The sequence below is a fragment of the Klebsiella ornithinolytica NBRC 105727 = ATCC 31898 genome, from assembly GCF_001598295.1.
In the GTDB taxonomy this organism is placed as follows: domain Bacteria; phylum Pseudomonadota; class Gammaproteobacteria; order Enterobacterales; family Enterobacteriaceae; genus Klebsiella; species Klebsiella ornithinolytica.
This window is the reverse complement of the sequence record NZ_BCYR01000002.1, coordinates 1-57,671: the sequence shown is the minus strand read 5'-3', so window position 1 is coordinate 57,671 and position 57,671 is coordinate 1. Positions and strand designations below refer to the sequence as shown.

Here is a 57,671-nt window from a genome sequence, read left to right as displayed (position 1 = left end):
CTGCGGCGGTCGCGTAGGGCAGATGACGATTAACGTGCCGAACATTCGCTATTTGCCGACGCTACGCGCCGATACGCAGATGACCAACGCAATGGCCGATAGCGGCGGCGGTATTCACTTCGTTTGCGATCTGCAGCTGCCCGGCGCCAGCTGGAAACGTATTGTGTACCGGCAGATCAACACGGCCGGCTCGCCGCGAATCATTAACGGCCAGCATGTTTATGCCTCCGCGCTCAGCGGGATGGGCTATTCGTTGGGCTTTCAGTGCGGCGGCGGTCCTGTTCACTATATTGACGGCAGCAATGCACCCGCTGGAAGTGAATCCGTGACGGTTTGCGAGAGTTCACAGCTGTCAACGCTGCTTGCCCAGCGGGAGGTGGTGGTGAAGGCGTATATCACCTTTTATAAAACCGGCGATGTCGCGTTGGTCAGCGGCAACCACGCCAGTGTCCCGGGGCTGCCGCAGGTAGGAAATTTATACATCGAGGAGCAGGACAGCAGCCGCACCGCCCGAACGGCCAGCGCGCCGGTGAGTATCGACCTCGCTGCGCTCAACGTGGATATCGGCGCCAGCGGTAGCTGTCAGGTGGCTCGCCCGACGATTAACGTTAATCTGGGTACGGTCAATAAAGCCGAATTCAAAGGCAAAAGCACCGCCGCCGGGGTGGCGCAGACCTTCAGCATCCCGGTCTCTTGCACCACGCCCACCGATATCCGTATTGGTTTTTTTGGCGTGACCGCCGATCCCGGCGTCAGCGATACCCTGGCGCTGGAAAAAGTCGACGGGGCCGCGAGCGGTGTAGGAATCGAGCTAAGCTATGGCAACAATCCCGCGCCGGCGCCCTCTGCGGGAACCCCGGTGAAAATCAACGAATCCAGCAACCTGCCGGTTCTTAAGCATATCGCGGGCGGGAACGCCGCCGCGGCCGAAAGCATCAACTTCACCGCCCGATACGTGCAAACGGGAGATGTCGTGACGCCCGGACGGGCTAACGGTCTGGCGACCTTCGCGCTCGAATACAACTAGAGGGCCTTCCCGGCGTTGAGCGGCTGACCGATTAGCGCTTCCGCCTGCCAGCAACGGGCCGCGGTCCCGTTACCCGACGGGCGTAGCGGCTGCGGTTTCTCGCAGCCCGCGCCGGCGAACGGACAGCGATCGCGGAAGTAGCAGCCCTCGGGCAGATGGCGATTGCCGGGTAATTCCGTGTTGCGCGGCGCTTCGCCCAGCGCTGAGCCGATACGCGGTACCGAATCCATCAATAGCCGGGTATAGGGATGGGCCGGGTTATCGAGGACCTGACGCGCCTCGCCCATCTCAACGATTTGTCCGAGATACATCACGGCGACGCGATCGCTCATATGGCGCACTACGGACACGTTATGCGAAATCAGGACATAGGTCAGGTTCTGCTGTTTTTGCAGCTCGACCAGCAGGTTGAGGATCTGCGCCTGTACCGAAATATCCAGCGCCGAGGTCGGCTCATCCAGCACGATAATATCCGGCTTTGCCGACAGCGCGCGGGCAATGGCAATGCGCTGGCGCTGGCCGCCGGAAAACTCGTGCGGCAGGCGGTCGAGATACTCCGGGCGGATACCTACCTGCAACGCCAGCTGCTCAGCCAGAAGGCGTCGGGCCTGTTCACTGGGGCGCGACTGGATCCATACCGGCTCGGTGATAGTGCGCCAGACCGGTAGCCGTGGATCCAGTGAGGAGAGCGGATCCTGAAACACCATCTGCATACGCCCGCTGCCGGACGTCGTCGCGCGCTCAAACTGGCCGTGAGAGGGCTTAAGCATGCCCATCAGCAGCTTTGCAAGGGTACTTTTCCCGCAGCCGGACTCGCCGACGATACCTAAGGTTTCACCGCGATACGCCGTGATATCCAGCCCGTTTAGCGCATATACCCGTTCGACGACTTTGCCGCGCCAGTTCTTACGCGCCGGGAAGTTAAGATGAACATCGTTCAGTTTCAGCAGCATCTCAGACATGCGTTTTCTCCCGTTGAGGGTACCAGCAGGCCGCCTGCTGCCCGGTCTGTTCTATCGGGCGGAGCACCGGCGTGATGCCGCAGCCCTCGCCGGCGGCAAAGCAGCGTTCGCGAAAGGCGCAGCCGCCCGGTAATCGCGCCAGATTCGGCACCGTGCCGGGAATTGAGCGCAGCAGCGAACGCGGCTCGCCGTTATCCGGGGCGCTGTCGAGCAGGCCGACGGAGTAGGGATGCAGAGGCTGATGCAGCACCTGCTGTGTTAATCCGCTTTCAATCACCGCGCCGGCATACATGACGTACAGCCGATCGCAGATCTGTGAAACCACCGCCATATCGTGGCTGATAAACAGCACCGCGGTGCCCGTGGCCAGCGCTTTCTGTTTTAGCAGGCGCAGCACCTGGCGCTGAACGGTCACGTCCAGCGCGGTGGTCGGTTCATCGGCAATCAGCAGGTCGGGCTCGCAGGAAAAGGCGATGGCGATCATCACCCGCTGGCGCATCCCGCCGGAGAGTTCGAAGGGGTAACGCTCCATCACCCGCTGCGGATCGGCGATCTGCATATCCGCCAGCAGCGCCACCGCCCTGGCGCGCGCCTCGCGGGCAGAAAGGGGACGATGCTGACGAATAACGTCGACCATCTGCTTGCCGATTCGCCGCGTTGGATTCAGGGCGGTCATCGGCTCCTGAAAAATCATCGCCACCCGACGGCCGCGGATATCGCGCATCTCTTGCTCTGAAGCCTTGAGAATATCGTTTCCCATCAGCGTCACCTGACCGCTGTGAATCTGATAGCTTGCCGGCGGCAGCAGACGCATCGCCAGCATGGCGGTGACGGATTTGCCGGAGCCCGATTCCCCCACCACGCCGACGATTTCGCCGCGGTCAATATGCATCGAGACCGCGTTCAGTACATGTACTTCCCCCTGGTAGACGGGGAAGCTCAAACGGACGTTGTCGATTGTCAGAACCCGATTACTCATGCGTTGCGTCCTCCGGACTTCGGATCCAGTAAATCCTGGATCCCGTCCCCAAACAGATTAAAACCGACGGCGGTGATCAAGATCGCCGCTCCCGGGAAGGCGCAGTACCACCACTGATCGAGGACGTAGTTGCGACCGTTTGCCACCATCGCGCCCCACTCAGCGGTAGGCTGTTGCGCGCCGAGGCCGATAAACCCTAGCGTCGCCGCCATCAAAATGGCGCTGCCGATATCCAGCGATGCCTGCACCACCAGCGGCGGCAGGGCGTTGCGTAAAATATGCCAGCTGATCAGGTGCCAGCGGGAGGCGCCGAAGGTTACCGAAGCTTCGACGAAGCTGTGCTGGCGCACCACCAGCGTCTGTCCCCGCGCCAGACGGACATAAAACGGAATACGCACAATAGCGATCGCCAGCATGGCGTTGAATAAGCTTGGGCCTAACGCGGCGGCCAGCGCCATCGTCAGCACCAGCGAAGGGATCGACAGCATGATATCCATCAGCCGCATGATCAGCGCATCGCTGCGTCCGCCGAGCACGCCGGAAAGGCAGCCCAGCAGCGAACCGCTGATCCCGGCGATCAGCACCACCGCCAGGCCGGCGGCGATCGATTGCTGGCTACCGATCAGCACCCGACTGAACAGATCGCGACCGACCTCGTCGGTACCGAACCAGTGGGACAGCGACGGCGCCTGCAGACGGGCGGTGAGATCGATTGCGTTGGGATCGTGCGGTACCAGCCACGGCGAGAAGATCATCAAAAACAGCATGATCAACATAATGGCGCCGCCGATCAGCGTCAGCGGGCTTTTGCGTATCAGCCACAGACGGCGCTTCCACACGGTGTTGCGGCGGGTTTTTTCGATAGCGCCGGGGCGTTCCTGGGTCATCATCACTTAGTTTTCTCCCCGACCCATGCGCGGGTCTATCCATAAATAGAGCAGGTCGACGAGCAGATTGACCAGCACGTAAGCAAAGGACACCACCACGGCAAAGCCCATCACCGCCGGGAAATCGAGCGCCTGAATAGAGGAGACGACGTAGGCGCCCATTCCGGGCCAGGCAAAGACGGTTTCGGTCAGCACCGCGCCGTACAGCAGATCGCCCAGCGCCAGCCCCAGCACCGTGACTGAGGGAATCAGCGCGTTAGGCAGCGCATAGCGCATCACGATGGTCCATTTTGGCAGGCCGCTGGCCAGCGCCGTGCGGATATAATCTTCACTCAGCTGCTCCAGCATGGCGGAGCGAATTTGCCGGGCGACAATCCCCAGGTGGACGAAGGCCAGCGTGGTTGCCGGCAGAATCAGATGCTGCAGCGCGTTAAAGAACACGTCGATGTTGCCTTCCAGCAGCGAATCGATCAGATAAAAGCCGGTCACGCGGGTGGGCGGGTCAAACCAGTCGTCAAGGCGCCCGCTGCCGGGCAGCCAGTCCAGTTTGCCGTAAAACAGGACAATCACTCCCAGCCCCAGCCAGAACGCCGGGGTCGAGATTCCGGTCAGCGCCATCAGGCGAACCAGGTGATCGGTCCAGCGGTTGCGATATACCGCCGAAAGTACCCCCAGCGGAATGCCGACCACCAGCGCGATAAACAGGGCGCAGATCGCCAGTTCGAGCGTGGCCGGGAAAAAGGTCTTTAAATCTTCCAGCACCGGACGCCCGGTACGGATGGAGGTCCCCAGATCGCCGTGCAGCAGGGCGTTGACATAATGGAAAAACTGCTGCCATAACGGCAAATCCAGCCCCAGCTGCTGGCGGATATGGCGGACGATTTCGTCGCTCGCGCGATCGCCTGCCAGCAGCCGCGCCGGATCGCCGGGAATGAGGTGCGAAATAATAAAGGTGATCACGCAGACGCCGGCGACGACGAGGACCAGCCCCCAACTGCGTTGTCGAATTAAACCCCAGAAACTCATGATGACGCCCTCTGCCGGGCCCGCGACGGCCCGGCATCACAAGGTTAAGATGCGCTATTTGTGCATATCGGCAATATTGAAAATCTGCTCAAGCATCGGGTTGAAGACGAAGCCCTTGACCTCTTTATTCATCGCCACCTGGTAGTTCTTCTGGAACAGATAGACGTAGGCGGCCTCATCGATAACGGTTTTCTGCGCCGCCTGATAATCCCGGGTGCGTTCTGTCTGGTCGGTAGTGGCGACGGCCTGTTTGAGCAGCGCGTCAACCTGCGGGTTGGCATAGAACGAACGGTTGCCCGGCAGCCCTTTTTTATCTGACTCGAACCAGTAGTTCATGAACATATAGGGGTCGGCGAAATCCGGGCTCCAGTTGCCGATAGCGATATCGTAATCCCCTTTACCAATGCGCTCGCGCATGGTGGCGTTAGCCAGTTTTTCCAGCTTCACCTGGATGCCGAGGGTTTGCAGATTTGCCTGGGTGGAGAGCGCAATCGGCTCCCAGTTCGGGTCGTTATCGGAGTAGAGGAACGACAGGGTTTTTGGCTTATCGGCGACGTTGGCCAGCGCGGCTTTGGCTTTATCCATATCAAGGGAATACTGCATCGCGCTCGGGTCAAAGCCCCACATACCGTCGGGGATTGGGCCGCGCATCTGTTTGCCGTTGCCGCCGAGAATGCCGCTGACCATCCCTTGATAATCGGTGGCCCAGGAGACGGCGCGGCGTAAATCGACCTGATTCATCGGCGCTTTGCTGTTGTTGAGATACAGGTAGGTCACGCGTAGCGCCGGATAGTCATACACCGCCACGCTATCCTGTTTCTTCAGGGCCGCAAACTGGTCGACCGGCAGCGCATCGGCAATATCCAGATCGCCCTTGGTCAGCTGCAGACGGCGGGCGGCGCTTTCACCAATAATCTTCACCGTCACGCGTTTAAAGGTCGGCTTCGTGCCGCTGAAGTGCGGGTTGGGCACCAGCACCAGCTGCTGGCCTTTCTGCCAGCGCTGCAGCATATAGGCTCCCGAGCCGGCGGTGTGTTCCGCCAGCCAGGCGCGGGCGTCATCGGCGGCGTTGGCCTTCAGGACCGCCGGGTTGACGATCGACGCGCCATCATTGGCCAGGGTGTGGAGGAACGGAGCGAACGAGTCCGGCAGGATGAAGCGCACCGTGGCGGGATCCACGGCCTCAATTTTCAGCCCGCTCGGGAAGGCTTCCGAAGGACCTTGCTTAATGCGCATCAGGCGTTCGAAAGAGAGTTTTACCGCTTCGGCGGTGACCGGCGTGCCGTCGTCAAACTGCATGTTTTTGTGCAGTGAAAAGGTCCAGGTTTTACCGTCATCAGAGACCTGCCAGCTTTCGGCCAGGTCGCCCTCGACGTCCGTTGAGCCTTTCCCGTCCTGGGTTTTGTATTTGACCAGCCGCTGATAGGCCGGGTAGGTGACCGTCCAGTCGTTATTATCAATAGTGACGGCCGGGTCGAGCGTCTGCGGATCGGCGGCTTTACCGATGACCAGCATATCTTTGGGCACGGCAGCATAAGCCGGGGCGATAGCCGCTGCCAGCGCAACGGCCAACAGCAGCGGGCGAAAACCGGTAAAAGAGGTGCGACTCATATTCATGGAATGACTCCGTCAGTGTGAGCGGGGGACAGGCAGGCGAAAACATCGTCAAGGAGCGGATAACCGGCCGCATCCGGTAATTCGAAGTGCCACCATTCCGTGGAAATACCCTTAAAGCCGCCGCCAAACATAATGGCGTTCAATAGCAGGCGGTTACGTTGGGCGGCCTGGGGAACCGCCGGGTGATAAGGGTGAGAGAGATCGTCCATCTCATCGAAGGCGGTGCCCATATCCAGCGGCTGGCCGTTTTCGTCGATTAACGTCACATCAATAGCGGTACCGCGGCTGTGGTTCGAACCCAGCGCAATCGGCACCACGTAGTCCTGGTTCGGACAGGCGTTCCACAGCAACTGCTGCGCCTGCTGCGGACGATAGGCATCGAGAACCTGCAGATTCAGGCCCGCCAGCTGCGCGATGCGCAGGGATCTCTCCAGCGCCGCCGCCGCATCCGGGTGCAGCAGGCAGCGGGCTTCGGCATAGATGGGCTGGCCGGTAATGTTATCGGCGCTGGCGTACTTGAGATCGATAGCCAGCGCCGGAAAGCGTGCGCGGATATCGACCAGAGTGACTTGCTGATTCATCTGTTGTTTCCTGTCCTGGAGCCTGACGAGCAGGCGCTTATTCACGTTCAAATTGACCAAATTCCTGCTGCAGCGCCCGGTTTTCGGCCAGCCGGCGCGACAGCGTCGGGCCGAGTTGCTCGACGACCGCGGAGAGCAGCAGGTTGAAAAGACAGCTGATTGGGGCGAGGGAATCCCAAAAATGACCGGTATCGGTTTTGACCTGCAGCAGATCGACCGGATAGTCGCGGGCCCACGGACACCAGATATCGGTGACCAGCGCGGTGGCAATGCGCCGCTCGGCGGCAACCCGACAGAACTGGCGGGCGGTGCTGGAGTAGGCGCGGGTATCCGTCAGGATGATGTAAGGGTGTGCGTATTCGGAGTTCAGCGACTCCAGCCAGCTACCGGAACTGCCGTCGGCATAGGTCACGCGCGGGCGCAGGTATTCGAGATGGCTAAAAAAGCTGTTGGCGATGCCTCGCGTGGACTGGATCCCGAGCACAATCACCGTATCGGCCTGGGCGATCCGCGTGCTGACCCGGGCGAAGGTCTCTTCCTGCGCCAGCTGATAAACATAGCGGATCGCATCCAGCTCCATCTGCAGCGACAGGCTGGCGCGATCGGGCTGGGTTTGCTGCTGCGCCCAGGAGTCGAGGCGGTCGATGACGCCCCAGTGTTTATAGGGCGCCGGGGTATGATCTTTCAGACCGTTTTTGACGTCGTCGAGGTTGCGATAGCCGAGTTTGCGCAGGCAGCGGCCGACGGTGATCCCGCTGGTACCGGTCGCCAGCGCAATGCTATCGGCCGTTTCATAGGGAATATGTTCCCGATGGCTCAGTAGCCAGCTGCCGATGCGTTTTTCACTTGGCGTCAGCTGACTAAATATCGACTCGATGGTGCGAAACAGCCTGGAGTTATCGTTCATACCCGCCTCTCAATGAGATTTCTCTCTCATGAACCCGCATTGTGTTACTCAACTAACAAAGCACGATGCATGCCATCTGTTCCGGAAAACCGTTTTTTGCGGTATCACTGGGAAAATGCGCGAGGCAGGCGAACAAAGAGCGTATATTTTCGCCAGAATATGCACAAAGAAAGTGCAACGTTTCCTGGTTGTGCATCACAAAAATAAAACATACGATTAACAATGTTGTAATCTGTGCAACAAATGAGCAGAAAATAAAGCGCGCTGGAATCGTGCAAAACCTTCACAAAACCCACGTATTGATAAGGATGATGGTATGAACTTAAAGGTCTGTCTGACCTTCGTACTCGCGAGTATTGCCTGCGGTAGCCAGGCGCGGGATCTGCAGGCGATTCAACAAAGCGGTGAGTTGAAAGTGGGCGTTCCGGGCGACTATGCTCCGCTGGCGTTCCACAACGAAGCGGGCGAACTGCGTGGTTACGACGTGGATATGGCAAAGGATCTGGGGCAGAAGCTGGGGCTTAAGGTCACCTTTGTGCTGACCAGCTGGCCGACGCTTTCCAGCGATCTGAAGGCCGATAAGTTTGATATTGCGATGGGCGGTGTCACTGAAACCCCGGAACGGGCTAAAGATTTCGCCCTCAGCCATCCGGTGGTGGCAAACGGAAAAATCGCCCTGGCGAACTGTATGGCGGCCCCGGCACTCGGCAGCCTGGAAAAGATTGACCGCCCCAATGTGAAAGTGATTGTTAACCCGGGCGGCACCAATCAGAGCTACGTCGATGCTCATCTCAAACATGCGCAGATTATCAGGGTCAAAAATAACGTCGATAATCTCGAGGCGTTACGCCAGAAAACCGCCGATATGATGGTCACCGACCTGATTGAAGGCGTCTATTACGAGAACAAAGAGCCCGGTGTCTTCTGCGTCGCGACGGATAAACCCTTCCCGGGCACCGCCAGTTTTAAAGTCTATATGATGAACAAAGATAATCAGCCGCTGCTGGAGAAGGTGAACCGCTGGCTGGACAGTCAGGATAAAAATATCCTCAAACAAAAATGGAAGATTCACGAATAGGTGCCGGCGGAGATAACCTTACCGACGGGTAAAGATATCTCCGCGAAATCGCGCCTCTGCGCGGAGCACGCGCGGACTACACAACCTGCCCAGACTCCAGCTTGATAATCCGATCCGCCAGGTAAAAGTAGCGGTCGTCGTGGGTGATCGCGACGATGGTCCGGCCTTCGGCTTTGAGCATTGGCAACAGCTCCAGGTAAAACACGGCCTTAAACTCCGGGTCCTGATCGGCGGCCCACTCATCAAACAGATACAGCGGGCGCGCCTCCAGCCAGGCCTGCAGCAGCGCCAGCCGCTTGCGCTGTCCCTGCGAGAGGGCGGTCGTCGAAAAACGGCCGTTCTGGAAACGTACTTTATGACTGAGCTTTAGCAGATGCAGCAAATGCGCCACCTGCGCGGGCGTCCGCTCATGGATAAACGCCACGTCGTCAAAAAGAAAAAAATCGCTGAAAACCACAGAGAACAGCTGGCGATAGCCTGCCTGCTGGTCGGCGGCAATCTTGCTGCCGTTCAGTAAAATGGCCCCGCTATCCGGAGGATAAAGGCCGACCAGCAGATTGGCGAGCGTGGTTTTGCCGCTGCCGTTGCCGCCGACCACAAACACCAGTTCCCCGGGCGTAAACTGCAGATTCAGCGGCCCGAGGGTAAAGCGTTCGCCATCTTCTCCCTGGTACTGATAGCGAACCTCTTGCAGCGTCAGGGAGCGGAAGGGCACCGCAGGCAGCGGGCGCTGCGGCTGTTCCGGGGGCAGATGGTCACGCAGGTGCTGCACCCGCTGGAGCGCCACCCGGGCGCTGGCAATCGTTGGCAGCGATGACAGCACGCCTTCGACCGGCACAATCATGTAGAGAAAGATCATGACGTAGCCGGTGATGGTCGCCGGATCCAGCGTCAGGGAGTCCCGCAGGCCGAACAGCACCAGGCCGATAAAGGCAAAAAACAGAATACTTCCCCAGCTGGTGGCCAGCCCGTAGAGGACATACCCGCGGGTCCGTTCCCGGCGGACGGCTTCAATGTTGTCCGCCAGCTCGCCATACACAAATCGCTGGCGGCGAGCGGCATTAAGCCGGTATTCGCGTCCGCCGTCGAACAGTTTTTTGCACTGTTGAATCAAGGTGTCTTCCCGCTGTCGCGACCGGCGCAGCAGGCCGATCGCCCGGCCGTGGGCGGCGCGATAGCCCAGAGTGCCGAGGGCTATCGCCACCAGCGCCAGTGCGAGAACGCTGGCGGAGAGGGTGGCGAGGTAAATCAGGCAGCCGATAATGACCGCGCCGTAGATAAACAGGTTTGGCAGGCTGACAAAAAATACCACCAGGGTGTCAAGATCCTGAGTCAGCACTGACACCGTTTTCGCCATCCCGGCACGCTCCAGCGACAGCCAGCGGGTCTCGCTGACGTGGCGGGTGAGCTCGCCGCGCAGGTGCGCCTTTACTTTCTGCCCGAGAAACATAAACGTGGTCTGCGAGACAATCCGGGTCGCCAGCATCAGCAACGCCAGCAGCGCAAACTGTATTCCCGGAGCGAGAGCGCTTTTCTCCTGCGGCAGCGTCAGACTGTGGTTAATCATAGCCAGCAGCGACGCATTGCTAAACCCGCTGATTAACCCGGCGACAACCGCCAGCAGCAGCCAGCCGCCGACCATACGAAATAAAATCAACAAAACCGACATGCGGCATTCCTTTTTTTCATGGCTTTTTATCTGTTATTCAGCCCCACGCTGGCCCTTTGCGCGAATCAACGGCCAGACCAGCAGCGGGACGCCAATAAGCGAGGCCACCAGTCCGACCGGAAGCTGGCGCGGATAGAGCGCGTTGCGTCCCAGCCAGTCGGCGAGGGTCATAATGCAGGCGGAGAGCAGCGCGGCGGTGTAGAGCTGCGCCAGCGCGCCTTTGACACCGGTTTTACGCGCCAGATGCGGCCCGAGCAGGCCAATAAACGACACCGGGCCAACCAGCAGCGTGGCGAGCCCGGTCATCAGCGCCGCCAGCGTCAGTACCCCGAAACGGGCGCGGGGCAGGGAAAGCCCCAGCGAACCGGCAACCCCGCCGAGCGGCAGCAGCACCAGCCAGCGGCGGAACAGCGGCGTCAGGGTCAGCAAAATCAGGGTGGCAATAAACAGCCACTGCGCCAGAGGGGCGCTGATGTAATAGGTACTGCCGGTCATCAGCGGCAGCAGCACCGAGCTGGCAGCAAGGTTATTGAGCATGACCATGCTCACCGCCGCCTGGCACAGGGCATTGAGGGCGACGCCATTGAGTAACACCCGCTGCGGATTAAAGGCGCTGCGGCGGCTGTTCCACATCGTCAGCAGCAGGCTGATAAGCGCGCCGCAGAGGCTGCTGAACAGCAAAAAAGTGCTGCCGTGGGTGGGAAACAGCAAAATATACACGGTCACCCCCATCGCCGCGCCGCCGCCGATACCCAGCACTTCAGGACTGGCGAGCGGATTGCCGCTAACCCGCTGCATCAGTACCCCCGCGCCAGCCAGCAACGCGCCGGCGCTAATGGCCGCCAGCAGACGCGGCAGCCGTAAAGGCAGCAGCTGAGCCAGCTCAGCCGAATGCGCCCAGTGCCAGTGGGCCAGACCATGGCCGAAAAACAGCGAGATAGCCACGGATACCGCGAGGGCGAGCACTGCCGCCCAGGGAATCCAACGGCTGGTGTGGGACGACATCTGCGGCGGCGGGGCGGTATCCAGACTCTGCTGACGGGCGAAGCGTGCCAGCAGGATCAGCAGCGGTCCGCCGGTCAGGGCGGTTAACATCCCCACCGGCAGCAGCTGGCCGTTAAACAGGGAAACACGTGAAACGCAAAGGTCGGTAAACCACAGCAGGCCTGAGCCGGTCAGGGCGCTATGCAACACCAGCTGGCGCGAGGTGCGCGCGCCGCCAAAACGGGCGAGATGCGGTGCGGCAAGACCAATGAAGCCGATGACGCCGACGGCATTGATGATAAGCGCGCTCATCACCAGCGCCAGCAGCACCGCGGCGGCACGAATCCGCAGCGGTGAAGCGCCAAGACTATTCACCATGGTTTCCGGGAGCTGCAGCAGCTCCAGCGGGCGAAATAGCAGCATCAGTAGCCCGACGCACAGCGCCAGCCACGGCAGCAGCGCCAGCAGCAGATGGCTGTCCTCCTGCGCCAGCGAACCGCCGCCCCACATCAGCACGGTCAGCAGGAAACGGTCGTTGATAATGGCGATCAGCATGGTCAGCGCACCGCACCACAGGTTAATCATCATTCCCGCCTGAATCATCACCAGCGGAGAGAGGCGCTGGCGCCAGCTCAGAAGCAGAACCAGCAGCAGTGCGACCAGCTCGCCGCCGATAATCATCCCCATCCGCATTCCGCCGGTCAGCGCCGGTAGCCACAGCGACGCCAGGCCCATCGCCAGGGTTGCGCCGGAAGTCATCCCGAGGGTGATCGGCTCCGCCAGCGGGTTGCGCAGCGCGCGTTGCATCAGCCAGCCGCACAGCCCGAGCGTCGCGCCGCCTACGATGGCCATCCCCTGTCGTGGAAGCCACATGCTGTGCAGGATAATCGTCGTCGGCTGAACGTTGTGGGCATCGAACAGCGCGGCAAACCCGCCCTGATGCCGCACATCGCCGACCGCCAGCAGCAGAGAAGCCAGCCACAGCATGCCGATAACGCCCCAGGAGAGATGACGGGAAAAGGGCTCATGCATCGCGCCACCCCGCCATCAGCTGGCTGAAAATATCGGCAAAACGCCCGGCGGTGATCAGTGCGCCGGCGTCGCTGATGGGCTGCTCAATCAGCGCGAGTGGATAGCGTGAAGTCAGCGGCAGGCTTCGCCACAGCCGGCTTTGCTGCCAGTGCGCTACCGCCTCACGCTGATCCGCCGCGACCAGCAGGATCGGTCGGGCATCGAGGGTGGCGATACGGGTAAGCTCCACCAGGACGTTGCCTTCGGCGCCGCCGCTTGCACGCCAGGCGTTGCGCATCCCGCAGGCCGCCAGTACATCGCCCGGCAGACTACCGGCGGTATACAACCGCAGGTGTAACGCATCCACCGGGGAAGCGAACAAGACCGGCTGAAGCAGTTTCTGCGCATAGCCGCGGGCACGGATAATGCGCTGGGACAGAGCGGCGATCAGCGCGGCCGCCTGGGGTTCACGTTTAAGTACGATACCCAGCTGTTGCGTGGCGCTAATAAAGGCGCTGAGGCCATGGGCGGGCAGCGTCACGAGGGGGGCCACCTGCGCCAGAGCCGGTTTTAACAGGGCGTGTTGGGGAGTGATCACAATTGTGTCCGGTTTCAACGCATAGAGCGTTTCCAGATTAGGTTGAAACAACAGGCCTAAATCCTGCACCGCTGCCGGCAGAGTCGGAACGGAGATCAGTTTGCGATACCAGTCCGGCGCCGAAACCCCCGCTGGCGTAATGCCGAGAGCGAGGATCATTTCGGTCAGCCCCCAGTCCAGTACCGCCAGTCGCTGTGGCACAGGCGAACTGCTGGCCCACGACAGAGCGGGGGCCAGCAGGGCAGCAGTGAGCAACCTGCGTCGTGACAGCATGGCTACCACTTGTAGTTCACGGTGGCAATCAGCTGGCGTTTCATCGCATATTCGCAGCCGTTATCCTGACACGAGGCGAGATAGGTTTTATCCGTCAGGTTGGCGGCGTTAAGCGCCACGCCCCATTCACGCCACTGGTAGCCAATTCGCGCGTCGTACACCGTCGCCGCCGGGACTTTCAGGCTGTTATCGCTGGTGGCATAGCTGCTGCCGATATAACGCACGCCGCCGCCCAGCGAGAAACCGTCGAGCGGGCCGCTCAGCGCATACTGGGTCCACAGTTTGGCGCTGTGACGGGAAATCCCCACCGGATGTTTGCCTTCCGTGCCGTCGTTAGCGCTGGTGACTTTCGGGTCGGTGAAGGCCCAGGATGCCAGTACCGACCAGGCCGGGGTGAGGTTGATTTTGCCGTCCAGTTCGACGCCGCGAGAACGGATCTCACCGGTTTGCACGCTGAAGTTGGCATGATCCGGGTCCGGAGTGGCGACGTTGGTTTCACGCAGGTTAAACAGCGCAAGGGTAAACAGCGCATCGAGGCCAACCGGATCGTACTTCAGACCAATCTCCGACTGTTTACCTTCGGTGGGCTTAAATGCGTGGCCGTAGAAATCGGTATTGCTGCTCGGCACGAACGACGTCGAATAGCTGATGTACGGCGCCAGTCCGTTGTCGAAGTGGTAGAGCAGCCCGGCGCGGCCGGTGGTGGCGTAATCGTTACGTTCGCTGCGGCTATCGGTAAGCAGATCGGTGCTTTTCGTTTTCGCCGCATCGTACCGCCCGGCGAGATTGACGATCCAGTTATTCCACTCCAGCTGATCCTGTAAATAGAACCCGGTTTGATCCAGAGTTGAGTGGGTATTGCTGGTGAAGGCCGGTTTTTCAACCGGGGTGCTGTAGTCCGGATCGAGATAGTTGATCGGGCTGGCATCGCCGTAGCCGGCCTGGCTGCGTACCGAAGTGTGCATCCGGTCGATTCCCGCCAGCAGAACGTGAGCGATCGGGCCACTTTGCAGGTGAAACTCCGCCTGGTTGTCCACCGCAAAGTTGGACATGGTCTCTTTCAGGTTCATCGAATAGCGGTCTATCAACGGCGCGTCGGCGTGCTCGCCCCACGGATAAACCATCAGATAGTTACCTGTACTGCTGATATAGCGCAGGTTCTGACGGAAGGTGACCGTATCGTTAAAGTCATGGCGGAACTGATAGCCAATACTGCCCTGTTCACGCTCGTACTTATCAAAACCGGGCTGTCCGCCGTAGAAGCTGGTGGAGATCTGCCCGTTAGGGTTATGGGTCAGGGTGCCTGAGATCGGCATCTGGTTGTAGAAGCCGCTGTCCGGGTCTTTGCGCAGCTGTGCAAGGAGGGTCAGGCTGGTTCGCTCGTTCGGCTGCCAGGTCAGCGAAGGGGCAATATCATAGTGCTGGTAGCGGGTGTGATCGACCTGGGTTTGCGTATCGAAAAAGGTCCCTGCGACGCGGCCCAGTAGCGTTTTGTCGGCGTTCAGCGGGCCGGTAACGTCGAAACCGGTGCCAAACAGGTTGTTATTGCCCGCGGTGACATACACCTGACCGCCGGCGTCAGCCTGCGGGGTTTTGCTCACCATATTGACGATCCCGCCCGGATTGGCCTGCCCGTAGAGCACCGATGCCGGCCCTTTGACCACCTCTATGCGCGAGAGCAGGAACGGATCCCACGCCGGGCGGCTCCACCAGGCTTCACGCGGCAGACGCAGGCCGTCGAGATATTCGTCGGCTTCGAATCCACGCACGATAATGGTGTCGAAACGGGTATCCGGCCCGGCGTTTTCCGAGGCGACGCCGGAGACGTAGCGTAGTGCTTCCGGAATCGTCTTTGCCGCCTGCGCCTCAATTTGCGCCTGGGTGATGACGGCAATACTTTGCGACGTCCGGCTAATCAACTGGCTGGATTTACTGCCCGCCGTCGCGCTGTGCGCAACGATGTTGCTCTCGTCATCCTGCCCCTGCGCACCGGCATCGGCGGTAACCACTATCGTCTGTTCTTTTGTGCTATCCTGCCCGTTATCCGCAGTGAACGCTTGCCCGCTGTATCCTGCGATGATCGTACATGCCAGTACTTTCAACGGTTTATCCCTGAGAAACTTGCCAATCTGTCTCATAGCATTTCCGACTGTTATTAGAATTGGATGGAAATGATAATTATTCAACTTCAAAAGAGAAGCCTGTCCATGGCAGAATGGCGCGACTGGTCACCTGGATGTCGCCATTCGGACAAAAGTTGTCTCTAAACGCAGCAGTACGGATAAATGGTGAGAATCGGACAAAGGGCAGGTGAAGATGACAATCCCGCACGCTATTGAAGGGCTACGCCAGCTGAAATATACCCCCGGCAGCGAAGAGCCGGTTCATCAGCATGAACAAGGGCAACTGATCTACCCGCTGCGCGGTGTGGCAAAAATTGTGACTCCGCAGCATATCTGGCTGCTGTCGCCCGGTCGTGCCATCTGGCTGCCCGGCGGTTTGTCGCACGGTCTGCAGGCGATTGATCACGTCGTGACGCAAAATCTCTATTTAACCCCTCAGGCCTCGCGTCAGTTTGGCCTTCAGTGCCGTGGACTGGCCGCTACCCCGCTACTGCATACCCTGATTGCAGCCGGTCTGGAAGAGACCGTGTCGACGGAACGTCAGGCGCTGATTCTGGCGTTGTTGAGCGACGAGCTGGCCCGCTTGCCTGCCAGCATGCTGTGCCATGTCATTCTCCCCAGCGACCGGCGCGTGCGCCAGGTGTGCGATACCCTTTGCCGCGAGCTGGACCATGCGGCCACGCTGGCGTGGTGGGGGCAAAAAGTGGGGGCCAGCGAGCGCACGCTGGCGCGGTTGTTCCGCGAAGAGACCCATCTCAGTTTCTCAGAATGGCGTCAGCAGATTCGTCTGCTGGAGGCGGTATGCAATCTCGCGCGCGGCGTGACGGTGAGCAAACTGGCTCATGAACTGGGGTACGCTAGCGCCAGCGCGTTTATCGCGATGTTCCGTAAAAAGCTTGGCGTGTCGCCGCAGCGCTACATTCTGGCCACCGGCGGCCGGGAGTAAGCGTCAGATTTTTCCGCCCTGCGGCCTTTAGCCTTTTCGCCCTTTCACGCGAGCGCGGACGGTATCCCGCATCGCGCGAATTAACGTCTCTTTGCTGCGCCCGCGGCGAAAGATCAGCGAAAAGGGAGCCTGGTAGCCATATTCTGTCGGCAGCAGGGCGCGCAGCTTTTGCGCTTGTACCCACGGCAGCGCATAGTGCTCCGGCAGATAGCCGATATATTTGCCGGACAAGATGAGCATCAGCTGTGCTTCCATACTTTCGGCGCTGGCTTCGCTCTGCTTAAAGCCTTTACGCCCCAAATCACTGTTGCTCCAGTAGCTGCGGGTGACCATCCGCATCGGCGAAATCAGCGCTTCCGTCAGATGTTTAACGGTAAAGAGCGGGTGCTTATCGCCGCAGTAGAGCCAGTTTTGTTCGCGATAGAGCGGATGAGAAATCACGCTGTTGGCCTGAAGTGAGAAGGTCCCGACGGCGAGATCCAGTTCGTTATTCAACACGCCCTGTAAAAGCGCGTTCGGACTTCTGACCTGCAGGTTTATCTGTACCCGCGGGAAGCGTTCGCTGAATGTCGCAATAATATCGCTCATGGGCAGCATCGGATCGGTAATCGTAGAATCGATGACGCCAAGATTAAAGATCCCGGTTTGCTCGCCCCGCAGAGTGGCCGTATTGCGTTCGAAATCCTCCAGCGAATTCAGCAAATCGATGCTTTGCTGAAGGACGGTTTCCCCTTTTTCCGTCAGCGAAAATCCGCCTCTGCCACGGCGACACAGAATGATTCCCAGCTTCTCTTCAAGCTCACTCATATAGTTGCTGATGGCCGAAACCGTCAGGTTAAGCTCCTGCTGGGCGTTGGCGTAGCCCTGATATTTTGCGACGGTGATAAAAACGTGTAACAGGCGCAGATTGGGAAATTTGCCCACTGACATAGGGGAATACTCCACTGTAAGTCCCGGGTTTTGTTTTTATTTTTCTAAACTAATTTTTTGGCTTTGACTATTTTTTCTCTGTACTACGTTCCGCAGTATCTCTTTATCGCCCCGATAAGCCATGGAGAAACTGCAATGACATCCGCAACTGAACATGAGTACCCGCAGCCGCAGGATGGTGAAATTCCGCGCTTCAGCGGATTACCGACCTTTTTCCGTCTTCCGTTTGCCCCGCAGACCAGCGAACTGGATATCAGCGTGGTGGGGGTGCCGTGGGATGGCGGAACCACTAACCGTGCCGGCACACGCCACGGGCCGCGCGAACTGCGCAATGCCTCCAGCCTGGTGCGGCGGATCCATCCGGTGACCCGCCGCTCTCCCTACGATTATGCGCGGGTGGGCGATCTGGGCGATGTGCGAATTAATCCCGTGGATATGCAGGATAGCCTGGCGCGCATTGAGGCCTGGTATCACGCCCTTAATCAGCAGCAGGTAATGCCGTTAACCGCGGGGGGCGACCATCTCACCACCTTGCCGATTTTGCGGGCGCTGGGACGGAATAAGCCGCTGGGCATGATCCATTTTGATGCCCATTCGGACACCAACGACAGCTATTTTGGCGGTGAGCGCTTTACCCACGGCACCCCGTTTCGCCGCGCCGTGGAAGAGGGGGTTCTCGACCCGAGACGCACGGTGCAAATCGGTATTCGCGGCGCGCTGTTCTCCGCGGATGAACACCGCTGGGCGGAGGAAAACGGCATCACGATTATCCGTATGGAGCAGGTCAATGAACTGGGCGTCGAGCGGGTGATGCAGCGGGCGCGGGAGATTGTCGGCGACCAGCCCACCTACATCAGCTTTGATATCGACGTGCTGGATCCGGTCTATGCCCCCGGCACCGGAACGCCGGAAATTGGCGGTATGACCACCTTGCAGGCGCAGCATTGTCTCCGCCAGCTTGCCGGGTTGAACCTGATTGGTGCCGACCTGGTGGAGGTGTCGCCGCCGTTTGACCAGGGCAATCTCACCAGCCTGACCGGCGCGACCCTGATGTTCGAACTGCTTTGCCAGCTTGCCGATGCTCATCATCGGCGCATTTCTGCTTAACCGGAGCCAACTGATGAAAAAATGTCTCTCACTAGGTTATCTTGCGACCACGCTGGGACTGGCGTTGGGGCTGGCATCGGCGGCCAATGCCGCCGATGTCACTCTCTCACCGGGAAAAATAAAAATAGCTATGGAAGTGGCCTACCCGCCATTTGAATCCTGGCAGGATGACGCCATCGTGGGGTTCGATGCCGAACTGGCGGCGCTGCTCAGCCAGCAAACAGGCTTAACGCTCCAGCTGGTGGATACGAAATTCAGCAGCCTGATCCTTGGTCTGAGCGGCGGGCGCCAGGATGCGGTGATCTCGGCGCTCTATATCACTGAGGAACGTACCCGTCAGGCGGATGCTATCCCGTACGCCAACACCGGGGCCTATATTATGGTGCGCAGCGACAGTCCCGTGGCGCCGCAAACGGAACACGATCTCTGTGGGCTAACCGTCGGACTACAGCAGGGGACTTCATGGGTGAAAAAGCTGCAGGCGCTTTCGGCAGGCGATTGCCAGCAGCAGGGCAAAGGGGCTATTGAGATTAAAGAGTTCCCGACCTCGCCGGAGACGCTGCAGGCGCTGCTCTCCGGAAATATTCAGGCCCAGGTGGATATCGCTGGCGTGGTCAGCCTGTTTACCCAGCGTAGTAAAGGCCGCCTGAAGGTGAGTTCCCCGCAGACGATTTACCCGCAAACGCTGGGGATTTACGTTCGCAAAGGCAACACGGCGCTGGCGCAGCAGCTGACTTCGGCATTGAAAACGCTGCGTGACAACGGGGAATATCATGCTTTGCTGCAGAAATATGCCGCCTACGGTATTACGGATAACGCGCCGCAGCCCTGAGATGAAAAGCGGAAATGTTGTGATGAACGAGCCATTTAATGAGAGCTATATCACGGTTTTTGCCTGATTATCGTTCAGATAAAACTTAATTCTCATAGTTATCAATTGATTACTGTCTTTTTACCATCCTTTGTGTATTCAGTGTGTAAAATTACACACTGATCACAATTCCTCTCCCCTCCGCATGTTTTAATTCCCCTCACCAAAACAGAGAGGAATTCATATGAAACACATGATGATTTGCTGCGGCGCTGGCGTAGCGACCAGCACCGTCGCCTTAAATAAACTGCAGGACTTCCTGAAAAAAGAAAATATCCTCGATAAGGTTCGTATTTCACAAGGTACCGTGGCGGAAGCCAAAACCCGTGACGATGTCGATTTTATCGTCTCGACGTCGCCCGTTGCGCTGTCCGTTCCGGTCATTAACGCTCTGCCGCTATTAACCGGCATGGGTACCGATAAAGTGTTCAGCAGCGTGAAAGAATTAATTCTCGCCGAGGGTTAAGCCATGTTTATTGTTGATTACATCGTGGGTTTAGGCGCATCGGTGATGATGCCGCTGATATTTATGCTCCTCGGTCTATTATTACGTCTGTCCCTCAGTAAAGCCCTGAAAGCGGGCTTAATGGTGGGGATCGGGTTTATCGGCTTAAGCATTACGGTGAACCTGATGATCGATTCTCTGACGCCCGTCAGCCACGCGCTGGTAGAGCGTTTCGGTCTGAATCTGAACGTGCTGGATGTGGGCTGGCCCGCGGCAGCGGCGGTGGCGATGGGGACGCGCGTCGGAGCGCTGGTGATTCCGGTGTGCGTGGCGATTAACGTGCTGATGCTGTACACCAAAACCACCCGGGTGTTGAACGTCGATATCTGGAACCTGTGGCATCACGCGTTTACCGGCTCACTGGTGACGATTATTACCGATAGCCTGTGGCTGGGGATATTTGCCGCCGGGATTAACTGCATTATTACGATGGTGATTGCCGACCGTACCAGCGGCGATGTTGAAAAATATTTAAATCTGCCCTCTATTTCGGTGCCACACGGTTTCTCCGCTTCATTTGTTCCGGCGGCATGGCTGGTGAATGCTATTGTCGACCGTATTCCGGTGGTGCGTGATATTAAAATTGATACGGAAGTGATTCAGCGGAGATTATCTATTCTCGGCGACCCGGCTTCCCTCGGGGCTATTATCGGCGCGCTTCTCGGCATTATTGCCGGCATTGAAGTCAAGGCTATTTTGCAAACTGCGATTACCATGGCGGCGGTGATGACCATTATTCCGCGGATGGCGAAGATGCTGATGGAAGGGGTCTATCCGATCAGTGAGCGTATTCAGGAAATTGCCCAGTCACGAGCCGGATCGTTCGGTAAAATTGCCATTGGTCTGGACTCTGCCGTCAGCGTCGGGCATCCGGTCACGCTGTCCGTTTCGATGCTGATGATTCCGGTGATGCTGGTTCTCGCGGCCATCATTCCCGGCAACCAGTTCCTGCCTTTTGCGTCATTAACCGGTTTACCCTTTGCCTTTGTTCTGGTAACGGCGGTATGCCGCGGCGATATGTTCCGCACGCTGCTGACCGGGCTGTTAACCCTGAGCCTGGCGCTGCTGATTGGTACCAACCTGGCGCCGATTGTCACCAGCACCGCGGTCAGCACTGGCTTCTCGCTGCCGCAGGGCACCACCAGTATCAGTAGCGTGGATTATGCCGGGGCCATGTTGCCGTGGGCGATTATCCAGAGCTTCCACCTCAAAGAAATTGGCGTCGGGATTCTGACCCTGTGCACCCTCGCGCTGGTGTTGTGGAATCGCCGCAAACTGGCCCAGGAAAATGAACAGCCGGCAGAAGCGGCGACGGAGGCAGGAAAATGATGTTTAGCGCTCAGCGAGTGGTGACATTTAACGAGGCCGTGAGTCGGACGGCCTTACTAACCCGCCTTGCCCAAAGTCTGCTGGCGGATGGTCTGGTAAAACCGAGTTTCACCGACGGCGTGCTCGCTCGTGAGGAGCGCTACCCGACGGGGATCTTTATGGAGACCCACAGCGTCGCCATTCCGCATACCGAGTTTGAGCATGTTAACCACACCGGGTTTGCCATCGGTATCAATCGGGCCGGCGTGGCGTTTCACCGTACCGATGAGCCGGAAGAGAGGGTGGTGCCGGAGATCGTGGTCATGATGGCCATTGATAAAACTTGCGAAAAAGTGGCAATTATTCAATCCTTATTCGCATTATTAGCCGATCGCGATCGCGTTAACGATATCGTTAAAATGACGCCAGAGGAGATTGCAAAAGTGTTCACCGATGCCGTCGTCACGCAGTAAGATAAAATGATGGGCGCCAGACGGTGAGGCCGGAAGCGGAGAGGGGAAAGATGTTACGAATCAGCGACGTCATAGAGTTAGCGATGGTCAGTCGCAAGACTATCTATAACGCGATCAACAGCGGCCGGCTGAAGTATCAGCTGGTGAATGTTGATAACCGCCAGGTTCGTATGTTCCTTGAAGAGGATGTGTTTGAAGCCTTTCCAAAAACCAGCCGCAGCACCACGCAAGAGCAGGAGATGCAGGCGCTACGGGAGGAGGTGGCTTCCCTCAAGTTTGCCCTTGCGGAACTGCAAAAGGCGGTCAACGCCATGGACCCTGAAGGTCAGTTCGAAATGACGTCGGTTAACGATCCGGCCAAAAAGCCCGGCCGCTAGTCAGCGGGCGGGCGCTAAGCGGTCAGACAATATCATCTACCACGCCGCCATCGACGCGCAGCGCCGCGCCGGAGGTGGCGGAGGCCTGAGTTGAGCAGACGTACACCACCATATTAGCCACTTCATCAACCGATGCCGCCCGCTGGATCACCGAGCTGGGGCGATGGGTCATCACAAACTCTTTGGCGAGCTGGTCCAGCGGTTTACCGGTTTTCGCTACCTCGTCTTTCATCATTTCGGCAAAGCCATCGGAAATCGTCGGGCCGGGCAACACGCTGTTCACCGTCACGCCGCTACCGGCTACAAATTTCGCCAGCCCGCGCGCCAGCGACAGCTGAGCGGTTTTGGTCACACCATAGTGAATCATGTCCGCCGGAATGTTGCGCGCCGACTCCGAGGAGATAAACACCACCCGGCCCCAGCCTTTTTGCACCATCGCCGGCAGCAGCGCACGCGACAGCCTTACGCCGGACATAACGTTGGTCTGCCAGTAGTTTTCCCAGATGGCATCGTCGGTGTCGTAGAAGTCCAGCGGGCCATAAATCCCGGCGTTATTGACCAGAATATCGACGCCGTTTACCGCCTGCAGGAGCTGCGCGACCCCTTCGCCACCGCTGAGGTCGGCAACGGCAGCGCGCGGCCTGGCGCCGGGTACCTCGTTTTGCAGGCGAGCGATGGCCTCGTTGACGCTACGCTCGCTGCGCCCGTTGACCACCACCTCCGCGCCGCTGGCCGCCAGCCCTTTGGCGACAGCAAAGCCAATTCCGGCCGTGGATGCGGTCACCAGCGCAACTTTCCCCGAAAGATCAATCTTCATAACTCTGGCCTTATGTGTTGTCAGACAGACCATTAAGCGTAGCAGCTGATGAGGGCGCAGGCCGGGGATCGCCTGAGTAAAGGCTCAATAACCCCGCTGTTTATCCACCAGATTGTTCAGCGGCAGCGCACGCTGCTGGCGGTGAATGTTCTCCAGCAGCTGGCGGGCAATCACCTCCGCCGGCGCGATCGAGGCCATATGTGGGGTGATGACCACCTGCGGATGCAGCCAGAGCGGGTCGTCCTGCGGCAGGGGTTCAACGGGGAAGACATCCAGTACCGCGCCCGCCAGCCGGCCGCTATCCAGCGCCTGCAGAATATCGTGATTCACCATATGTTCGCCGCGCCCGCAGTTGATGAGTACCGCGCCTGCGGGAAGCCGATCGAGCAGCGGCCGGGCGAGAATACCGCGAGTCTGTTCGGTGAGCGGCAGAACGTTGATCAGCGCATCCAGCTCAGCAAAAAATTCACCGGCCTGCGCATCGCCGTGATAGCACCGGACGCCGGGGAGTTGTTTCTCGCTGCGCGCCCAGCCAGAAACGTGATACCCCAGCCCGGCGAGGCGGGTGGCGATATAACCGCCGATTTCGCCAAGTCCCATAACGCCAATGCGAAAATCGCTGGCGGCCCGCTGCGGATAGATCTTCCAGACCCTCTGGCGTTGATGCGCCAGCGCGCGGTCGAAGCTGCGCTGAAACCACAGCACGCCCCATAGCGCGTACTCGAACATCCCGTGACGGAAATCCTCATCCACCACCCGGCAGAGCGGAACAGAGCTGGCGAACAGGTTATCGGGGAGATGGTCTACCCCGGCCGATGCGGCCTGGATTAATTTTAATGCCGGCGAACGCGTCAGCAGGCTGGTATCGGGAAACCAGCAGCTGGCATATTCCGCGGTGCGTGCCGCCGGATGTTCGGGCAAGACCGCGGTCACGTCCGGGAACAGCCGCAGCGCCTCGCAAATCTCGCGGGCATAGTTCTGGTCATTGCAATCGACAACGATAGTCAGGTTTGGCATAGGCGTTAGTCTTTGTAAGAAGTGTCGAGACGGTTCAGGCGGCGCAACCACGCCTGCCAGACCAGCTGGCGCTCATGTTCCACGCCCATCAGCTGTTCGCAGGCATGCTGGCTCAGGTGGGCAGGAATGGTGTGGATGGCGCTGAGCGGAGCGAGCTGGGCGCTGGCCATTTGAATTTCGCAGGCGCGGTTGAGGTAGTACATGATGTAAAACGCGTCGGCGACGGTACGCCCGACCGACAGCAGGCCGTGGCTTTGCAGAATCATGGCGATATGATCCCCCAGCGAGCGCTGAATACGTTCGCGTTCGTCGAGGTCAAACGCCACGCCCTCATACGGGTGATAGCCGACGCGCTGATAAAACTCGGTGCTGATCTGGTTAAGCTGTAACAATCCCTGCTGGCAGGCGGCGACCGCCATGCCCGGCAGCGTATGGGTATGGATGACGCAATGCGCATCTTCCCGCGCCATATGCACCGCGCTGTGGATGGTAAAGCCGGCCGAGTTGGCCGGAGCGTGGCCCTCTACGACCTTTCCCTGCATATCGACGACGATGAGATTACTGGCCGTCACCTCATCGAACATCATGCCGAACGGGTTAATCAGAAACCGCGGTTCGCCGTCGCCCGGCAGGCGCACGGAAAAGTGGGTGTAAAGCGTATCTTCCCAGCCAAACAGCGCCGCAAGCCGGTAGGCGGCAGCCAGATCCTGGCGTAGTTCACGTTCAGTCGTCATTTATTGCACTCCCATAAATTCACGTATGCGGCTCAGCGCCGGATCTTCCGCGCCGTTGCGGATGCGCTGTGGAGGCACATCGCTCGCCACGACGCCGTTTTCCATCATCACCACCCGGTCAGAGATGGATAAAGCGAAGTCCATCTCATGGGTGACGATCAGCATCGTCATCCCTTCACGGGCAAGAGACTGAATCACCTTCAGCACTTCCCCCACCAGTTCGGGATCCAGCGCGGAGGTGGGTTCGTCAAACAGCATGATGTCCGGTTTTAAAGCCAGCGCTCTGGCGATGGCGACGCGCTGCTGCTGGCCGCCGGAGAGCTGCCAGGGGTATTTTTCGGCATGGGCCAGCAGGCCGACGCGATCCAGCAGATAGAGGGCCTGCTCTCTGGCCACCCGCTGCTCAACCAGCTTGTGATACAGCGGGGCGAGCATGACGTTATCGAGCACCGTGCGGTGAGGGAACAGGTTGAAACTCTGGAAAACCATGCCGATACGCCGCACGCCGGCGCGCATCTGCGGCTTATCCACGATTGCCGCCCCCTTAAGGTAATCTTCGCCATAGAGCACGATCTCCCCGGCATCGATGCTTTCCAGCGCGTTAATGGTGCGGATAAGGGTGGTTTTGCCGGACCCCGACGGCCCGATGATGCTGATGACCTGACCGTTTTCGACTTTCAGATCGATACCTTTCAGGACCTGATGCTGGCCCCAGGATTTCTCGATCGCGCGCAGATCGAGCGCCGGCGGGTTACCGCTGGTGGGTTCGGCTTTCGCCGTATGCTGCGGCGCCTTCAGCGACTGACGCAGGGCGTCACACTCGGCGTCATTGAAGGTCTGCGGGCGCTTTTGCTGAATATCCAGTACATTTTCCAGCGCCCGGAACAGCCAGGTGAAGACCGTTACCACCATGACGTAGTAGACCGCGACCGCCAGCAGCGTCTCCATGACGAGGAAGTTTTGCGCATACAGGCGCTGTCCGGTGAGCAGCAGCTCCGGAAGTGAAATAACCGATAATATTGAGCTGAGCTTAATAATCGTGATGTATTCATTAATCAGGGTGGGTAACGAAATACGAAACGCCTGCGGAATAATAATTAAGCGCTGAATGCCAATAAAGCTGAAACTTAATGCGTGACCGGCTTCACTTTGTCCTTTCGCCACTGACATTAATCCGCCGCGATGGATTTCCGCCATATACGCTGCTTCGGTAACGGTCATCGACACTAATCCGGCAATAAACGGAATACCGAGCAGCGGCTGCGTAACCGGAAAGAGCTGCGGCAGGTTATAGACAAAGACCAGCAGCACCATTAACGGCACGCTGCGAAAAAACCAAATATAGAGTTCGACGGGAACCTTTAGCCAGCGCGGACCTGAGAGCTTCGCGCAGGCTAATAAAAATCCTAATACCAGGCCAATAAACCAGGACAATGAACTGACGACGATGACGGTGATACACGCCTGCCAGAATGCCCCAACGCTAAATAATGAGAAAAAGTATCCCCAATCGAACTCCATACCGACTCCTGTTGCTCGTGTGCTTTATTGTATTTAATCGATGCGCTCTAAATTGTATTTCTTGATAATGGCGTCATATTTGCCGTTGGCTTTTAAGGTGGTTAATGTTGATTTAATGGCAGTCACCAGTTCGCTATTTCCCTTCGCAACGTAAATCCCCAGAGGCAACGGGTAGACCAGCCGCGTGGAGCTGATAGCCAGCCGTCCACGACTTTTATCGACAATGATTTGCGCCGCCGGGGCGATTTCTAACTGCGCGTTAATGTTTTTCGACAGCAGGGCCTGCGAGGCTTCCGGCGCGGTCGGGAACTCCTGGATGCTGATGGCCGGTTTACCGTTCTTCAGGCAATACTCGTCCGAGTGATTCTTCAGGCTGGTGACCCAGGTGGTGCCCTGCTGCAGGCCCACCTTGACGCCGCAGAGCTCGTCTTCCGTTTTGGGCTGAATCGCGCTGCTCTTCAGGGCGATAATCGACGCGCCGGAGAGGGCGTAAGGGATCGCATCGGCCTGTTTCAGGCGCTCAGGCGTGACGTACATCCCGGATATCACCGCGTCGTATTTCTTGCCGATGCCTAAAATCAGGCTGGTGAATTTGGTATCGATCAGCTGTGGCTTCGCGTTGAGCTGTTCGGCAATCAGCGCGGCAAACTCCGGATCGAGGCCAACGATGTTGTTGTTGCTGTCATAGGATTCAAACGGCGGATAGGTGACCTCCATGCCGACTTTAAAGACACCATCGGTCAGCAGTTCTGCGGCCTGGGTCAGCGGAGAAAAGCAAGCGGCGACGGCGATGCCCAAAGCCACACGGCGCGAGAGCGACTTAAGCGTTTTTTTCATCATGTATCCTCACGGGTTATTAACGGTTTTTTGCTGTGCTTGTTTCTTCAGGTGACCAAAGGTGTTGGTGCCGCGCGCGCGCTCCGGAAGCTGCAGCTCGCCGCGGGTGACTTTCTCACGCAGGTAGCGATAGGTTTGCAGCGCCTGGCTCCACATATGCTCGCCAATGCTTAATTCCTGGTAGTCGCTGGCTTCCCCGGCGGCTAAAAAATTGGGCAGCGGCCGAATCAGCGTGTGGTAGTCGCAGGCGAAAAACAGCGGGAAGGAGTAGCGTTCCTGCGGCACCTTGCGAACACGGTGAGCTGTAGCAACAAATGTGCCAGCGCTTAATACTTCCAGCATGTCACCGATATTGATCACGAAAGCCTCTTCTCCGGCGGCGCTCTTCGCCGGCGGCGCATCGATCCAGACGCTTTCTTCGTTCAGGACTTCCAGGCCCGGCTGGTCGGCGAGCAGCAGGGTGAAGCACTCGTAATCGGTGTGTGCACCAATACCGGGAACATCCTCGGCGCTGGCGTCAAAGGGATAGTGGATCAGGCGCAGCTTCGACGGCGGGCAGGTCACCATCGCCTTGAAATATCCTTCCGGCAGGCCAAGGGCGAGGGCGAAGGCGTCAAACAGGCGATGGCCAAGGGCGAAAACCGCGTCATAGTAGGCCAGCACCCGGGATTGAAATTCCGCCAGTTCCGGCCACTCGTTGGCACCAATCAGCGGCGTGCCGGCCAGCACAAACGGATGGTCGTCCGCCGCCTGGAAGCCAATATCGAACGCCTCTTTATGGTCCGGTTTGCCGGAGCCGTAAATCTCTTCGCCTTCGGGGACGTAGCCTTTATGGCTGCGGGAATGGCCGATGTAGTACTGCATCTTTTGCTCCATCGGCAGGGCGAAGAGCGCTTTTGCCGCCGCGCGGATGCCGGCGATCAGTTCAGGGGCAATGCCGTGGCCGGTGATATAGAAAAAACCGACCTCCCGCGCCGCTTTGCCGATGGTGTCGGCGACGGCCTGGCGCTTTGCCAGACTGTCGCTGGCCAGATCGCTGATATCGATGGTCGGTAACTCAGTGAAAGAACTTTTTGCGACGCTCATTACGACAGATCCTTTTCGGTTAGCGATAAAAACTCGGCGAAATGCTGCTGTTGATGTTTCGCCATCCACGCATTCAGCGACCACAGGTCGGCCACCGGGACGTTGGTGAACGGCAGGTGATGCAGATAGCCGTCGGGGCCAAACTCGGGTGTCAGCGTGGTGTGCTGATACCCACGCCGGCGCTGCGAGTGCCAGATTTGCTGCCAGAAGCGCTGTTGAAACTGCAGCGCAGCCCGATATTCCGGCGCGGCCGGATGGGGCACCTGCGGCCCCTGGTCATAACCAGCGCGGGCCTGAATGTGGTGCACGCGGTCGATAAACGCGCTGAAATCATCGCAGGGGTCATCCAGCAGACGTTCACTCACCACAATCCAGTGGCTGATATCGGCGGTAAACCGCAGCTCAGGCAGCTGCTGGATAATCTCGAGAGTCAGCCACGGGCTATACAGCGAGGTGGCGCGATGGGTTTCAAAGCTGCAGGTCAGCTCATACGCCGCCGCCAGCTCGTGGGCCTGGCCAAGAAAATCCACCTGCTGCGCCAGCGGCCAGCGGTCGTTGCCGGCCAGCAGATTAACGAAGCGAGGGTTCAGCGCTTTGGCGTCATCAAAACGACCTTTCAGGCGTTCAAGATGCTGCCGGGGCGTGTCGGCCTGAGCGGGGATCACGCCGCCGCCGCTGAATACGATAGCGATATATTCCAGCGCCGATTCCTGCAGGAGTCGGGCCAGCGTCTGCTGCTCTTCCGGGATCAGCGGTACGCGTGCTTCGATGCCGCCGCAGCCGACGCTTTTCAGCTCGCTAACCGTTTGCTGCCACGGGGTGGTGACCCCCCAAAGCGTACGAAAAACCGTGAGTTGCATGAGCCGAATCCTCTATGGGTATTTCACGCCGGGCAGGACGCAGAGCATTTCGTACAGCAGGTTTGCCGCCAGCTGGGAGGTGTTGCCACTCACGTCGTAGGGCGGAGAGACCTCGACCAGATCGCCGCCAATCAGGTTCAGGCCGCGGCAGCCGCGAACGATTTCCAGCGCCTGAATCGATGTCAGGCCGCCGACTTCCGGCGTGCCGGTACCGGGCGCCCAGATGGGATCGAGACTGTCGATATCGAAACTGAGATAGACCGGACCGTCGCCCATCTGCTGGCGGACTTCGGCCATCAGCGGGGCGAGGGATTTGTGCCAGCACTGCTCCGCCTGTACCAGGCGAAAGCCCTGGTCGACGCCCCACTGGAAGTCGCCGGCGGCGTAACCCTGGGCACGCTGACCAATCTGCACCACCCGTTTGAGGTCCAGCAGCCCCTCTTCAACGGCGCGGCGGAAGGTGGTGCCGTGGGCGATTTTTTCCCCAAACATTTCATCGTTGGTATCGGTATGCGCATCGACATGAATCAGGCCAACCGGGCCATGTTTTTTAGTCAGGGCGCGCAGGATTGGCAGGGTGATGGTGTGGTCACCGCCAAGGGTCAGCGGGATCAGCGGGAAACTATTTAAACCGGTGTAGTAATCCTCGATGATCTGCACCGATTTGAGCAGGCTGTAGGTATTTATCGGTACGTCGCCAATGTCGGCCACCGACAGCGATTCGAAAGGCGCCGCGCCGGTTGCCATGTTATAGGGGCGAATCATCACCGATTCGGTGCGGATATAGCGCGGCCCGTAGCGGGTGCCGGATCGCTGAGAGGTACCGATGTCTAACGGGATGCCGACGAAAGCCGCATCAAGTCCCTGTAAATCTTCAATAAACGGCAAGCGCATCATCGTTGCGCGGCCGCCAAAACGTGGCATCTCGTTGCCACCCTGCGGTTGATGAAAGACGTTATCCATTTCAGCTCCTGAATCTGACACACAAATACTCGACAGGGAGATAGTGCGAAAGATGGGCTGGACTTTACATCGTCTGCCGTAAATACTTAGTTCATTTATTGGTGAACTAAGTATGCTCAACGACGGCAGTCTCAACATTCGGCAGCTGCAGGTTTTTGAGGCGGTGGCGCGCCTGGAAAGCTATAGCAGAGCCCAGCAGGAGCTGGGGATTTCCGTGTCGGCGATCAGCAACGCGATGTCTCAGCTGGAAGGGCAGCTGGGGTTCAGCCTGTGCCAGCGCGGGCGCGGAGGCTTCGCCCTGACCGAGAAAGGGCAGCAGTTTTTACAGCAGGCGATTCGGGTGCTGAGCGAGCTGAACGAGCTGGAGCGCCAGTCGGCGCTGCTAAAAGGCGAGCACAGCGGCACGATTTGTATTTCAACGCTGGACTCGATTGAAACTGAAACCGCGCTGTCGCTGCCGGTGGTGCTGCGTAGCTTCAGCGATAAGTTTCCCCATGTGCATATCAAGCTGATTATCCGCACCCCGGCGGAGCAGCTGAACGGCGTGCTGAACAACCATATCGATCTGGCGATCGGCAGCTACAACTCCCAGGTGCATAACATTATCAGCGAGCCGCTCTATCGCGAGCAGCACTGGCTCTACTGCAGCGATCTTCATCCGATGTTTTTCAGCCGCCAGCTCGATAAAGACCACATCAGCCAGTGTCCGCTGGTGACCCGTAGCTACTGGAATACCAGCGACCTGCGGCGGCGCGGTTTCAGTAAAGGCAGCGCCACCGTGGAAACCGTCGATGCGCAGCTGCTGCTGATTCTTTCAGGAAAATATATCGGCTATCTCCCTGAGCATTATGCCTGGCCGTGGATCAAGGAGAACCGGCTGCGGGTGCTGCTGCCTAACGAATTTGGCTTCCAGTCGCCGTTTTCGGCGATCTGCAAACGCGGGCGCAGCAACGAGCCCTATCTGAAAGAGTTCCGCAATTTACTGAAGAAGAATACGGTGGCCAGGCCGAAGTGGAATTATTGAGGGCGGTGACAGTCTGGCCCTCCGGAGCGCAGCAAGGCAAATGTTGAGTATTGCTGTTTTTTCGGGTCTGTGGCTGAATATTGAACACCCTTAACAGGCATTATTTATCTCCAGAGGAAGGAGCTGAACGATGGCATTTGAAGAGAAGAAGAAAAAAGCGATTGCGCTGATGGAAGAGAAAAAGATGTGGCGGAGCAACTATGCGCCTCCGCTGCTGCGTCTTTTCTGGAAACTCGGCGGTAAAATGCCGCCGCCGCCGTTTGCCCCGTTCTGGCGCAATATGCTGTTCTTCGCCGCCTGGTTTGGCTGTTTATGGGGCGTTTTTATGTGGTTTAGCACCTGGCAAAGTGAAGGCTATAGCGCCCTTGACGCGCTGTTTGCCAGCGTGACCGCCGGAGGCTTATTCGGCTTTTTGATGGCACTATTTAATGCCTGGCGTAAGCGTGCCAACAAGCTGCCGGACTGGGATCGTCTTTAGCGGTAAACGTGGGCGGTTAAATACCCTGGATGGCGATGTGTGTGGTGCGGAAAGTGTCTTTTACGCAACGGGTCGCGCGCAGATTGCTTCAAAAAAATGACCGTATTTGTTATATTGTTGTTCATTGCTTATTCACCTCTGCGGTGCCAAAAAGAACAAGATTCACCGCAACCCAGGAAGATAAAATGTTAGATTATCGCTTCCCGACAGCTTTGCAGATGGTTCTCAGCGTAGCGATGGCGGAGCAGTTGGGTCAACGTTCGACGAGTGCGATTCTGGCCTACGGCCTGGAAGCCAACCCGAGCTTTATCCGCAAATTAATGGTGCCGCTCACCCGTGACGGTATTATTGTCTCCACGCTGGGACGCAACGGTTCCATCCACCTTGGTCGCCCGGCGGAGAGCATCACCCTGCGCGATATCTACGTGTCGGTGATTGAAGATAAAAAGCTGTGGGCGTCGCGGCCCGATGTGCCGGCCCGCTGCGTGGTCAGCGCCAACGCCTGCTGGTACTTCAAGTCTATCGCCGACGAAGCAGAGCAGGCTTCGCTGGATGTGTTAGCTCGCCATACCGTGGCAAGCGCGCTGGAAAAGGTCAAAAAAGGCGATACCAGCGGCTGCGAGCTGCTGCCAGAACTGGATAGCCTGTATAAAAAAACGCATTAATCCTGCCGTCAGCACAAAAAATGCCTTCACTCAGAAGGCATAGGTTATTGATAATAAACGAGCTTCCTACATTGCCCGGCGGCGCTTCGCTTGCGCGGGCCTACAGAGATTATCTCATCGTTTGATAGTGCGGGTTTTGTTGGCCAGCAGAGATTATCTCATCGTCTGATATTACGGGTTTTGTTGACCAACAGAGATTATCTCATCGTCTGATATTACGGATTTCGTAGGCCGGGTCAGGCGTCAGCCGCCACCCGGCAAAACGCGCGCACAGTGTTCAAAACAGATTTGTCACCCGTCTCCGCCTTCATCCAGAAGGCGGTTTTTTTGTTGTGACCTATTCAGGCTGCGCTTCCAGCGCCGGTTTACCGCGTGTGACCAGCTTACGCAGCGTGACGTAGAACACCGGCGTCAGGAACAGACCAAACAGCGTCACGCCGAGCATCCCGGAGAACACCGTAATCCCGGTGACGCCGCGCACTTCTGCGCCCGCTCCGTGGCCGAGGATCAGCGGAATTGTTCCGGCAATAAAGGCGATGGAGGTCATCACGATTGGACGCAGACGCAGGCGGCAGGCTTCCAGCGCGGCTTCCATGATCCCTTTCCCCTGAATTTCCAGCTCGCGAGCAAACTCAACGATCAGGATGGCGTTTTTACAAGCCAGCCCCATCAACACCACCAGTCCAACTTGCACGAAGACGTTATTATCGCCGCCGGTGAGCCAGACGCCGAACAGGGCGGAGAGCAGAGTCATCGGAACAATGAGGATCACCGCCAGCGGCAGCGTCCAGCTTTCATACAGCGCCGCCAGCACCAGGAACGCCAGAAGTACCGCCACCGGGAAGACAATCAGCGCCGTGTTGCCCTGGGTGGCCTGCTGGAAGCTCAGATCCGTCCATTCGATGTTCATACCATTCGGCAGCAGCTGGCCGGACATCGCGGCCAGTTTGGTCATCGCCTGAGCGGAAGAGAGTACCCGAGGATCGGCGTCGCCGATCAGATCCGCCGCCGGATAGCCGTTGTAGCGGATCACCGGATCCGGCCCGTAGGTCGTGCTGATATTGACCATACTGCCGATCGGCACCATTTCACCCTGGTTATTCCGGGTGCGCAGATTGGCAATATCCTCCACGCTGTCGCGGAACGGCCCGTCGGCCTGCGCCATGACGCGCCAGGTTCGGCCGAACTGGTTAAAGTCGTTCACATAAGATGAGCCCAGGTAGGTCTGCAGCGTACCGAACAGATTGGTCAGCGATACCCCCTGCGCTTTCGCCTTGTCGCGATCGACCTGCACATCCAGCTGCGGTACGTTTGCCTGGTAGGTTGAAATAGGGAAGTGCATTCCCGGCGTTTGCATGATTGCCCCGGACAGGGTATTCACCGCCGTTTGTAGCGCACCGTAGCCTAAGCCCCCTCGATCCTGAATATACAGCGAGTAACCGGACCCCTGGCCGAGGCCGAGAATCGGCGGCGGCAGGATTGAGAAGCCAAAGCCTTCCTGGATTTGCGCGATTTTGGCATTGATCTCGGCGTTAATTTCCGCCGCAGAATGTTTACGCTGATCGAACGGCTTCAGGCCAAAAAATACCGTACCGGTGTTCGGCGTATTGGTGAATTGCAGCGCGTTAAGTCCTGGAAACGCCACCGCATAATCCACGCCTTCAGTGTTCATCCCGATTTCGCTCATTTTACGGATGACCGCGTCGGTGCGGGCCAGCGAAGAACCTTCCGGCATTTTCACGCCGCCAATCAGGTAGAGCTTGTCCTGGGTGGGAATAAACCCGCCCGGCACGGCTTTAAACATCACCCCGGCGGCGCCGAGCAGCAGCAGGTAAACAATAAACACGGCGCCACGTCGTCCGAGCGTTTTGCCAACCAGCCCCTGGTAACCGTGCGAGCTGCGATGGAAAAAGCGGTTAAACGGGCGGAACAGCCAGCCGAACAGGCGATCGATAAGCCGGGTCGGGAGATCTCTTGGCGCGCCGTGCGGCTTCAGCAGCAGGGCCGCCAGCGCCGGGGAGAGGGTCAGCGAGTTGATGGCCGAGATCACCGTCGAAATCGCGATCGTCACCGCAAACTGTTTATAGAACTGCCCGGTTACGCCGGAGAGGAAGGCCATCGGTACGAACACCGCGCACAGCACCAGGGCGATGGCGATAATCGGCCCGGAAACTTCACGCATCGCCTGGTGCGCCGCCTGCAGAGGGGCGAGCCCCTCCTCGATATTGCGCTCGACGTTTTCCACCACCACAATCGCGTCGTCCACCACGATCCCAATGGCGAGAACCAGACCGAACAGGCTCAGGGTGTTAAGCGAGAAGCCAAGCAGATAGAGAATACCGAACGTCCCCACCACCGAGACCGGTACGGCAATCAATGGAATAATCGATGCGCGCCAGGTTTGCAGGAACAGGATCACCACCAGTACCACCAGCACTACCGCTTCGAGCAGGGTTTGCACCACCGCGCGAATAGAGTCGCGCACAAAAACGGTGGGGTCGTAAGGGGCGGCCCACTTCATGTCTTCCGGGAAACGCGTGGACAGTTCGTCCATTTTGGCGCGTACCGCATTCGACAAATCAATGGCGTTGGCCCCCGGCGACTGGAAGATGCCGATCCCGACCGCATCTTTATTGTTAAGCTGGGAACGTAGCGCGTAGCTGCCCGACCCCATTTCGATGCGTGCAACGTCGCGCAGACGTACCAGCGAACCATCCTGGGCCGTTTTGAGAATGATATTGCCGAACTCTTCTTCCGTGTGCAGACGCCCCTGGGCGTTAATCGAGATCAGGAAGTCGCTCTCTTTCGGCAGTGGCTCGGCGCCAAGCTGCCCGGCGGACACCTGCACGTTTTGCTCCTGCATCGCCGTCACCACATCGGAGGCGGTCAACCCACGTGCGGCCACCTTATTCGGATCCAGCCAGATTCGCATGGCGTATTCGCCGGCACCGAAAATCTGGATTTGGCCGACGCCGGGCAGGCGCGCCAGTTCGTCCTTCACTTTTAAGGTGGCGTAGTTACGCATATACAGCGAATCGTATTTTCCGTTGGGCGAAAACAGATGCACCACCAGGGTGAGCGTCGGCGACTGTTTCTGGGTGGTGATCCCCAGACGGCGTACATCTTCCGGCAGACGCGCTTCGGCCTGTGATACCCGGTTTTGTACCTGAACCTGCGCCTGATCGGGGTCGGTGCCAGGACGGAAGGTGACGGTGGTAACCAGTACGCCGTCGGAGCCGGCGACGGACTTCATGTACATCATGTTTTCGACGCCGTTGAGCGCTTCTTCCAGCGGCGTCGCCACGGTCTCAGCGATCACTTTCGGGTTGGCGCCCGGATACTCCGCGCGTACCTGCACACTCGGCGGTACGACGTCAGGGTATTCGCTGACCGGCAGCAGCGGAATGGCGATGAGCCCGGTAATAAAAATCAAAATCGACAGCACCGCGGCGAAAATTGGCCTGTCGATAAAAAAGCGGGAAAAGTCCATGCGTCGGATTCTCTGGTAAGGGATCAGTTGAGGGCAGTGCGGGTGGTCATCGCCACGGTTTTCGCGTTAACCGGCATCCCGGGCATAAACACTTTTTGTAAACCCTCGACGATGACTTTATCGCCAGGATTCAGCCCCTGCTGGACGATGCGTAAACCGGCGGCCAGGCGACCTGGCTTGATATCACGGCGCTGCGCTTTACCATCTTTATCAACGATATAGACGTATTTCCGATCCTGATCGGTCAGGACCGCTTTGTCGTCGATCAGCGTGGCCTGGAATTCGGCGCTGCCCGGCAGGCGCACGCGGGCAAACAGGCCCGGTATGAACTGACGCTGGGTGTTATCCAGCAGCGCGCGCATTCGGATAGTACCGGTGCTCGGCGTTAGCTGATTATCAAGGAAATCCACTTTCCCCTGATGGGGGTAGCCGTCCTCACCGACAAGACCAATTTCAACCGGCAGCGCAAGATGATTGCTGGCCGCCCCCTGGCCGCTACGGGCGAGGTTTTGATAGTGAAGGTAGGTCGATTCGTCGACATCAAAATAGACGTAGACCGTCTTCTGCGAGACCACCGTTGTCAGCACGCTGGCGCTGTCACCTGCGGTCACGAGATTACCGCTGGTGATCAGCGCGCGGCTGGCGCGGCCATCGATAGGGGCGGTCACTTTGGTGAAGTCAAGGTTAAGCTGAGCGGCATCAACGGCTGCCTGCGCGGCCTGGATGTCGGCTTGCGCCTGGGTTGCGGCCGAACGACGCTGCTCCCACTCTTCGCGGGATACCACGTTGGTGTGGATTAATTTATCGGTACGACTGGCCTCGCTGCGCGCCAGGCTGGCCTGTGTTTTGGCTCGTGCCAGCGTTGCCTGCGCCTGCTCGAGGGCGGCGCGATAGGTTCTGTCATCAATAGTGAATAGCACCTCGCCCTTTTTCACTTCCTGGCCGTCGGTGTAGTTCACTTTTTCAATGTAGCCGGAGACGCGTGGACGGAGCTGAACGCTTTCTACCGCTTCAATTCGGCCGTTAAAGCTGTCCCACTGGCTAATGGATTTCACCACCACGTCAGCGGCGCTGACGGCAGGGGCTTGCGGGGCGGCGTTTTGCGCCGCGCTGTTATCGCAGCTGGCAAGCAGCATGGCGATGACCGCGCTCCCCAGTCCGCGCAGATAAAAGTTAACCCAGGTTTTTTGCAGGCTCATTATTCTTATTCCGGTAATTGTTGCCGCCGGGCAAGACGCAGCGAAGGGCGCTGCGCGACTTCCTATGTCCGGTCTGGCTTAAGGCCATTTGTGTCGTTCATCGCCACAAAACTGTAACAGTTGCGAATACACTATCGCGGCGATTGTAGGAAGGCGCTTAACTAAGTGCAAGAATAATTGTTGCACTTTATGTGCTGTTTCCGTTGAGCGGAAAAGACACATTTCAGGCAGGGATTTTAATGTAACAATAAAACTTGCAATTTATGCAAAAGCAGGTCACTTTTAAATGTATTAGATAAAGATACTTTTATTAACAGCCCAGGGGAACCCGACATGAACACTGGCGCTTTTATACATGATTTACTTGACTGGATTGATAATAACCTTGAAAGCCGCCTCGATATTGACACGGTCTCCAGGCGGGCAGGCTATTCAAAATGGCATCTTCAGCGGATATTCAAAGAGCATACCGGTCATCCCATTGGCGAATACATCCGCGCCCGGAAGCTGCAAAAATCGCTTGAGCGCTTAACCCGTAGCGACGAACCGATCCTCAACGTGGCCATCGCGTTGGGTTTTGACTCCCAGCAATCCTTCAATCGCAGCTTCAAGCGCCAGTATGGCCAGGCGCCGGGAGTCTGGCGCCGCAGCATGGGAATGGCTCCATCGTGCCAGCGTCCAGGCTGATAGTGGGGCGGGATTTCATCAGGAAGTGCCGGCTTAACGGCAGGCGAGTGTGCGCTTCTTTTTCTCTGCCGGCGGCTGACTGGTTGCCGGAGACGCGCTTTTTATGCTGACCCGGACTTTTAGACGCTCATGGCCGTGAGCGTAAGAACCAGCCCCTCACGTGCTGTAGGCGTCAGCAGGCTATTCTCGCCAATCAGGAGGCCAGATTATCGATCGGCGTATTCAGTCGGGGTTTGGTCGTTTTCATCGTTTGCTCTCATTCCCCAAGAGTGAGTGATCATTTTAGCTGGCTTTATTCAGGGTGATGCTAATGCTGGCAGCGTCGCACAAGGCAGGTGAGCCCAGAAATTCACGACGCTATACACACTCCCGCTATCTTCTGTTTCAACACGGCAATTCTAGCGTGACCCAATACAATTAGCTGCCGCGATAGGTGGAGTAGCCATACTGGCTTAACAACAGCGGGATATGCAGCTTTTGGTTCTGTTTCGTTACATTAAAAATAACTGGAATGACGGGGAAGAAGGTGCTCATATTATTAATTTTAAAATACTCTCCCGTTTTAAATGTCACTTTATAGATTCCCGGCTCCATATTATCTGCCCGCGGATAGAGTGTCTTGATACGGCCATCAGCGTCCGTTTTACCGCTAGCGATATGCTGCCAACTACTGCCTTGCTGCTTATCGAGTTCAACCTGTACCCCCTGAGAAGGCAGCCCGGTCTGCTGGTTGAGAATATGTACGCTTAATGTCCCTTCTGGTGCGGCAAGCGTGCTGAAACTCAGCAATGAAATAATGGATGCGATAAGTGACTTCACGTTCGGTGACCTTAATTAGCAAGTGAATTTGTCTCAACTATAGTCAGCGTGGCGGGAAATAAAATTAAACTTTTTGTTATTAATTAGCAGGTAATATCAGCAAGGATAGGTGGCTAAATGGCTCACCATGCGCCGCTGGTTAGAGGAAAACCCGGGCGATGAATTTGCGTCAGAGGTGCGGACGGAGCTGACGATTGCGGCAAAAAACCATACCACCTATACGCGAGAGTATTGGCTGGGGGGCTCAGATTCAGCCGTTGTGTCAAATACCCGGCATAGCAGAAGGCTATGCCGGAGGAGCTCGCTTAGTTTTGCGGGTTCTCTTTAACAAACAAAGTCAGTACAAAGAAGATCGCCACAAAAGCGATAATCAAGTTGAAGCCCAGCGAGACGCCATACATCTGGGATACCTGGCCTATCAGCCAGCCAGCAAAGGCTCCCCCCATTCCTGAGGCGACGTAAATCAATCCCATGGTCGAGCCGCTTTTATCGGTGAGCTTCGTCGCCACGGCGGAGGCCGTAGGGAACAGCACCGACATAGCGAAACCAAACACCATAAACAGGTAGACAAATTGGCTGGCAAAGTAGCGGCTGGCAATAATGGCAATCAGCGAGAACAGAGAAAACAGGATTAAGGTTTTGCGGTCGCCCAGCTTCAGGTTGATAAACCCGCCGATAAAGCGGCCGACGGTGAATAGCATGGCAAAACTGGATATGACATAGGCGGCCGTCACCATCTTGTCTTCCGCAGACGCGCCAGCAATATCCAGCGAGCTGTAGAATATCGGGAAAAAGTTCAGGAAAGCGGCTTCGGCGGCGACGTAGAACAGGATAAAGCCAATCACCAGCATCAGGCGTCTCTGGCCAAGGATATGGACAAAATCAGAGAGCTGCATGTCCATCCCCTGCGCTTTTTCCAGCTTCAGGCTGCTGAGGACCAGAATGATAATCGCAACAATAATGGCAATCCCGACATAGAACAGGCGCCATGAGACATGATGAGAGAAAAGCTGCTGTAAAATCAGCGGAGTGGCGATCATCCCCACGCCGAACATGGCGTTGGAAACGTTGAACATCATGCCGGCTTTTTCTTTGTAGAAGGTCGGGATAACGGTAATGATGGAGACCAGCATCGAGCCGATGCCCAGGCCGACAATCAAATAGAAGCCGAAAAACAGCAGCACGCTGAATGCCAGGCTGGTGCCGACCAGACCAACGGCCATCATCAGCGAGCCAATCAGCATCATGATCTTCAGCCCTTTTTTATCGGTAAAGTAGCCGGTGAGCAGACTGGCGACCAGAAAGCCTATCTGGAAGAACATGATCAGTGTGCCTATCTGACCCATGTTGAGATTGATATCGTGCTGGACCTGCTCAAGTATCAGACCTTTGGTGTTCTGTATGCCGCCAAGAAGGAACATGGTGACGAACAGCAGGAAAAATACTTTCCATTTTTGTTGGTTAGCCATTGTGAATTTCCCCTGTATTAGCAAATGGGCTTTTGGTAATGGTTGCCTGCGGCGTCGAAAAGCGACTGCTCCGCCCAGCCGTAGCAGTAATAGAGCAGATCGTCGCAGTCGCTCTGTTCTGCTGCATTAATCGCTTCCAGGAGCGCTGCCGGAGGCAGGTTCCACATCTGAATTCCGCTGTAAATGAAGGTGCCCGGCTGCGATTTTTCACGCACCAGATTGTTTTGCTGTTTTACAAATTCAATCGGGAAACCTTCTGCTTTGAACTGTTGATATGTGATGTCGTAGGGCAGGTTGAACAGGCGCATAAAGGCGCGAAAGGCGCTTTCACGCTGGGCGTCATCGTTGGCGAAATATTCAATGAGTCCCTGAACGTCCGCGCCGCCGCCGAGCTTATGGTAGGGGAAGTGTTTCAGGACCTTAGAGGAACGAGTCAGTGACTGATAGTCCTGACCTAAGATCCAGGAATAGGCTGGTGGCCAGAGATCGAGCCAAAGTTCGCTTTCCCCGGCTTCCCTGTCGCTGATTCCGGCCAGCAGGTTCTGTACAAAGCGAGAGACGCTATGCTGGCGAAACGCCATCCAGCGCTGCAGGAGCTCGTCATTTAATAAGGCATCGACCGTCGCCTCGTACTCGCCGGAGCGCATGTGAGCCGCCAGGGTTTCCAGACGTTGGCGTACCGCCTCGACATTGATGCCTGTCCGGGTCATTTCGCTCTGACAGTGCGGACAGAAACAGGTGAATAATCCTCTGGGGCTGACGCTCTTACCCGCCCAGTCGGGATAGCGGATGCGGTCAATCAGGAAAGTCGAATAACCATACTGTGCCTTGATAGCGCTGAAAGTCGCTATCCAGAGTTCAATAACGTCCGGGCCATTAGGACATAGCCAGTGTTCAACCGGGGTGCCGCGAAAATCGATCACCTGATTGTTTTCGATCTGTCCGGCAAAATCGCCGTTGAGAATATTAACCCAGGGGATCACTTTATAAGGACCGCTATCGGTTGCCTGCTTCAGATCCCGCAGAGGATCGGACTCCGCAACAATAGTGGGATCAACGCGCTGATTCAGCCGCTGTGGGGGCAAATCGAGTTTGACATGCAGCGTGGCGGTGCCTTGCACAAATTCATGTTTCGGATTGTGCGGCAGGCGGCCCGTGGGGTAAGGGTTGCGTTCAAAAATCGTGTTGACCTCAACAAAGAGGCGATCGACGCCGTTCATTTTAGTAATACGTTCAAGTATTGAGTCGACGCCTTCATCAAGGATATCGTGTGGGTGTAGATGGATCCCGGCCATTTTCGGCTCCTTATTGTTCTGGCTGCTGGTGGTATTTAGATAAGCTGTGTGTCCGGCATAAATTGAATCGATGGGTAGACCGCATGGAGCGCCAGCATAGCCATTCCGTATAGCGGTGCTTTTTCTTTTAATTCAGAAAGTTCGACGGATACACGGGTATTGGCAAACAGATGCCTGTCGAGATTGGCCTGTACTCTTGGCATGAAGAGTTCAGCGGATTGCGAGACGCCACCCGTAAGAATGACTTTCTCAAGGTTGGCTATTGTCACCATGTTGAGAATGCCGATGGTTAAGTAGTCCGCCATCTCCTCCAGCAACATAGCGGGTAGTGTTTCACCCTGGGCGGCGGCGATAAGTATTTCATGGGCGTTCATGCTTTGGCCGCTTAGCGCGGACATTCTCTCTTTGAGCCCGGAGCCGGAGCAGTAATTTTCGAAGCAGCCCTTATTTTTCCAGTTCTGAGTCAGATGGTTGCGTTCGAAGAGCATATAGCCAATTTCACCGGCAGCATTATTGATGCCCCGGATAATTTTTCCATCCATCAGCAGCGCCGAGCCCAGCCCGGTGCCAATACCAATAAGCGCGGCGCTATGAACGTGGCGACATTTTCCTTTCCACATTTCGCCGATCAGCGCTGCGCGAATATCGTTTTCCAGCACCACTCTGATATTCAGGCGCGCGTTTAATTCATCGGCAAGCGGAATGTTGTCCCACTCAGGCAGGTTAGGGGAACCTTCCAGAACCGTTCCGCTGCGATAATCAACGATGCCCGGTGTGGCGATGCCGATCACTTTTAGCTTGTCACGAGGTATATGATTCTGTTCAATAAATGACTCAATACTGGCGCTGAACAGATCGAGAAATTCCCGACGGGTTGTGACGTCATAGGTCGACTCCTGATGCTGCGCCAGCAGCTCCGCATTGAGATTAAAGAGTGAGAAGGTGATTTTAGTTCCACCTAAATCAATGCCGATACCGAGCCCATGGTTGGGATCAAAGTTAACCAGAATACCTTTGCGCCCCAGGCCGGCGTCTTCGCTGACGCCGCTCTCATAGATAATTTTCTCTTCCAGCAGATCGCTCACGATTTCAGAAATCGTTGCTTTAGTGATGCCAGTAACCTTGGCTATCTGGGCGCGAGAAAGGGGGGAGTTCTCACGGATGACGTTGAGGACTACGGAGGCATTCATCTGCCTTAAGGTGTTGGGAACATTCAGCTTCAAAGTGCCATTCCTTTAGTTTGTAAACTAAACTAATTAATCGAAAAAATGCTTATTTAGCTCGTTAAAAACACATTACATCTTTTTTAAGCGGCTTATAAAGCGTTATTTTTGATCATATAGTTTGCTTTGTATATTTTATGAAAGGGATCACATAATGAGGAGGAGGCGATTGTCGGGCTGATATGAGAGTCGCGAGGTAAGTCACCGAACGAACTTTTTTTAATCAATTACCTATGGTAAGAGTAGCGGAATATCTGCGCACGGTTTCTGAAATTATCCTGTGAACCGTCATGGCTGCTAAAGCCGAAAATGATCAAAGCTCACTTAATGAAATGAGGTTTATCAGCCAGTTATTTCATTAATTTGCATGGGTAACGCATCCAGCTTTCGCATAGTCAGGCTTCTTTTAGACCATTTGGCATCCCCGTGCAGAGAAGTAATGACTCTGCGGCTCCACGTAATGACCAGGTTTTCAGCCTGAAACCGCTCCAGTATTTGGCCGATGCATTGATGTATTCCCGCGTCAGGGTCCAGATACCGCTGAGCGTTTTTGCGCCCCGGTATGGAACGCGAAGCTTCATCAAATGCCGTTTCATCCCTGTAAACTGAACCAAGACAAAGCAAAATGTTATCACCCGCTTTATGACCCTGGCCCAAAATCAGTTCAGTGCTACATCAGAGATCCGGATCTTTTTGCAGACTCCGGATAACTTCCTCTGGTGTCTGGTTATTTTATGATGAACAGGGGCGTTGTTGGTTATATTCATGTTGCCAGCAGTCTCTCCTCTCTTGAGCATCTTCGGGGACAGGAACCAGTGTACATTCAGACATTCATCGCGAAGGCTACCATTAAATGGCTCGACCAGTTCGTTGTCTGTGGCGGTTCATACCTCAAAAACAAGAAAGCTTTATGAGGTGCCTAAAAGGTTCGGATTTAATGAGTTCTCTTCGGACTTCGCGGGACAAATTCAAGGCACAAAAAAGCCCGCAGGGCTTGCGCCGTGCGGGCTCTCAGGACTTCATCGGATGACTCTGGTAATCACCGATGGAGAATTTTGGGCTGGCGTCCTTGTAATTGGTAGGGGAGGTAGTTGAGTTTGTTGGGGATTTTGATTTTTTGCGGGGAAGGGAAGGCGCAAAAAGAGTGGCGATGATGTTGATATGGAAGAGGTTTTTGCATCTTATTGATTTTTAAGCTGATTGTTGAGGGCTGGGTTTTGCGTGTTGGTTGAGGCTTTGGTGGAAGATAAATGCTAGTCGTTCGTTTCCTGAAGTTAACGTTTCTTTCGAATAGTTCGCTCTCTTGATTTTTCCTGACTGTAGACCATGCTCACCTAATACACACTAACAACTGAAGGCGATACAGGTAGTTTGCCTTTGATATATCTAATGATGTCCCTTTAACAATAAGAGAGCACCATGCTTGAACTCCGTCCTAATTGCGAATGCTGTGATAAAGATCTTCCACCTGAATCAAAAGAGGGATACATCTGTTCATTCGAATGCACATTTTGCGTCGATTGCGTGACCCAACGACTTAATGGCCAGTGCCCGAACTGCGGAGGGGATCTGCTGTGACGTCCAATACGCCCCGAAGTATCCCTCCTGCGACACCCTGCATCCAGTCAGCGTCACTATAAAAAGTAGAGATGAAAACTATGTTCGCTTCTTGCTTATAACGGCCTGAGTGATCCCGCTAGCTGTCCGCTTAGAGCCAGGAGCGGACGTAACACATATCGCATTGAGTTGAAGAATGGTTCCCGCGTTGTGAAAACCACAGTAAAAATCACATGATGTTGTCAACAATTACTTGTTATAATACATGCCTATAGACGTAGGTCTAAAAATTAAAACCTAAGCAATGCTATTAGGAATAGATAGATGCTAAGCAAAAAAGAAAACACAGATAAGGCAGAAACTAATTCGGATAAAAAAACAGGTAATAAAGATAAAGTAAACTGGCTTTTGTGTGGGACTATTCTGATCATGATTGCGTCATTTGGTCTTTATTTATTTGAATTCCATTCACCTCTATCTAACAATCATACAAAGTGGGGAGAATTCGGTTCATATTTTGGTGGTGTCACCGGTCCATTAGTAAGTGTTATGGCATTTATCGGACTACTCAAATCAATTAGTTTGACAAAAAAACAATTTGAAATACAAAGTCAAGAGAGTACTTTCTTTAATCTACTTAACTTTCATGCTTCTAAAGTTACAAAAATATATTCTGAGACCACTGGGGAGACTGATGCCTTTAAACACCTCTGTGAAAAATACAATGAAATATATGAATCCAGGTGCATTTCCATAGCATTGAATGGTATTGTAAAAAATCAACAAAACTTGCCAGCATATATATACCATAATTTTATAAAGTATTTTTTTACTTTAGATGATAACTTGACTATTGAAGAGATAAAATTACGGCTTTCACAATATCTAAAAAAATTTGATAATAAGCAGTCAATTCTCAATGATATAAACTTAAAGAGAGGGAATATTAAAGATCATGGTAAATACACATTAATTGAAGTAGGACGTGATCTGGTAAGAGATATGAGTGCTGACGAGAGAGTCAAAGTTTTAAGAGATACGTTCAATGGGTTTTATGACGAATTAGGGCATGTATCAGGCTCATATATTAGAAATATTTATTACATACTTTCTCATGCTAATGAGTCTATTTATGGAGATAAATATGCAAAAATATTTAGAGCTCAGTTATCTCGTTATGAATTGGTCATGATTTTCCTAAATATGTCAAGTAGTTACTGCAAGCCGGACTTTATTTACCTCATCAAGAAATTTGATATATTAAATGGACTATATATTAATGATCTATGTTACAATCCAACTAGCGAAATGTATAAAGATGATCTGAATGATATTTACTTGCATTCAGATGAAGCGCAATAAAAAGTAATCTCTTACTGAGTTTTTAGAATTGCATAATGTTTGCGCACAAAACTTCGTTAGTTAAAACCTAAGTAGTGCAGGATCAGTTAATACCATTTCTGTCCGGCAATATTAATTACTTGCCGGACGGAAATCATAAAAAATAAAATAAACCACTCTCTTTTAAATCAAATTCTTTCTTCAGTCCATAAGTTCGGGTAATGGTTGTTAATTTCTGAAATCCGTATTTCACCAGCCACTTTCGAGCAGGTCTCAATAATTGCTTCAAGTAAAACTTCAAGTTTACTGATATCATATCCACTTTCAAGAAGATTCGAATCCGACATAGCAAGAAACCGGTTAGCATAATACTCTTTGAATTCAAGCGCACCATGATACAGCCCAGTTTCTTTTTTATAGTTAGTCCATCTTATTGAGTGATTATCATATTCACTGTAACTCAGATCAAGATAACACTCGATAGCAGCCGCCGTTTTATTAATATTAGCGAGCGTAAGGCCATCAGGACCACGTGATGGGAAACTTTCAAAGTCTTGAAGATCTGGAAGGCACATACAACTCATGTTGTGAGGCAGTCTCATCTTCATTATTTTGTTAAAGCCTTCAACACCTTCACAGTCATTATCAAAAAGAAACACAATCTGATTCTGAATATCAATTTTTACCAATCCTTCAGCAAACTTTGATAACCCTCCAGTGCCGGGAAAGGGATGGCCAGAAGTCACGTCGATGAAACGAAAGAAGTCTGCAACGCAGGGCTTGAGTAGTCGGAAAGCCTTTTGCAATATATGTGAGTCTGAGTAGCCTTCAGTAGCGATAAGAAATGAATCTTCACGTCTGATCTCGGTTTTTATTTCATTAATATTGACCCATCCGTTAGCAACTATCTCTCCATAGTCCCATTCTACATACTCAGTGTTGTTGTTTTCGTTTTCACTCAGGATCCTGATTACTGAGTAAGGATTCATGAAATTTACAATACTAATGAATGCAGACTTTTCAGACCAGAAGAAGTTTTCATTAGGATCGTAACAAGGAATTCTTTTCAATGTGGTTTCTGTGAATTTTATTTTTATAAAGTCCTGAATTTGTGAACGATTAGAATAATCATATTCAATATGGTTATCCTTAAGATCTTTGAGGCTATATTGCTTAATAAATATCAAAAAATCATCAAAACTAAATAAATTCTCTATAGGTTCATACTCGTCTGGAAATGATTCCATCATCCCCTTTCTTTCTTGAGCTTCATTATTTACAATATTTTGATATTCAGCTCGAATAGCATCAAGTGTAAACCCCAGTAACTCAGCCCGCTTGGCTACTTCTGAAAGAGGCTTACGGAGTACTGTCCACTGAAGACGTCTTTCATCATCTATCTCATCAGTTTCTTCCATACCATACCGATCATACTGCGGGATCATAATATGGTCGGTTGACTGAAACAGGGAGCCATGATCAATGCCCAGACTATTTTTACTCCAGACCAGCGTTGAACCAGACACCTTAAGTGAAATTTCTGTTCCCATAGAGCCTCATTTTGAATGAAGATAATCAGTGAGTTAAAATTCGATATAGCATATGACATCACTTCATACCATTAAATCACAAGAGCTATGATGAAATAAAAATAAAATGAGTAGCTCTCCAAAAAGAGCATACTAAGGAAAAATACCTATGATCGGCGGCCTGTTGACCAGTGTTCAACCATGTGAGTGATGTACCCTCGGTGGTGAAACCAATTGTGAACTTCCGCTACTCGCTCACAGCGGACATCACCGCCTTGCTTTAGGTCCGCTTCGTGCCCTGGCTGTGTGAAAACTCTACCTAAAAACCGAAGTGCGTGAGGTTATGCAAAATCAGGAGTCGACCGACTGGTCAACTGTTTCAAATGCTAAGTAGGCGCGCCTTTTTCGGCTCTGTTCTACACAATTTCTGCTATCGCTAACGTTTTCACACAGCCTGTGCTAAAAGCGGAGCTTAGTGCTAAAATCTGCACCGTTTGTTTCATAATCTTATTTCTTTGAAAATTGCTATTTCATTTTTAGATTTCATAGTTAAGTCTTGGAAAGGTTACTGTAATGCAGTTACACTTTTTATTGTTTGCTTAAGGCTATTACTTTTTGTTTATCAAAAATTATTCGTAAAAATAAAGGGCGCATCTATTTTCCTTTAATTGCACCCACCTTTTAAATACACCTTGGTCATTCCTTAAGGGGAGGGCATCTCATGCACAAACTGTAACTATGCGCCTAAATATCTCAGCCATTGGTCCATAGTTTACATAAACACCGTCTATATTAGCTTGAACCCATTCATTTTGATCTATATCTCCCCAATCAAGATCGTAACCGGCTGCTAAAGATAGATGCTCAAATAACAATCTTTGAACTCTTCCGTTACCCTCTCGGAAAGGGTGTATCATATTAAATTCGCAGTAATATTCAGCAACTTTGTCGCAGAACTCATCTTTAGAAAGATTTGACAGCCAATTATCATTCTCTAATTGAGTGAATAATTTATTAGCTTCAGCAGTTATCCTTCCTGTGTTACAAAATCGTGTGCCTCCTTTTGAAATATCTACGCTACGCAGTTCCCCTGCCCATTCATATAACTCTGAAAAAAGTTGAAGGTGAAGGTGTTGCATATATTCTAGGTCATATGGTGGTCGATTAAATACTATTCTTCGCGCTGTTATAGCAGTAATATCTCTTTCTGCTCTTTCAAGCATCTCCATATCTATAATGTCGAGCTTGTTTTTCAGTGTGACTGTACCTCGATAACAATAATGATCGTTGCTTGCATCATATTTGTCCATGATAATTACCTTTTGTATTTTTTTAATACATTTTCCAGAGATGATTTCTCATCTAATATATCAATATTAATACCTTCAAGTTTTGAGCTGTCTTTAAATTTCTTTAATTTTGTTCTCTCATAATATGTATACGGATCAAAAATACTTGAACAAAAAACAAAAATAAATGAATCAACCTTTTTCTTTAACTCAGTCTGGTTTTTTGCTTTAATTTTTATTGTAAGAATTGTTGAAATTTCTTTTTTTGATTCTTTGAGGCTCGTTTTATTATAGGCAGACTCTAATGCCTTCTTATTAGAAGGGATAATGATTTTGAGGTTTTGTATTTTACTGAAAAAAGAATTCCACCCTTTAACCTCAATCTTGTTGCCAAGCTCTTTTTCAAAGATATTCTTTAGCTCAAGGTACGAGCCGTATGCTCTTAGCTCATTTATATTAGATGCTTTCAATATTTCGCTTGTTTTCATATCGATTAACACCCTCATCAAGAATTTGGGCTCTATTATACAATTATCTAGAGAAAGATGCTCATAGATTTTATGGTGTAAGGAACTGATATCCGTTAAATAGAGGACGGAATACTAACCTGTTCCCTATGAATAAACACTCAGAGTGTTACTAAAGCCCATAAACGAATGAGATCGACCGCTCCTCGCTGATAGCGGGCCTTCCGCTTAGATAACTTGCCCGATTCGTGCCTGGAGCAGACATTGCTAAACTCAACGAGATATATGCAACCTGAATACGGAGCACTTGATGATTACCACACATGTTTTCATCGCGGTCAGTCTTGATGGTTATATCGCTCGACAGGATGGCGATATCGACTGGCTGTTGAAGCGCGATGACCCGACAGAAGACCATGGCTATGCCGCATTCATCGCGGACAAAGATTGGATCATTATGGGGCGAGGCAGTTATGAGAAGGTGCTGACTTTTGACGAATGGCCTTATGATCGGCCCGTGCTGGTGCTTTCCCGGCAGCTAACCGATACCCCCGTGCCCAAGGCGCTGAAGGGTAAAGTGCAGTTTTCATGCCGCACGCCAAGGGAGGCTCTTGCTGACCTGATGGAGAAGAACGTGCACCGGGTCTATATCGATGGTGGGCAGTTAATACAGTCGTTCCTGCGCGAAGGTCTGGTTGCCGATATCGTTATCACAACTGTTCCTGTTCTGCTCGGTTCGGGAAAACCGCTGTTTGGAGTACTGCCCCATGATATCGATTTGACGCTATTATCCAGCCGCAGCTTCCCTTCGGGTCTGGTGCAGTCGCACTATCGGCTGACGTCATAAGCTGAATCTAAGCATAGTGGCGACCTCCGCTAAAGCGAGAAAATGCCCAGTTGCCAGCGGTACTGTTTTACTTCTACGACCTTGCTTCAGTTCGCTGAAAAAGTAGTGCATCAGAGAACGGGCCTACAAAACCCAGGATCTGGCTCGTGCCGATATCTTCGATGGCATTGACCTGTTCAGCAATCGGAGCCGGCGGTAAAGTCATCTTGGGGCGTCAGTACAGCGGTCTTTGAATAGGCTCCGTCGTAAGGACGTTGCCAATGCAGATGACCAAACGTTCCTCCACCCCAAATCCCGCACTTCTCTCCCTTACCCTTAAAGGCCTTTAAAGGCCCTTTAGCGAGCTTTTGCGGGCGTGCATTATTCGAGCCAAAGTTGGCTAAAATCCGGCCATCCCAGCGTATTTAAATCCCGCCAGGTAAATGACTTCTCGGTCGCAAATTCCATCCAGTGATGCAGCAAAGGAATGACATATCGCTGATGGGTCATCTCATGGAAAAAGGCGGCAATGGTGGCGAACACCTGTTCATCGTCGCTGTTCAGAATCGTCGGCAACAGGGCGTTCAGGTTTTGTCGCTGGGCTTCAGGCAGACGCGTTAACAGCGTGGTGGACGCCAGCCATTCCAGAAACGCCGGAACCGAAAGGGTATCGAGCATAAAGTTACTGAGCCAGATATCCGCAGGGGGCCGCGGCTGGCCGTTAAAGCGGTCAAATGCGTCGATCCGTATTTCGGCGCGAATATGCCAGCGCTCAAGCAGGCGGCGAATCGCTCCGGCAAGCTCCACCAGTTCCGGTTGCTGAAAGGTGCTGATGATAACCGGCTGACGCAGGTTAAACGGCGCGGTGACCCCGCTAAAATCCACCGGGCGGTGGTTACACTGCGGCAGCATGCCCTGAGCCACGGAGAGAATGCGCGCATATTCATCGGGAAGCTGCGTCTGGCTGAGGAGTTCGACAGGTTGCAGCAGGTAATTGATAAACCGTCTTCCGGCCTCATCTGCAAAGGCACCGTCACCGTCGAGCAGCACAAAGCAGCAGCCCTGCTCCAGACTACGCTCGTTGAGCGGGCGATCATCCTGCGCCTCTTCGCCCCGCAGCAGGGGAATAAAGCTCATGCTGATATGCTCCGGCGCCCAGGTGAAAATGGTGATCTCATCCAGTCCGGGCCGCGCCTGGTGCCAGTGTTGATTGCGCCGCAAAACCATAAAGTTGTCGCTGTGCTCCTGCAGGTGGAAAGCGCCGGTACAGCGGATGTGTCCATGCTGGTAATCAAACAGCATCGTTGGCTGGGTGGCGAGCAGGCAGTCGAGCCGTCTGACCGGATGGTGCGTTTCAATCACCAGATGCCAGGGGGCGTCAGCGGTGATGGTTTTGATTGGGCTGAAAAGTGGGGTGAACTGCGGGCTCTGGCTGGCGGCGAGCAGGCAGCGCTGAACGGCGCTGGCATCCAGTTCGCTGCCATCGGCAAAGCGGGCGGTGGATTTCAGCCAGAACTCCCAGCGGGTAAAGTCGTCGTTGTGGGTCCAGTAGTGGGCGATATCGGGGACGATCCTGCCCTGCACTGCATCATAGCGCGTCAGCCCGCTCAGGCACTGGCGCAGGAGGTGGCGTTCGGTTCGTCGCAGGGGGACGAGCGGATTAAGCGGATCCAGATTGCGGTAGTAGGGGATGCGCACCCGCGTTTCGCTGCTTTTATCCTGTACCCCAAAGCGCCACAGGCTCAGGCGATCCAGCAGATACTTGTCGTTGCCGATAAACCGCAGCACGTTGCCGTAATCCTGCTTCTCCAGCAGTTTATTGACGTTCTGGCTGAACAGTTTTTCCGGCGAGGTTAACAGATGGAGCCGTGAGCGCTTGCCGCGTCCGCGCTGCGGCTGCCAGTCGAGCCATTTTTCCTGATGCATCTTCTTCAGCGCAATCCGGCAATTACGCACTGAACAGCCGAAGATGGCGGCGATCTCCTGCATCTGTAATTCGTGCGTCTGACCTGCACCGTAGCGGGCGTGCAGCCTGCGAAAATGCGCCTCGAAGATACTCATATGATGGCCTCCCGCCGAACGCGATTTCCTCTTTTATCCCTTTCTGATGGTTTCCGGCATTCTCCGGCATCAGGGCGGTCTGGTAGCGGCGAAGCAACTCTCTTGCCAGCATGGTGCTGGCGTCCAGGTCGCTGGTGAGGAAGGCCAGCCAGGCACGAAAGGCGGTGCCGTGGAAGCGGGCCACCCGGTCGCAGAGGGCATCGGCAAATTGCTGGTCGCTGGCAAAGCCGTGTAGCTGCTCAAATGCGCCATGCTGCCCGGTGTCGCTGGGGATTTGTACCATGCGCACGTCCATTCCGGCGTAGAGGCGCTCGCCGGCGCGTTCGGTATGTTCCGCCAGCGACAGCTCCCCGGTGGAGAACAGCAGCAGCGTCCAGTGCCTGCGGTTACGCACTTCGCCATCGGTGCGGGCACGCCCCTTGCCCTGGCCGTTCGCCAGCATATAGGCAATCATCCCGGCTTCACGCGGGTCCACTTCGCGCAGTTCATCGAGCGGCAGCAGGGCATCGTTGTGGCGGCTGGCAATTCCTTCCAGCGCATTCCCGGTGGCCCGCCAGGAGTGCCAGTAATCCGTCCCGCCACAGACGGAAGCGGCCACTTTCATCACCGTGGTCTTACCGTCAGTGGACTCACCGCGCAGATGAAAGCCTCCGCCGCCCGTTCCTGTCAGGCGCAGCAGCGGGGCGGCCAGCGCACAGCAGACGGCAAAGATCAGCCGTGAATTGCCTGCACAGAGTGCGGTGACCTGCTCCTGCCATTCCGCCAGCGTACCGGACTGTGCAAAGCCGCCAGTCAGGTAGTGGCTGCCCTGAAGAATGACATTTTCGCCACCGGGACCGATAACTTCATCCGGCAGCACATACACGCCGTTGTGCCAGCCGGTTTTCTCCACGCAGGTGACCCGGCGTCCGGGGAGTGACCGCGAGATGTACTCGCACAGCAGGCTGCGCAGGGCGGGGCGGGTGGAGATATAGGTCAGGCCGTTCTCCAGCAGGATGCGCCGCAGCTCCTCGCCGTTGCCGCTGAGCATTGCCATCGGCATAGCCCAGCGCCGCAACTGCCCGGTGGTGGTGTGCCATTCCAGCAGGCGGCCATAGCTGCCGTCATGGCTGTCGCAGGTGATGGCGGTGACGCGCAGCGGGGAACAGATGCGCTGGGGCTGGACGTCGCTTTCACCGTCGCGGCGTTCGGTGAGCTTATCAAACCACAGCGCCTCTTCATCGAGGCGGAAGTGAGCCGGCAGGATGTCGGAGGGCCTTTCCTGCCGCAGGCGTTCAAGCTGCCCGGTCCAGTTCTCCAGCAACTCACCGTCAGGAGTCATCAGCCGGGCCATCTGCACACCTGCGTGCGCCAGTTTTACGGTGATTTGCAGCAACTCCTCTTCGCGGATATCGCCGGTGCGGAGTACCCGGACGTAGAGCGTGTCGGGCCTGATTATGGTCAGGTTGTCCAGATCGGCCAGTTCATCCGGGCCGAGTACCACCGGGGGAATATCATCTTCCCGGTCGGGATCTTTTCGCCACATGCGTGAGGTCTCCCATGCCAGGCTTCCGGCAAGGATCACCACTTCGAGCGTGCGGTCGGGAGACTGCTTGTTGAGGAAGGGGGCACGTTTCATGATGGGGTATCGGTCGGCTCATCCCTGAGCATGGATTAACGGATGGCAGCGCGGCGCTGCTGCCACTGGCGGATTTCAGCGGCATCGAAAACCACCAGTCGGGAAGAGAGGTGGACGGGGCGGGGAAAGTCGGTGTCTTTAATCAGGCGGTAAACCGACGATTCGCTCATCGCCAGAAACTGGACCACCTGCCGCATACGCACGTTGCCGCTTTCGGGAAAAGCATCGTTACTGTCAGCACGGGTTTTCATGATTGCACCTCACGGGAACAGAGTGTCGGAGCGGTTATAGCGCGGAACGGGGAGGAGAGGTATAGGTCCGGGTGAAAAAGTTAAGTCCGGATAGAAAATAGAGAGTCCGAGAAGAAAAATCTCTGCTATCAGAACTAGTAGAGATTTAATTAATCTATTGAAATCAAATGGATTTATTATATATGTTTTTTGTCGAGAGTATGTATGTTCAGGTTAACGGATGGCAACGCACGACTACAAATACTTATAGTTGTTCACACTATTCTATCCCCTGGGCAGCAAATGGCGAGCACCTGATACTTTATATTTAACTCTCCCTTGTTGCTTTTTTGAAGAGGAACGATATTTTCGCTCCAGATGACGTAAGGTACGTGCCTCGTGGCAGGGGCTAATGCTTCACGCTAAGACACCCATAGCATAGAGATAGCTATGTGAATTCGGCTAACAATGAAAGTTTAGAGAAGTGCTAGAATATTGTTTTGGCAAGAATACTTAGAAAATGTTATAAAATTTAGCATAAAAAAGTTATAACAAAAACGTGATCTAAGTCAAAAATATTGTGTTGCTTTATTAAGAAAGATGTAACGGACTCACACATATCTAAAAGCTGTGGAGATAGTAAATGGGCGTAGAAGTTCCAGATTCAATAGTCTCTATGTTACGAGATTGTCAAAATGATAGTATTAAGACTATATCAAATTATTTAGACGAATCATCAAAAGGCGCTTGCCTTATTAGTTTACCTACTGGTTCAGGTAAGAGTGGTGTTATATGCTGTGTGGCTCATTATAGTAAAATTGATAAAATACTGGTCGTAAGTCATAGACGTGCTGTATGTAATCAATTATACAGACAACTAAAGGGAGGTTTTTTTGAGAAAATCTTGCAAGATGAATATGAACCATCATTAGTAAAAAAGAATGTTATTAATGGTATCTCGTTAGATGTTCTTGATGGTGTCTATTGTACAACATTCCAAAAGCTTACAAGTTTATCGGAAGAGGATGTAAATCAACTTAAAAATTCTTTTAAATTAATACTTATAGATGAAGGTCATGCTGAACCATCACCACAATGGGGTTCTGTTATTAGAAAGTTTGAATCAAAGAAAATAATCATAACAGCAACTCCTTATAGAAACGATCTTTTCAGTTTTGATATAGATGTGAAACATACCTTTATATATACATATAAGAAAGCTATAAATGATAAGGTTATAGTTAAACCAACATTTGAGGAGATTACTTCTGAGCAATTGATACATAAAATATTAGACTTTAGGGCAAAATATCCAGATGTTGTTTGTATTGTAAAGTGCCGAAACTTCGATGATATTTGTAAATATTATTCCCTTCTTAAGGACACATTTAAAACACTTGCAATCCACGACCGTTTTAAAGATGAACCTCTAGATGATAACTTGCACTATGTCCCAGCTAAAATTGACGAACTTGAGTATGAAGTTTACATTCATCAACGTAAACTTGACGAGGGAATAGATCTCCCGCAGGCGAAGATACTAATTCTTACTTATTCGGTCGGTAGTGGTAAGGAGCTGGTTCAAACAATTGGTCGGGTTGTGAGAGTATTTCGTGATTATAATCCAATTGTATTTGAGTTAGGAAATAGTAAAAACATTAGACTCTGGGATAACTATATTGAGTTTGATGACTATATATCAGATAAATCTTCAGCTGAAAAATTCTTAAATACACTAAATACAGCTTCTTTGCTAGAAAGTTATTTGGATGCTTTCCCTGAACATAGTTATTTTGAATCTTCGTATAAAAAGAAATTCAATTTCTCGGAGTTCGAACCTGCAAGATCCCTAGTTATACCTTTAGCATCGGTGTGCTTTATAAATAAACTTCCAAATTTTGATTTGGCAGACTTTATAGATAAAATTTATTGGGAATTTACTAGAGAGGGAGCTTTGTCGAAATATGATAAAGAGACTGGAGTGATAACTTCTGTTTGTTTTAATAATTCTAAATTTTTAGTTGATAGATTGTTCTTTGAACCTTCCTTAGAAATTGTTATAGCAAAAGATCTTGGGAATTTAGTTGCTATATTTGATAGTAGTGGTCGTCGATTTAATCATAGGACTGACCTCAATTTAGGTAGAGCGGTCAATTCCGATATTCTTTATAAGGTATTTTCTCAAACGGAAAAATCCAGAACAACACAGGCAACATCTCGTGCATTATTGGGAAGTTCATTAAAAGCTGAAGGGATCGCCTACATTGGTGAGAACCTAGAGAGTACAAATCATCCACAATCAAATTCAAGTTATGCTGTGACTACAGCAAAGGGTTCTAATTTAAATATAGATGATAAAATTGCATCCTCATATTATTTAGGAATCGGTTCTGGTAGGATTAGTGATCAAAAGTTTCGAAATTTTGACTACGATAGTTTTTGTTCATGGATTGATGAGATTAAATTTACATTCGATAGCAATAATAAACTGAGAAGTAATTTTTTGAGTTCTTTCTCTCAACCTATTGACGGAGCTCCGGATGAGGAACCTATATCCTGTGTAATTGACTTTAGTGGTATACATGGTGTCATTGAGTTGGAACATTCTAATTGTAGGGTTTTGGTTCAGAATACGTTTTTATTTAAAATGTATAATAGAGGCGTTTCTTTTTTTAGATTTGAAGATATCAACATGAGGATTCTTAAAGAAATACCCTCGCCATTTATATTTAGATTGTCTGATTATAAACAGTATGTTTCATCATGTTTAAACAATAAAATAGTCTTTAATTTTAAAGGTGATGAATTTAAAGTTAATGTAAATGGGGTTAATATATACGTAAATGGGACCATTATATCACCTGAAAATGTTTTTAACGCCAATACAGTTAAATTGTTATTTAACAAAGGTGTGACTTTTTTGAATGGGATGTTTTATAAGTTTCAACTACCTTCTGAAAGCGGAGAGATAAGTCAAGCCATGCTTGATAAGATTTACCCATTAAAATGTCTTTCTAAAGATACATTAAATGAAAAGGACATTCCGAATTTAACACAAACTGCATTTGGGGTAAATTCAATATTTAGTCTGATTGATAATCTATCAAATGTGAAAAATAATAATCCGACGATCTCTGAACTTGGAGAGTTTTATGAACATATCCCTGACGTCGATATGATCTTATGTACAGACATGGATACTGAACCTGCAGATTTTGTAATTTCTTCGAAAAGTAAATTAGTATATGTTCATGTAAAATGCGGTAAAACCATAAATCCAGAATCCTCTGCTGGGGCTATAACAGAAGTTGGAAGTCAAGCATTAAAGAATATACATTTCTTGATCTCTCAAAATTCGTCCCTTGAGTTTGCAAATCTTTCAAGATTGAAAAAATGTTGGCCAAGTGATAGCGGAAATGACAATGGTATAAAACTTAATAGCCGCATTCGGTTATACAATAAAACATTTGATATTAATCATTCATTAGAAGATGTTCTTGACTTAATTAAACATCGCCGCTCCATGATATCTGTTAGAAAAGAAATATGGATTGTTATAGGTAATGCTTTTTCGAAAAAACATTTCGAAACCCAATTTTCTGGGCTAGGGAAAATATCCCCTGAATCATTGCAAGCATATCAACTTATAGATACATGGCTTTTGCAGGCATCAAGTTATGATGTCGATGTTAAATTTTTTGTTTCGGATTAAATGAAAATCTAGTAGGATATTAAAATTAACCCACTTAAAGTTATACCAAGTGGGTTAATTTGATATAATATGATGGTGTTTAAAGTAAATTATTATAGTTTGTTATTTAAGCAGAATATGCGGTTGATATTAACTGCCCAAGATTAGTTATTAGCGTTGTATGTTAAATGGATTTTTAAGTTTATGCGTCTATGAGTTAATGCTGATTGGGGAATTTTTGAGTTGACAGTATTCTTGTGTTGATTTTAATGAATTTATCCAATTATCACTCGGTATATCATAATACTCATACCAAACAGATAATAAATATTGATAATTTAAATGGTTAATTACGCCACCTATTTTAACTCTTATACAAACTACGGCCACCTACGTTTCCTTCTCCCTTCCCATCTTCAGCACCTCATAAAACGTCCCCCTCCCAAGCCCATCCGACGGCAATTCCTGTGCCTGATCCAGTGTCTTCAGCTTGCGAAGTATCCGATCCGAAGCCGGTTTATCAGACGTCCCATACCGTCCGTCAGTCTCCTCAACCAGAAGCTGAACCAGCAGCCAGCAGAGTCGGGCAGTATTCTCCCGTGCCTTATCGCGTTTATGCATCCCACGCAGGGAAGGTTG

General features: G+C 53.7%; 47 protein-coding genes and 5 pseudogenes (1 of these 52 running past the window's edge). 18 read left to right on the top strand and 34 right to left on the bottom strand.

Annotated features, from left to right (window positions below; genetic code table 11):
• Positions 1–1,027, top strand: partial view of a fimbrial protein gene (locus tag ROR01S_RS04250; protein ID WP_015585901.1) — the 3' portion only. It extends 80 nt beyond the left edge of the window; the window shows 1,027 of its 1,107 coding nt (coding positions 81–1,107); its start codon lies beyond the left edge, outside the window; the stop codon is at positions 1,025–1,027.
• On the opposite strand, the gene ROR01S_RS04245 is transcribed toward ROR01S_RS04250, so the two are convergent.
• Genes ROR01S_RS04245 through ROR01S_RS04215 form a run of 7 tightly spaced genes read right to left on the bottom strand, consistent with a single transcriptional unit; the run spans position 1,024 to position 7,986 of the window.
• Positions 1,024–1,989: an oligopeptide/dipeptide ABC transporter ATP-binding protein gene (locus tag ROR01S_RS04245; protein WP_004866718.1), complete on the bottom strand. Its 966-nt coding sequence runs from the start codon at positions 1,987–1,989 to the stop codon at positions 1,024–1,026. The genes ROR01S_RS04250 and ROR01S_RS04245 overlap by 4 nt on opposite strands.
• Positions 1,982–2,968: an ABC transporter ATP-binding protein gene (locus ROR01S_RS04240; RefSeq protein WP_004866715.1), complete on the bottom strand. Its 987-nt coding sequence runs from the start codon at positions 2,966–2,968 to the stop codon at positions 1,982–1,984. Before ROR01S_RS04240 ends, ROR01S_RS04245 begins: the two co-directional genes overlap by 8 nt.
• Positions 2,965–3,861 (bottom strand): D,D-dipeptide ABC transporter permease, encoded by an 897-nt coding sequence (ddpC, locus tag ROR01S_RS04235; protein ID WP_032724284.1) that lies wholly within the window; start codon positions 3,859–3,861, stop codon positions 2,965–2,967. The genes ROR01S_RS04240 and ddpC overlap by 4 nt, the downstream gene beginning before the upstream one ends.
• Positions 3,862–4,881 carry an ABC transporter permease gene (locus ROR01S_RS04230; protein ID WP_004866710.1) on the bottom strand — a complete coding sequence of 340 codons (1,020 nt, stop codon included), beginning with the start codon at positions 4,879–4,881 and terminating at the stop codon, positions 3,862–3,864. It lies immediately after the preceding gene.
• 54 nt (positions 4,882–4,935) lie between these two features.
• Positions 4,936–6,492, bottom strand: a complete 1,557-nt coding sequence (locus tag ROR01S_RS04225; RefSeq protein ID WP_369974013.1) for an ABC transporter substrate-binding protein — start codon at positions 6,490–6,492, stop codon at positions 4,936–4,938.
• 2 nt (positions 6,493–6,494) lie between these two features.
• Positions 6,495–7,079 (bottom strand): D-alanyl-D-alanine dipeptidase, encoded by a 585-nt coding sequence (ddpX, locus tag ROR01S_RS04220; protein WP_004866705.1) that lies wholly within the window; start codon positions 7,077–7,079, stop codon positions 6,495–6,497.
• Between the two features lie 37 nt (positions 7,080–7,116).
• On the bottom strand, positions 7,117–7,986 hold the full coding sequence (locus ROR01S_RS04215; RefSeq protein ID WP_004866702.1) for a MurR/RpiR family transcriptional regulator: 870 nt from the start codon (positions 7,984–7,986) through the stop codon (positions 7,117–7,119).
• A gap of 316 nt (positions 7,987–8,302) precedes the next feature.
• Between ROR01S_RS04215 and ROR01S_RS04210 the strand changes: the two genes are divergently transcribed.
• Positions 8,303–9,064, top strand: coding sequence for a transporter substrate-binding domain-containing protein (locus ROR01S_RS04210; RefSeq protein ID WP_004866701.1), 762 nt, complete (start codon positions 8,303–8,305; stop codon positions 9,062–9,064).
• A gap of 76 nt (positions 9,065–9,140) precedes the next feature.
• On the opposite strand, the gene ROR01S_RS04205 is transcribed toward ROR01S_RS04210, so the two are convergent.
• From ROR01S_RS04205 to ROR01S_RS04190, 4 genes are read right to left on the bottom strand one after another with little or no spacing between them, the layout of a single operon-like run.
• Positions 9,141–10,733, bottom strand: a complete 1,593-nt coding sequence (locus ROR01S_RS04205) for a cyclic peptide export ABC transporter (RefSeq protein ID WP_064359147.1) — start codon at positions 10,731–10,733, stop codon at positions 9,141–9,143.
• Between the two features lie 33 nt (positions 10,734–10,766).
• Positions 10,767–12,749 carry a Fe(3+)-hydroxamate ABC transporter permease FhuB gene (gene fhuB / locus ROR01S_RS04200; protein ID WP_004866695.1) on the bottom strand — a complete coding sequence of 661 codons (1,983 nt, stop codon included), beginning with the start codon at positions 12,747–12,749 and terminating at the stop codon, positions 10,767–10,769.
• Entirely contained in the window at positions 12,742–13,599 is an 858-nt protein-coding gene (locus tag ROR01S_RS04195) for an ABC transporter substrate-binding protein (protein WP_064359146.1), read from the bottom strand. Before ROR01S_RS04195 ends, fhuB begins: the two co-directional genes overlap by 8 nt.
• 2 nt (positions 13,600–13,601) lie before the next feature.
• A complete protein-coding gene (locus ROR01S_RS04190; RefSeq protein WP_044350317.1) occupies positions 13,602–15,737 on the bottom strand; it encodes a TonB-dependent siderophore receptor in 2,136 nt (711 codons plus the stop codon).
• A gap of 178 nt (positions 15,738–15,915) precedes the next feature.
• Between ROR01S_RS04190 and ROR01S_RS04185 the strand changes: the two genes are divergently transcribed.
• A complete protein-coding gene (locus tag ROR01S_RS04185) occupies positions 15,916–16,668 on the top strand; it encodes an AraC family transcriptional regulator (RefSeq protein WP_004866685.1) in 753 nt (250 codons plus the stop codon).
• A gap of 27 nt (positions 16,669–16,695) precedes the next feature.
• Here the strand turns inward: ROR01S_RS04185 and ROR01S_RS04180 are convergent, their stop codons facing one another.
• The gene (locus ROR01S_RS04180; RefSeq protein WP_015585904.1) at positions 16,696–17,598 is read right to left on the bottom strand and encodes a LysR family transcriptional regulator; all 903 of its coding nucleotides are present in this window, start codon (positions 17,596–17,598) and stop codon (positions 16,696–16,698) included.
• A gap of 135 nt (positions 17,599–17,733) precedes the next feature.
• Between ROR01S_RS04180 and speB (ROR01S_RS04175) the strand changes: the two genes are divergently transcribed.
• The 6 genes from speB (ROR01S_RS04175) (at position 17,734) to ROR01S_RS04150 (ending at position 22,239) form a co-directional block, all read left to right on the top strand.
• On the top strand, positions 17,734–18,705 hold the full coding sequence (gene speB / locus ROR01S_RS04175; RefSeq protein WP_015585905.1) for an agmatinase: 972 nt from the start codon (positions 17,734–17,736) through the stop codon (positions 18,703–18,705).
• 13 nt (positions 18,706–18,718) lie between these two features.
• Entirely contained in the window at positions 18,719–19,537 is an 819-nt protein-coding gene (locus ROR01S_RS04170) for an ABC transporter substrate-binding protein (RefSeq protein WP_064359145.1), read from the top strand.
• 223 nt (positions 19,538–19,760) lie between these two features.
• A complete protein-coding gene (locus ROR01S_RS04165) occupies positions 19,761–20,042 on the top strand; it encodes a PTS sugar transporter subunit IIB (protein WP_004866676.1) in 282 nt (93 codons plus the stop codon).
• Positions 20,043–20,045: 3 nt separating this feature from the next.
• Positions 20,046–21,410 carry a PTS galactitol transporter subunit IIC gene (locus tag ROR01S_RS04160; protein ID WP_004866671.1) on the top strand — a complete coding sequence of 455 codons (1,365 nt, stop codon included), beginning with the start codon at positions 20,046–20,048 and terminating at the stop codon, positions 21,408–21,410.
• Entirely contained in the window at positions 21,407–21,862 is a 456-nt protein-coding gene (locus tag ROR01S_RS04155; protein ID WP_004866667.1) for a PTS sugar transporter subunit IIA, read from the top strand. Before ROR01S_RS04160 ends, ROR01S_RS04155 begins: the two co-directional genes overlap by 4 nt.
• A 50-nt stretch (positions 21,863–21,912) precedes the next feature.
• Complete coding sequence (locus tag ROR01S_RS04150) at positions 21,913–22,239, top strand: helix-turn-helix domain-containing protein (RefSeq protein WP_004866665.1); 327 nt, start codon at positions 21,913–21,915, stop codon at positions 22,237–22,239.
• 22 nt (positions 22,240–22,261) lie between these two features.
• On the opposite strand, the gene ROR01S_RS04145 is transcribed toward ROR01S_RS04150, so the two are convergent.
• From ROR01S_RS04145 to speB (ROR01S_RS04110), 8 genes are all read right to left on the bottom strand, one after another.
• A complete protein-coding gene (locus ROR01S_RS04145; protein WP_064359144.1) occupies positions 22,262–23,056 on the bottom strand; it encodes an SDR family NAD(P)-dependent oxidoreductase in 795 nt (264 codons plus the stop codon).
• Between the two features lie 84 nt (positions 23,057–23,140).
• Entirely contained in the window at positions 23,141–24,073 is a 933-nt protein-coding gene (locus ROR01S_RS04140) for a 2-hydroxyacid dehydrogenase (RefSeq protein ID WP_004866658.1), read from the bottom strand.
• 5 nt (positions 24,074–24,078) lie between these two features.
• The gene (locus ROR01S_RS04135; RefSeq protein WP_004866655.1) at positions 24,079–24,807 is read right to left on the bottom strand and encodes a class II aldolase/adducin family protein; all 729 of its coding nucleotides are present in this window, start codon (positions 24,805–24,807) and stop codon (positions 24,079–24,081) included.
• Entirely contained in the window at positions 24,808–26,328 is a 1,521-nt protein-coding gene (locus ROR01S_RS04130; RefSeq protein WP_004866653.1) for an amino acid ABC transporter permease/ATP-binding protein, read from the bottom strand.
• Between the two features lie 33 nt (positions 26,329–26,361).
• Positions 26,362–27,165: an ABC transporter substrate-binding protein gene (locus ROR01S_RS04125; RefSeq protein ID WP_004866650.1), complete on the bottom strand. Its 804-nt coding sequence runs from the start codon at positions 27,163–27,165 to the stop codon at positions 26,362–26,364.
• A gap of 9 nt (positions 27,166–27,174) precedes the next feature.
• Positions 27,175–28,251, bottom strand: coding sequence for an isopenicillin N synthase family dioxygenase (locus ROR01S_RS04120; protein ID WP_015585910.1), 1,077 nt, complete (start codon positions 28,249–28,251; stop codon positions 27,175–27,177).
• Positions 28,251–29,111 (bottom strand): sugar phosphate isomerase/epimerase family protein, encoded by an 861-nt coding sequence (locus tag ROR01S_RS04115; RefSeq protein ID WP_064359143.1) that lies wholly within the window; start codon positions 29,109–29,111, stop codon positions 28,251–28,253. Before ROR01S_RS04115 ends, ROR01S_RS04120 begins: the two co-directional genes overlap by 1 nt.
• A 12-nt stretch (positions 29,112–29,123) precedes the next feature.
• Positions 29,124–30,074: an agmatinase gene (speB, locus tag ROR01S_RS04110; RefSeq protein WP_004866639.1), complete on the bottom strand. Its 951-nt coding sequence runs from the start codon at positions 30,072–30,074 to the stop codon at positions 29,124–29,126.
• 112 nt (positions 30,075–30,186) lie between these two features.
• Between speB (ROR01S_RS04110) and ROR01S_RS04105 the strand changes: the two genes are divergently transcribed.
• From ROR01S_RS04105 to oqxR, 3 genes are all read left to right on the top strand, one after another.
• Positions 30,187–31,098 (top strand): LysR family transcriptional regulator, encoded by a 912-nt coding sequence (locus tag ROR01S_RS04105; protein ID WP_004866636.1) that lies wholly within the window; start codon positions 30,187–30,189, stop codon positions 31,096–31,098.
• Between the two features lie 130 nt (positions 31,099–31,228).
• Positions 31,229–31,576: a DUF6404 family protein gene (locus ROR01S_RS04100; RefSeq protein ID WP_064359142.1), complete on the top strand. Its 348-nt coding sequence runs from the start codon at positions 31,229–31,231 to the stop codon at positions 31,574–31,576.
• A 185-nt stretch (positions 31,577–31,761) separates the two neighbouring features.
• Positions 31,762–32,241, top strand: coding sequence for an efflux pump transcriptional repressor OqxR (gene oqxR, locus ROR01S_RS04095; protein ID WP_004866631.1), 480 nt, complete (start codon positions 31,762–31,764; stop codon positions 32,239–32,241).
• Positions 32,242–32,578: 337 nt separating this feature from the next.
• On the opposite strand, the gene oqxB is transcribed toward oqxR, so the two are convergent.
• Together oqxB and oqxA are read right to left on the bottom strand one after the other, a co-directional pair.
• A complete protein-coding gene (gene oqxB / locus ROR01S_RS04090; RefSeq protein WP_064359141.1) occupies positions 32,579–35,731 on the bottom strand; it encodes a multidrug efflux RND transporter permease subunit OqxB in 3,153 nt (1,050 codons plus the stop codon).
• A 23-nt stretch (positions 35,732–35,754) separates the two neighbouring features.
• Entirely contained in the window at positions 35,755–36,930 is a 1,176-nt protein-coding gene (oqxA, locus tag ROR01S_RS04085; protein ID WP_015585913.1) for a multidrug efflux RND transporter periplasmic adaptor subunit OqxA, read from the bottom strand.
• 333 nt (positions 36,931–37,263) lie between these two features.
• Between oqxA and ROR01S_RS04080 the strand changes: the two genes are divergently transcribed.
• Positions 37,264–37,617 (top strand): helix-turn-helix domain-containing protein, encoded by a 354-nt coding sequence (locus tag ROR01S_RS04080; protein ID WP_004866624.1) that lies wholly within the window; start codon positions 37,264–37,266, stop codon positions 37,615–37,617.
• A 417-nt stretch (positions 37,618–38,034) separates the two neighbouring features.
• Here ROR01S_RS04080 and uraH read toward each other — a convergent pair whose 3' ends face one another.
• Positions 38,035–38,436, bottom strand: a complete 402-nt coding sequence (uraH, locus tag ROR01S_RS04075; protein WP_064359140.1) for a hydroxyisourate hydrolase — start codon at positions 38,434–38,436, stop codon at positions 38,035–38,037.
• Positions 38,437–38,548: 112 nt separating this feature from the next.
• On the opposite strand from uraH, the pseudogene ROR01S_RS27450 reads away from it, so the two are divergent.
• Positions 38,549–38,764, top strand: a pseudogene (locus tag ROR01S_RS27450) (hypothetical protein); the annotation flags it as partial.
• Here the strand turns inward: ROR01S_RS27450 and ROR01S_RS04070 are convergent.
• The 4 genes and pseudogenes from ROR01S_RS04070 to ROR01S_RS27445 form a co-directional block, all read right to left on the bottom strand.
• Positions 38,742–39,905, bottom strand: a complete 1,164-nt coding sequence (locus ROR01S_RS04070; RefSeq protein WP_004866618.1) for an MFS transporter — start codon at positions 39,903–39,905, stop codon at positions 38,742–38,744. The pseudogene ROR01S_RS27450 and the gene ROR01S_RS04070 overlap by 23 nt on opposite strands.
• Before the next feature lie 17 nt (positions 39,906–39,922).
• Positions 39,923–41,200, bottom strand: coding sequence for a hypothetical protein (locus ROR01S_RS04065; RefSeq protein ID WP_044350566.1), 1,278 nt, complete (start codon positions 41,198–41,200; stop codon positions 39,923–39,925).
• A gap of 35 nt (positions 41,201–41,235) precedes the next feature.
• The gene (locus ROR01S_RS04060) at positions 41,236–42,423 is read right to left on the bottom strand and encodes an ROK family transcriptional regulator (protein ID WP_004866608.1); all 1,188 of its coding nucleotides are present in this window, start codon (positions 42,421–42,423) and stop codon (positions 41,236–41,238) included.
• 732 nt (positions 42,424–43,155) lie between these two features.
• Positions 43,156–43,301: pseudogene (locus tag ROR01S_RS27445) on the bottom strand (integrase core domain-containing protein); the annotation flags it as partial.
• 541 nt (positions 43,302–43,842) lie between these two features.
• Between ROR01S_RS27445 and ROR01S_RS25765 the strand changes: the two are divergent.
• Positions 43,843–44,070, top strand: a pseudogene (locus ROR01S_RS25765) (DUF1272 domain-containing protein).
• Between the two features lie 234 nt (positions 44,071–44,304).
• Positions 44,305–45,342, top strand: coding sequence for a putative phage abortive infection protein (locus ROR01S_RS04045; RefSeq protein WP_064359138.1), 1,038 nt, complete (start codon positions 44,305–44,307; stop codon positions 45,340–45,342).
• Positions 45,343–45,509: 167 nt separating this feature from the next.
• On the opposite strand, the gene ROR01S_RS04040 is transcribed toward ROR01S_RS04045, so the two are convergent.
• The 3 genes from ROR01S_RS04040 to ROR01S_RS04030 all read right to left on the bottom strand — a co-directional run bounded on the left by ROR01S_RS04040 (position 45,510) and on the right by ROR01S_RS04030 (position 48,627).
• Positions 45,510–46,871 carry a HEPN/Toprim-associated domain-containing protein gene (locus ROR01S_RS04040; RefSeq protein WP_064359137.1) on the bottom strand — a complete coding sequence of 454 codons (1,362 nt, stop codon included), beginning with the start codon at positions 46,869–46,871 and terminating at the stop codon, positions 45,510–45,512.
• Positions 46,872–47,569: 698 nt separating this feature from the next.
• Entirely contained in the window at positions 47,570–48,160 is a 591-nt protein-coding gene (locus ROR01S_RS04035) for a putative adenosine monophosphate-protein transferase Fic (protein ID WP_081213129.1), read from the bottom strand.
• Between the two features lie 5 nt (positions 48,161–48,165).
• On the bottom strand, positions 48,166–48,627 hold the full coding sequence (locus ROR01S_RS04030) for a hypothetical protein (protein ID WP_064359135.1): 462 nt from the start codon (positions 48,625–48,627) through the stop codon (positions 48,166–48,168).
• A 289-nt stretch (positions 48,628–48,916) separates the two neighbouring features.
• Between ROR01S_RS04030 and ROR01S_RS04025 the strand changes: the two genes are divergently transcribed.
• Positions 48,917–49,453 carry a dihydrofolate reductase family protein gene (locus tag ROR01S_RS04025; RefSeq protein WP_064359134.1) on the top strand — a complete coding sequence of 179 codons (537 nt, stop codon included), beginning with the start codon at positions 48,917–48,919 and terminating at the stop codon, positions 49,451–49,453.
• Positions 49,454–49,813: 360 nt separating this feature from the next.
• On the opposite strand, the gene ROR01S_RS04020 is transcribed toward ROR01S_RS04025, so the two are convergent.
• The 3 genes and pseudogenes from ROR01S_RS04020 to ROR01S_RS04010 form a co-directional block, all read right to left on the bottom strand.
• Entirely contained in the window at positions 49,814–51,493 is a 1,680-nt protein-coding gene (locus tag ROR01S_RS04020) for an SgrR family transcriptional regulator (protein ID WP_064359133.1), read from the bottom strand.
• Positions 51,494–51,512: 19 nt separating this feature from the next.
• Positions 51,513–53,111, bottom strand: a pseudogene (locus ROR01S_RS04015) (DUF927 domain-containing protein); the annotation flags it as partial.
• A gap of 35 nt (positions 53,112–53,146) precedes the next feature.
• Positions 53,147–53,362: an AlpA family transcriptional regulator gene (locus tag ROR01S_RS04010; RefSeq protein WP_047038894.1), complete on the bottom strand. Its 216-nt coding sequence runs from the start codon at positions 53,360–53,362 to the stop codon at positions 53,147–53,149.
• A gap of 622 nt (positions 53,363–53,984) precedes the next feature.
• On the opposite strand from ROR01S_RS04010, the gene ROR01S_RS04005 reads away from it, so the two are divergent.
• Positions 53,985–57,053 (top strand): DEAD/DEAH box helicase, encoded by a 3,069-nt coding sequence (locus ROR01S_RS04005; protein ID WP_064359132.1) that lies wholly within the window; start codon positions 53,985–53,987, stop codon positions 57,051–57,053.
• Positions 57,054–57,422: 369 nt separating this feature from the next.
• Here ROR01S_RS04005 and ROR01S_RS04000 read toward each other — a convergent pair.
• Positions 57,423–57,671: pseudogene (locus ROR01S_RS04000) on the bottom strand (hypothetical protein); the annotation flags it as partial.

What these genes read in the sequence shown, in the direction of transcription:
- ROR01S_RS04245 (WP_004866718.1), bottom strand. Translation starts at nt 1,989, where the DNA reads ATGTCTGAGATGCTGCTGAAACTGAACGATGTTCATCTTAACTTCCCG.
- ROR01S_RS04240 (WP_004866715.1), bottom strand. Translation starts at nt 2,968, where the DNA reads ATGAGTAATCGGGTTCTGACAATCGACAACGTCCGTTTGAGCTTCCCC.
- ROR01S_RS04230 (WP_004866710.1), bottom strand. Translation starts at nt 4,881, where the DNA reads ATGAGTTTCTGGGGTTTAATTCGACAACGCAGTTGGGGGCTGGTCCTC.
- ROR01S_RS04225 (WP_369974013.1), bottom strand. Translation starts at nt 6,492, where the DNA reads ATGAGTCGCACCTCTTTTACCGGTTTTCGCCCGCTGCTGTTGGCCGTT.
- ddpX (WP_004866705.1), bottom strand. Translation starts at nt 7,079, where the DNA reads ATGAATCAGCAAGTCACTCTGGTCGATATCCGCGCACGCTTTCCGGCG.
- ROR01S_RS04215 (WP_004866702.1), bottom strand. Translation starts at nt 7,986, where the DNA reads ATGAACGATAACTCCAGGCTGTTTCGCACCATCGAGTCGATATTTAGT.
- ROR01S_RS04210 (WP_004866701.1), top strand. Translation starts at nt 8,303, where the DNA reads ATGAACTTAAAGGTCTGTCTGACCTTCGTACTCGCGAGTATTGCCTGC.
- ROR01S_RS04205 (WP_064359147.1), bottom strand. Translation starts at nt 10,733, where the DNA reads ATGTCGGTTTTGTTGATTTTATTTCGTATGGTCGGCGGCTGGCTGCTG.
- fhuB (WP_004866695.1), bottom strand. Translation starts at nt 12,749, where the DNA reads ATGCATGAGCCCTTTTCCCGTCATCTCTCCTGGGGCGTTATCGGCATG.
- ROR01S_RS04195 (WP_064359146.1), bottom strand. Translation starts at nt 13,599, where the DNA reads ATGCTGTCACGACGCAGGTTGCTCACTGCTGCCCTGCTGGCCCCCGCT.
- ROR01S_RS04190 (WP_044350317.1), bottom strand. Translation starts at nt 15,737, where the DNA reads ATGAGACAGATTGGCAAGTTTCTCAGGGATAAACCGTTGAAAGTACTG.
- ROR01S_RS04185 (WP_004866685.1), top strand. Translation starts at nt 15,916, where the DNA reads ATGACAATCCCGCACGCTATTGAAGGGCTACGCCAGCTGAAATATACC.
- ROR01S_RS04180 (WP_015585904.1), bottom strand. Translation starts at nt 17,598, where the DNA reads ATGTCAGTGGGCAAATTTCCCAATCTGCGCCTGTTACACGTTTTTATC.
- speB (WP_015585905.1), top strand. Translation starts at nt 17,734, where the DNA reads ATGACATCCGCAACTGAACATGAGTACCCGCAGCCGCAGGATGGTGAA.
- ROR01S_RS04170 (WP_064359145.1), top strand. Translation starts at nt 18,719, where the DNA reads ATGAAAAAATGTCTCTCACTAGGTTATCTTGCGACCACGCTGGGACTG.
- ROR01S_RS04165 (WP_004866676.1), top strand. Translation starts at nt 19,761, where the DNA reads ATGAAACACATGATGATTTGCTGCGGCGCTGGCGTAGCGACCAGCACC.
- ROR01S_RS04160 (WP_004866671.1), top strand. Translation starts at nt 20,046, where the DNA reads ATGTTTATTGTTGATTACATCGTGGGTTTAGGCGCATCGGTGATGATG.
- ROR01S_RS04155 (WP_004866667.1), top strand. Translation starts at nt 21,407, where the DNA reads ATGATGTTTAGCGCTCAGCGAGTGGTGACATTTAACGAGGCCGTGAGT.
- ROR01S_RS04150 (WP_004866665.1), top strand. Translation starts at nt 21,913, where the DNA reads ATGTTACGAATCAGCGACGTCATAGAGTTAGCGATGGTCAGTCGCAAG.
- ROR01S_RS04145 (WP_064359144.1), bottom strand. Translation starts at nt 23,056, where the DNA reads ATGAAGATTGATCTTTCGGGGAAAGTTGCGCTGGTGACCGCATCCACG.
- ROR01S_RS04140 (WP_004866658.1), bottom strand. Translation starts at nt 24,073, where the DNA reads ATGCCAAACCTGACTATCGTTGTCGATTGCAATGACCAGAACTATGCC.
- ROR01S_RS04135 (WP_004866655.1), bottom strand. Translation starts at nt 24,807, where the DNA reads ATGACGACTGAACGTGAACTACGCCAGGATCTGGCTGCCGCCTACCGG.
- ROR01S_RS04130 (WP_004866653.1), bottom strand. Translation starts at nt 26,328, where the DNA reads ATGGAGTTCGATTGGGGATACTTTTTCTCATTATTTAGCGTTGGGGCA.
- ROR01S_RS04125 (WP_004866650.1), bottom strand. Translation starts at nt 27,165, where the DNA reads ATGAAAAAAACGCTTAAGTCGCTCTCGCGCCGTGTGGCTTTGGGCATC.
- ROR01S_RS04120 (WP_015585910.1), bottom strand. Translation starts at nt 28,251, where the DNA reads ATGAGCGTCGCAAAAAGTTCTTTCACTGAGTTACCGACCATCGATATC.
- ROR01S_RS04115 (WP_064359143.1), bottom strand. Translation starts at nt 29,111, where the DNA reads ATGCAACTCACGGTTTTTCGTACGCTTTGGGGGGTCACCACCCCGTGG.
- speB (WP_004866639.1), bottom strand. Translation starts at nt 30,074, where the DNA reads ATGGATAACGTCTTTCATCAACCGCAGGGTGGCAACGAGATGCCACGT.
- ROR01S_RS04105 (WP_004866636.1), top strand. Translation starts at nt 30,187, where the DNA reads ATGCTCAACGACGGCAGTCTCAACATTCGGCAGCTGCAGGTTTTTGAG.
- ROR01S_RS04100 (WP_064359142.1), top strand. Translation starts at nt 31,229, where the DNA reads ATGGCATTTGAAGAGAAGAAGAAAAAAGCGATTGCGCTGATGGAAGAG.
- oqxR (WP_004866631.1), top strand. Translation starts at nt 31,762, where the DNA reads ATGTTAGATTATCGCTTCCCGACAGCTTTGCAGATGGTTCTCAGCGTA.
- oqxB (WP_064359141.1), bottom strand. Translation starts at nt 35,731, where the DNA reads ATGGACTTTTCCCGCTTTTTTATCGACAGGCCAATTTTCGCCGCGGTG.
- oqxA (WP_015585913.1), bottom strand. Translation starts at nt 36,930, where the DNA reads ATGAGCCTGCAAAAAACCTGGGTTAACTTTTATCTGCGCGGACTGGGG.
- ROR01S_RS04080 (WP_004866624.1), top strand. Translation starts at nt 37,264, where the DNA reads ATGAACACTGGCGCTTTTATACATGATTTACTTGACTGGATTGATAAT.
- ROR01S_RS04070 (WP_004866618.1), bottom strand. Translation starts at nt 39,905, where the DNA reads ATGGCTAACCAACAAAAATGGAAAGTATTTTTCCTGCTGTTCGTCACC.
- ROR01S_RS04065 (WP_044350566.1), bottom strand. Translation starts at nt 41,200, where the DNA reads ATGGCCGGGATCCATCTACACCCACACGATATCCTTGATGAAGGCGTC.
- ROR01S_RS04045 (WP_064359138.1), top strand. Translation starts at nt 44,305, where the DNA reads ATGCTAAGCAAAAAAGAAAACACAGATAAGGCAGAAACTAATTCGGAT.
- ROR01S_RS04040 (WP_064359137.1), bottom strand. Translation starts at nt 46,871, where the DNA reads ATGGGAACAGAAATTTCACTTAAGGTGTCTGGTTCAACGCTGGTCTGG.
- ROR01S_RS04035 (WP_081213129.1), bottom strand. Translation starts at nt 48,160, where the DNA reads ATGGACAAATATGATGCAAGCAACGATCATTATTGTTATCGAGGTACA.
- ROR01S_RS04030 (WP_064359135.1), bottom strand. Translation starts at nt 48,627, where the DNA reads ATGAAAACAAGCGAAATATTGAAAGCATCTAATATAAATGAGCTAAGA.
- ROR01S_RS04025 (WP_064359134.1), top strand. Translation starts at nt 48,917, where the DNA reads ATGATTACCACACATGTTTTCATCGCGGTCAGTCTTGATGGTTATATC.
- ROR01S_RS04020 (WP_064359133.1), bottom strand. Translation starts at nt 51,493, where the DNA reads ATGAGTATCTTCGAGGCGCATTTTCGCAGGCTGCACGCCCGCTACGGT.
- ROR01S_RS04010 (WP_047038894.1), bottom strand. Translation starts at nt 53,362, where the DNA reads ATGAAAACCCGTGCTGACAGTAACGATGCTTTTCCCGAAAGCGGCAAC.
- ROR01S_RS04005 (WP_064359132.1), top strand. Translation starts at nt 53,985, where the DNA reads ATGGGCGTAGAAGTTCCAGATTCAATAGTCTCTATGTTACGAGATTGT.